Below are 45109 nucleotides of genomic sequence, written 5' to 3'. Positions count from 1 at the left end.
GCAGCGCCCAGGGCACGCGCCTGCACGAGCACGTTGCCGAGAGCGGTCGCCTCGACGGGACCGGCCAGCACCGGGAGCCCGGAGCGATCGGCGGTGGCCTGGCAGAGGAGCGCGTTGAGCGAGCCGCCCCCGACGAGGTGGATCACGTCGACCTCGCGGCCCGAGAGGGCGGATGCCGTCCGCACGGTCGCGGCGAAGGCCGCCGCGATGCTCTCCACGATGCTGCGCGCGAACGCCGCACGGCTCGTCGGAACAGAGGCCCCGTCCGCCTGGATCAGCGCGGCGATGCGGGCGGGCATGTCGCCGGGCGCGCTGAGCGAAGGATCGTTCGCATCGAACAGCGGCACCCCATCCGAGACCGCGGCTGCCGCAGCGAGCAGCTCCGCCAGATCGATCGACGCGCCGTCCTCCCCCTCCCACGCCCGCACGCTCTCGCTCAGCAGCCACAGACCGGTGACGTTGTGCAGAAAGCGGTATCGACCATCGACGCCGAGCTCATGGGTGAAGTTCGCCTCGCGCGCGGCGTCCGTCAGCACGGGTTCGGTCAGCTCCAGTCCGACGAGACCCCACGTGCCGCACGAGATGTACGCGGCGGAAGGCGACGTCATCGGCACGGCGACCACTGCCGAGGCGGTGTCGTGCGAACCGACTGCGATCACCGGGAGGTCGGCGCCGATCCGGGCGGCGAGATCCGGACGCAGCGACCCGATCACCGCGCCGGGGTCGATGAGCGGAGGGAGGATGCGCGACGGGATGCCGATGCGCGATGCGAGCTCGGTGTCCCACTCCCCGTCGTCCACTCCGAGCAACCCCGTCGTGGAGGCATTCGTCCGCTCCGCCGCGCTGACGCCCGTGAGCAGGAACGCGATCAGGTCGGGGATGAGCAGCGCCACGTCCGCGTCCGCGATCCGCTCGTCGACCCGGTACTGGTACAGGGTGTTGAAAGGCAGGAACTGCAGTCCGTCGCGGGCGTAGAGATCGGCGAACGGAACGATGTCGTGCACCTCTGCGACGCCCCGGGCGGTGCGGGAATCGCGGTAGTGGAACGGCTCGGCGAGAAGAGCGCCGTCCGCGAGCAGCCCGTAGTCGACGGCCCAGGAATCGATCCCGAAGCTCTCGATCGCCGGTTCGCGCCGTACCGCCTCAGTCAGACCCGCCACGACGTGCTCGTACAGGGCCGAGAAGTCCCAGTGCAGACCGTCGTCGCGCTCCACAGGGCCATTGGGGAAGCGCGACACGAGCTCGAGCTCGAGCCTCCCCTCCCCGATCCGCCCGATCATCACACGGCCGCTGGTCGCCCCGAGATCGACGGCCGCGACCGCGCGCACGCTCATCGCAGGAACGCCGCGGCGACGCCGGAGTCGACGGGGATGTGCAGACCCGTGGTGCGGCTGAGCTCGGGGCCGGTCAGCACGTAGACGGCGTCGGCCACGTTCTCGGGCACGACCTCGCGCTTGAGGATCGTGCGGTTCGCGTAGTACTGACCGAGGTCTTCTTCGGCGACGCCGTAGGTCGCGGCACGGTTCGCGCCCCAGCCCGAGGCGAAGATGCCGGAGCCGCGGACCACGCCGTCGGGGTTGATGCCGTTCACACGGATACCGTACTCGCCGAGCTCGACCGCGAGCAGCCGCACCTGGTGCGCCTGGTCGGCCTTGGTGGCGGAGTAGGCGATGTTGTTGGGGCCGGCGAAGACCGAGTTCTTGGACGAGATGTAGATGATGTCACCCCCGAGCTTCTGGTCGATGAGAACGCGGGCGGCGGCCTTGGACACGAGGAACGATCCCTTGGCCATCACGTCGTGCTGCAGATCCCAGTCCTTCTCGGTGGTCTCGAGCAGCGGCTTCGAGAGCGAGAGCCCGGCGTTGTTGACCACGAGGTCGACACCGCCGAACGCGAGCACCGCCTCGTTCAGGGCGGCCTGCACGGCCTCGGCGTCGGCGACGTTTGCCGCGATGCCGATCGCGACATCGGTGTTGCCGAGCTCGGCGGCCGCGGCCTGCGCCTTCGAGGCGTCGAGGTCGGCGACGACGACACAGGCGCCCTCGGCCGCGAGGCGGGTCGCGATGGCCTTGCCGATGCCGGATGCGGCGCCGGTGACGAAGGCGATACGGCCCTGGTGCGACTTCGGCTTCGGCATGCGCTGCAGCTTGGCCTCCTCCAGCGCCCAGTACTCGATGTCGAACTTCTCGGCGTCGGAGATCGGCGAATAGGTCGACAGGGCCTCGGCGCCGCGCATCACGTTGATCGCGTTGACGTAGAACTCGCCGGCGACGCGGGCGGTCTGCTTGTTCGCACCGTAGGAGAACATGCCGACACCGGGGATCAGCACGATGAGCGGGTCGGCGCCGCGGATGGCAGGAGACGTGGCCGTCGCGTGCGCGTCGTAGTACGCCTGGTAGTCGGTGCGGTACTGCTCGTGCAGCTCGTGCAGGCGCGCGATCTGCTCCTCGGCAGACGCCGTGGCCGGCAGGTCGAGGATCAGCGGCTTCACCTTGGTGCGCAGGAAGTGGTCGGGGCAGCTGGTGCCGAGCGCGGCGAGGGCGGGCGCCTGTTCCGACGCCAGGAAGTCGAGGACGACGTCGGCGTCGGTGAAGTGTCCGACCATCGGCTTGTCGGTCGAGGCGATGCCCCGGATGGTGCCGGCGAGGGCCGCAGCGCGCTCACGGCGCTCGGACGCGGGGAGGGCCTCGAAGCCCGAGCGGACGCCGCCGAACGGGTCGGCCTTGCCGTGCTCGGCGATGTAGGCGGCCGCGGTGTCGATGATCCAGAGAGAGTTCGCCTCGGCCTCCTCCGACGTGTCGGCCCACGCGGTGATGCCGTGTCCACCGAGGATGCAGCCGATCGCCTGAGGGTGCTGCTTCTTGATCTCGGCGATGTCGAGTCCGAGCTGGAAGCCGGGACGACGCCACGGCACCCAGACGACCTTTTCGCCGAAGATCTTCGTGGTCAGCGCTTCGCCGTCTGCCGCGGTGGCGATCGCGATGCCCGAATCAGGATGCAGGTGGTCGACGTGCGCGGCGTCGACCAGGCCGTGCATGGCGGTGTCGATCGACGGGGCGGCACCCCCCTTGCCGTGCAGGCAGTAGTCGAAGGCGGCGACCATCTCGTCTTCGCGGTCGAGTCCGGGGTACACGTCGACGAGCGCGCGCATGCGGTCGAGGCGCAGCACGGCGAGACCGCTCTCGGTCAGGGTGCCGAGGTCGCCGCCTGAGCCCTTGACCCACATCAGCTCGACCGGCTGGCCCGTGACGGGATCGGTCTCGGTGCCCTTGGCCGAGGTGTTTCCTCCGGCGTAGTTGGTGTTCTTCGGGTCGGCGCCGAGGCGGTTCGACCGGGCGATCAGAGCGGCGGCGGTGGCGTTGGTCATGACTCTCCAAGACAGGGGCGATGCACACGACCGTGTGCACTCGTGCTGTTACTTCTTGTGAAAGATAACACGAACTGACGTCGTGGAAAAAGGTGTCTGGCGAGGGCGTCTGGGAGATTCAGAGGATGTCGGCGATATCCCGGAAGGCATCCAACCGCTCGTCGCCGGGATCGAGCTCGGTGATCAGCACCGAGATCTCGTCGCGCTCGAGCGCGCGGGCCACCGACCGACGCCCGAGCTTGCTGGAGTCGACGCACACCACCGTGGTGCCGGCGTTCGCGGCCATCGCCTGCTTCAGCTCGGCTTCGTCCACCGAGACCTCGGACGTGCCGTCGGCGCTGTCGAGCGCGTCCGCCGAGGAGAAGAAGATGTCGAAATAGACCGACCGCATGCTCCGGCGGGCGATCGGGCCGACAAGGCTGCCGGTGGTGGGCTCCGCCGTACCGCCGGAGATCACCGCCGTCACTCCGTCGAGCGGATGCAGCACCTGGAACGACTCGAACGAGTTCGTGTACGCCGTGAGCCCGGCGCGCGGACCGATCGTCGAGGCGAGCATGTTGACGGTCGACGACGCGTCGAGCGCGATGCTGCCATGGGCTGGGACGAGTCGCAGCGCCTTCTCGGCGATCGTCCTCTTCGCGCTCGCCCTGATGGCCCGGCGCGCATCGAACGGACGTGCGCGCGGCGCTGCCGTCGCTCCGCCGCGTACCCGTCGCACCCGGCCCTCCGCCTCCAGCTCGAGCAGATCCCGTCGGATGGTCATCGACGACACCGCGAACAGTTCGGCAGCGGCCTCGATCATGACGCCCTGCGGGCCGTTGGCGAGTTCGACGAGTTCGTCTCGACGTCGTTGCGCCTCGAGATTGCCGGAAAGAGCCATGGGAGGAATCTATCCGGTGTGCACGCCGGGGCCGATCCCCGGATGCTCGGCCCTCGCTCTGTGCGCTCATATGAGCGGCTGGTGTCGCGAGGTGAGCGCCGCCGCTAGGCTCTGCTCATGCTCGGAAACACCACGGAACCTCTTCTCGGCCGCATCGCCGTCGTCACGGGCGGGGCGCGGGGCCTCGGGTACGCCATGGCCGAGGCGCTGGCGACCGCCGGCGCCGATGTCGCCCTCCTCGACCGCCTCGACACCGTCGCCGATGCCGCCGACGCCCTGCAGTCCGAGACGGGGCGGCGTGGCATCGGCGTCAGCGTCGACGTCACCTCCGACGCCTCCGTCGCGGCTGCCTTCGACACCGTCGCCGCGCAGTTGGGCGTGGCCGACGTGCTCGTCAACAGCGCGGGCATCACGCTGGGCACGCCCCTCCTCGACACCACGCCAGCGGACTGGCGGCGGGTGCTCGACGTCAACGTCACCGGCACCTTCGTCACGAGCCGTGAGTTCGCGCGCCGGCACGTCGAGGCCGCACGAGGAAACCCGGCCAGCGTGGTCAACGTGTCGTCGATGTCGGCGTTCGCGGTGAACATCCCGCAGACCCAAGCGGTCTACAACACGTCGAAAGCCGCGGTGTCGATGTTCACCAAGAGCGCGGCGATCGAGTGGTGGCCGCACGGCATCCGCGTCAACGCGATCGCCCCGGGATACTTCGCCAGCGACATGACCAGGGACTTCGTGGCGGAGAACCCCGAGATGGCCGACGAGTGGGTGCGGCGCATCCCCGCCGGGCGGATGGGGGAGCCCGAAGAGCTCGGCGACCTCCTGGTCTACCTCGCGAGCGAGCGGTCGAGCTACGTCATCGGGCAGAGCATCCTCATCGACGGTGGTTACACCAGCGTGTGAGAGGCCGCCGGACGGGAGGCCCGGACCCTAGGCTGAGGGACATGCCCGAACTGCCCCTCGGCTCGGCGACCTTCCGAGCTGCCGCCGTCGACCTCGGAGGGTCCAGCGGTCGCGTCGTGAGCGCGACCGTCGACGGGGATCGGCTGCGGATCGACGGGGTGCACCGGTTCCGCAACCGCGCGTTCACGGACGAGCTCGGACTGCGGTGGGATGCCCAGCGGCTGTACCGCGACGCGGTCGCCGGTCTCGCGGCGCTTCGCCGCGAGGGACCCGCCTTCGCCAGTGTCGGCGTGGACGCCTGGTCGGGAGACTACGGGCTGCTCGCCTACGACGGCCTGCTCGATGCTCCCTTCCACCAGCGCGATGCCCGCACCGACCGCAGCTTCCCCCTCGTCGACGCGATCCTCCCCGCCGCCGATGCCTTTCGAGACACCGGGGTCACCGCCCTCCCGATCATGACGATCTACCAGCTGATGGCCGACCGGGAGGCCGGGCGTCTCGACACCGTGCAGCGGATGCTGCTGATGCCCGATCTGCTCGCGCACTGGCTCGGCGCCGAAGAGGTCGCCGAGGCGACGAACGTCTCCAGCACCGGCCTGGCCCTCCCCCGCGGTGCCGGCTGGGATGCCGGCCGGATCGATGCGCTGGGCCTGCCGGCGCGGATCTTCCCCGAGATCGTCGCGCCCGGCACCGTGACCGGGCGTGTGGCTGGCGGCATCCTGGCGCCCGGGGATGCCACCGACATCACCGCCGTCGCCTCGCACGACACCGCCAGCGCCGTGATCGCCGTCCCCGCGCGCGACGAGGACTTCGCCTTCGTGTCGTGCGGCACGTGGATCCTCACGGGTGTCGAGGTCGATCGCCTCATCACGAGCGACCGGGCCCGCGAGGCGGGTTTCACGAACGAGCTCGGCCTCGACGGCACCGTGCGGTTCCTCCGGATCGCCGCCGGGCTCTGGATCATCAACGAGTGCATGCGGGAATGGGGGCTCGACGGCTGGGGTGCGCGCAGCACCGCCGCCCGTCGAGAGCTGTTGGCCCGTGCCGACACCGCCCCGGGCACCGGGGTGCCGATCGACACCGGAGACCCTCGCCTGCTGCGCCCCGGGCAGATGACCGCGCGCATCGCGGAACTCGTCGCCGAGGCCGGCGGACGCATGCCCACCGACCGCGCCGCCGTGGTGCGGCTGGTGCTGGAGAGTCTCGGGGCGTTCGTGGCCCGACAGGTCGACGAAGCAGCGGCGCTCTCGGGTGTGGACGTGCGGGTGATCCACCTGGTCGGCGGCGGCTCCGAGTCGTCGATCCTGGCGCAGGCCGTCGCCGACCGCTCGGGGCGCGCCGTGGTCGCGGGGCCGTCGGAGGCCACGTCGATGGGCAACATCCTGGTGCAGGCCCGCGCGCACGGCGCGGTGCTCGGAAGTCTCGGCGATCTGCGCCGCGTGGTACGCGCCTCCACCGAGCTGCGGCGCTACGAGCCCGTCCGCCGCTGAGCGGGCAGGTCGGTCCTGCTCAGACCGCGGTCTCGAGCAGGCGCCGGGCGAGAGCGGCGTCGGTCACCAGGGAGTCGACGATCCCTGACCGCAGGGCGGCAGCGACGGCACCCGTCTTCGAGGTGCCGCCCGCGACCGCGATCACCTCGGGGATACGGCGCAGCTGCTCGGTGGATACCGCGAGAGACCGCTCGGCCACGGACCCCACGACGGCACCGTTCTCGTCGATGAGCGTCGCGCAGATCTCGGCCTTCACTCCCGCCGCGAGCAGCTCGTCGAGCGCGCCCGCGCGCCCGGCATTGTCGTACAGCTGCGAGTCGGGCGGGCTCCAGGAACCGATCGCGACGACGGCCTTGGTCACCGAGTCGAAGCGGCGGAAGGTCTCCATGATGCCGGGCTCGCGACGCAGGGCCGAGGCGGTGGCGGCGGTCTCGACCAGCAACGGGGCGAAGATCGCGCGGGAACGTCCCCCCGAGATACGGCTCACCTGGCGGATCACCTCGACGCCGTTCTCGGGCGTGGGGGCGGCGACGCCGGCGAGCTGCACCACCTCGCACGTCGCCAAGGTGCGCAGGTGTCCGGCCATCGCGGTCAGGGTGCGTCCGGCTGTGAGCCCCAGCACGTCGCCCTCGGTGACGATCTCGCTGAGCAGGTCGGCAGCTGCGCGCCCGAGCCGATCCTGAATGAGGTCGGGCGTGGTGCCGGGAGTGATCACCGCGAGAGCGCGCGTCAGCCCGAAGCGGGCGCGCAGCTGCATGGACAGGTCGAGATCGAGGGAGTCCGGTGCCTCGATCGTGATCTTCACCAGCCCCTGCTCGAGCGCATCCTCCAGCATCCGCGCGATCTTGAAACGGGAGAGGCCGAGTTCGTCGGCGATCTCGATCTTCGTCCGCCCGTCCAGGTAGTGCCGGCGCGCGACGTGCGAGATCCGCACCAGTTCATCGGGTCCCATGTCGCCTCTTCGTCTCGCATCGTGTCAGGTCGGTTCAGCATATCCCGATCTCTCCTTCTGCGCTCATATGAGCGGCCAGTTGTCTCATTCGTCGAGCATGGCTAATGTCGGTCGAGCAATCACGACCCCACGATTGCACCCGCACCACGAGGAGCCCGATGAAGCGCACTGAACTGCCCACGACCATGCGTGCGAGCGTGCTGGTGCGCGCCGGCGAGCTCACGGTGGCGACCCGCCCCGTGCCGATCCCGTCCGCCGATCAGGTGATCGTACGGGTGAACGCGGTCGGCATCTGCGGCTCCGACGTCCACTACTTCCACGAGGGGCGCATCGGCGACTTCGTCGTGGAGGAGCCGCTCGTCCTCGGCCACGAAGCCGGCGGCACGATCGTCGCGGTCGGGGCCGACATCGACGACGCCCGCGTCGGCGAGCGCGTCTCGATCGAACCGCAGCACCCCTGCCGGGTGTGCGAGTTCTGCCGCAGCGGGCGCTACAACCTCTGCCCACGGATCGAGTTCTACGCCACCCCGCCGATCGACGGCGCCTTCGCGGAGTACGTCGCGATCCAGGGCGACTTCGCCTACACCGTTCCCGATTCCGTGAGCGACGACGCCGCAGCGCTCATGGAGCCGCTGTCCGTCGCCATCGCGGCCGTGCAGAAGGCCGGTGTGCGACCCGGGAGCCGCGTGCTCATCACCGGGGCGGGGCCCATCGGCATCGTCACCGCGCAGACCGCACGCGCATTCGGTGCCACCGAGATCGTGATCAGCGACCCGATGGCCGAGCGTCGCGAGGTCGCCCTCCGGTTCGGCGCGACCGCCGCCGTCGACCCGGCGGCCGGACCGCTCGGCTCGGGATACGACGCCTTCGTCGACGCCTCGGGATCCCCCGTCGCCGTGAAGCAGGGCATCTCGGCGCTGAAGCCCGGCGGCATCGCCGTGCTCGTCGGCATGGGTGCCGACGAGATCGCCCTCCCCGTCTCCACGATCCAGAACCGCGAGCTGATCGTCACCGGCATCTTCCGCTACGCGAACACCTGGCCCACGGCGATCGAGCTGGTCGCGTCCGGCGCCGTCGACCTCGATGCGCTGGTCACGGGGTCGTTCGGCCTCGCCGAGGTGCGCGAGGCTCTCGATTCCGCCTCGCACCCCTCGACCCTGAAGAGCATCGTGCGTCCTGACCGCGAGCACGCGAGGGAATCATGACCGACCTCGAGCGCACGGGGAACATCACCCTCGACGAGCAGCCCGACATGCTCGCGTGCGTCGACATCCGCAAGGCGTTCGGCGGAGTGCCCGTACTCAAGGGCGTGGGGCTGCACCTCGTGCCGGGCACCGTGACGGCGCTCGCGGGCGAGAACGGTGCCGGCAAGTCGACGCTCATGAAGATCGCCTCCGGCCAGATGAAGGCCGATGCCGGTCGTGTGCTCGTGCGCGGCGAGGAGCTCACCGCGGGATCCGCGCGCGACGCCCACCAGCGCGGCATCGCCATCGTGCCGCAGGAACTGGCCTCGATCCTCGACACCACGGTGTACGAGAACATCTTCGTGGGGCGGGAGCTTCGCAACCGGTTCGGTCTGGTCGACCGCCGCCGCATGGCCAGGGAGGCCCGGCAGATGCTCGCCGAGTTCGGCGTCGACATCGATCCCGGAGCCCGGATGGGATCGCTGCCGGTGGGACTGCGGCAGATCGTCGAGATCGTCAAGGCGACCAGCACCGGCGCGCGCGTGCTGCTGCTGGACGAACCGACCAGCGCGATCGCCGAGCGCGAGGTCGCCCGCCTGATCGAGAGCATGCGCATGCTGCGCGACCGCGGCGTCGCGATCCTCTTCACGACGCACAAGATGGAGGAGATCCGCGCGATCGCCGACCGGGTCGTGGTGCTCCGCGACGGCGGCCTCGTCGCGGATGCACCGCTCTCAGAACTCAGCGACGACGACATCGTGACCGCGATGATCGGCCGCGAGCTCGAAGACCTGTTCCCCGACCTGCCGCCGGCCTCCGACGACATCGCCCTCTCGGTGCGCGGGCTCGAGTACACACCGGCGCCGCAGCCGGTCGACCTGCAGGTGCGCCGCGGTGAGATCGTGGGGCTCGCGGGGCTCGTCGGCGCCGGACGCACCGAGCTGATCGAGGCGCTGTTCGGCGTGCGCTCCGCGACTGCGGGTGAGATCGCCGTCGGAGGCGCTCGCGTGCGTCGCGGACGCCCCGCCGACGCGATCACCGCCGGCATGGCCTTGGTCCCTGAGGACCGCAAGGGCGCGGGAGCCGTGCTCAGCATGGACATCCTCGCCAACGCGACCCTGCCGCGCATGAACCAGTTCTCGGTCGCCGGATGGCTCAAGGGCCGCAGCCGCGTGGACGCCGTCTCCGAGGTGATGAGCTCCGTGCGCCTGCGCAGCCGTGGTCTCGGGCAGCTGATGGAGACGCTCTCGGGCGGCAACCAGCAGAAGGTGGTGCTCGCGCGCTGGCTCACCGGCGAGGTGAAGGTGCTGCTGCTCGACGAACCCACCCGCGGCGTCGACATCGGCGCCCGCAGCGAGATCTACCGCATCATCACCGACCTCGCCGCCTCGGGCATGGCCGTGGTGATGGCGTCGAGCGACATGCCGGAGATCCTCGCCCTGTCGCACCGCGCTCTCGTGCTCAAGGACGGCGGGGTGGTGGCGGAGCTCGACCGCACCGCCCTCCAGCAACCCGACGTGCAGGACCGCATCTTCCGACTCGCGAGCGGACTCGACATCTCCGACGCACCTTCCGCAAAGGACGACCAATGACCGACACCCGCACCGCCGCGCCGACCTTCGTGCCCGACTCGGAAGTGAAGCGCTTCAGCCCGACCTGGTTCGGCGACCTCGCGATCCGCTACGCGATGGTGATCGTGATGGTGCTCATCATCGCCTTCTTCCTCTACCGCAGCGCGCGCTTCGGCACGGTCGACAACCTGCAGACGATCCTGGTCGCGGCGGCACCGTTCGCCCTGATCGCCCTCGGGCAGACGCTCGTGATCCTCACCGGTGGCATCGACCTCTCGGTCGGCAGCGTGATCGCCGCAGCGGCCGTGTTCGGCAGCCTCACCGCGAAGGCGTTCCCGGATCAGATCTGGCTCGCGATCGTCGCCGGAGTCGTGGTGGGGTTCATCGCCGGGGCCATCAACGGCTTCGTGGTGTCGGTGATCAAGGTGCCACCCTTCATCGCGACGCTCGGCATGCTCACCCTCGCGTCCGGTGTCGCCTACGTCGCGGGCAACGGCGCCCCCATCACCGGGCTGCCGGCCGACTTCTCCCGCATCGCCAATGCCCAGTTCGGCGGGCTCACCCTGCCGGTCATCCTGATGATCGTCGGCATCCTGGGACTCGCGATCATCATGCGCCGCACCGCCTGGGGTATGCGGGTCTACGCGATCGGCGGCAACCCGATCGCCGCCGGCATCGCGGGCATCAACGTCGGCCGCACCATCTTCAGCGTGTATGCCATCTCCGGCATGCTCGCCGGCATCTCGGGCGTCATGCTCGCCAGCCGTGTCACGCTCGGCGCTCCGAACCTCGGCGTCGGCTACGAGCTCGACGCGATCGCGGCGGTCGTGATCGGCGGCGCGAGCCTGCTCGGCGGCCGCGGCTCGATCTGGGGGACCGCCCTCGGACTGCTCCTCATCCAGACCCTCAACAACGGCCTCGACATCCTGACCGTGCCCGCCTACTGGCAGAAGGTCATCAAGGGGGTGCTCATCGTCGCGGCGGTCGCCGTGGACGTGTGGGCGACCCGACGACGAAGCCGCTGACCGATCACGACGAAGAACCCTGCTTCATCGCACCATCCAACGAGAGGAATCCCATGTTCACCAAGAAGAGCCGCATCGCCGCGGCTTTCGCCGTCACCTCCGTCGCCGCGCTGATGCTCGCCGGATGCGGCGCGGGCGACCCGAACGCGAATGCCGGCAGCGGAGACGACAGCGGCCAGGAGCGCATCACCATCGGTGTGAGCGTCTACGACATGTCGTCGTTCGTCACCGAGGGCAAGGAGGGCATCGAGCGCTACGCCGAGGAGAACAACATCGAGATCCTGTGGAACTCCGCAGGGCTCGACGTCAACACCCAGGCGAGCCAGGTCGACCAGTACGTCACCGCCGGTGTCGACGCGATCGTGGTCATCCCGGTGCAAGCCGACTCGCTGCAGCCGCAGATCGCCGCCGCGAAGGCTGCCGACATCCCCTTCTTCGACGTCAACGCCTCGCTCAACAGCGAAGACCTCACCGGCTCGGTGCAGCCCGACGACGTGGCGGCGGGCGAGCAGGAAGCGCAGATGATGATGGAAGCCCTCGGCGGGAAGGGCAACGTCATCATCCTCCAGGGTCCACTCGGAGGCTCGGGCGAGATCAACCGCGGCAAGGGCATCGACAACGTGCTCGCCGAGAACCCCGACGTGAAGGTGCTCGCCAAGGACACCGCGAACTGGAAGCGCGACGAGGCCGTCAACAAGGTCAGCAACTGGATCTCGGCCTTCGGCGACGACATCGACGGTGTGATCGCGCAGAACGATGACATGGGGCTCGGTGCTCTGCAGGCGCTCAAGGAAGCCGGGATGACGGATGTGCCGATCGTCGGCATCGACGGCATCGCCGACGGGCTCGAAGCCGTGAAGAACGGCGACTTCATCGGCACCTCGCTGCAGAACGGCACGGTCGAGCTGTCGGCCGGCGTGGCCTACGCCGCGGCCATCGTGCGCGGAGAGGACGTCAAGGAGAACCCGGTCTACCTGATGCCCGCGATCACGAAGGACAACGTCGACGAGGCGATCGGCCACGTGGTCACCGAGCGCGACGCGTTCCTGAAGAACCTCAGCGAGATGACCAACAAGAACCTCAAGAGCGGCAACATCGCTTACGAGGGTCTCACCGGCCAGTCGGAGTGACGGCCGCACCCGAGCCGCGAGGATGCTTCGGCGTCTTCGCGGCTCGGGTCGTTCACGGATGAGGGAGAGGCAGATGCCGTCGACGTACGTCGCCGGCGTGGATTCGTCCACGCAGAGTTGCAAGGTGACCGTGCACGAACTCGCGACCGGGGAGGTGGTGCGCACCGGACGGGCATCGCATCCGCCCGGCACGGAGGTCGCTCCCGAGGCGTGGTGGTCGGCCCTGCAGCGCGCGATCGTCGACGCCGGTGGTCTGGACGACGTGGCCGCGATCTCGATCGCCGCGCAGCAGCACGGGCTCGTGGCACTCGACGCACAGGGGCACGTCGTCCGCGACGCGCTGCTCTGGAACGACGTGCGCAGTGCGGACGCCGCGGCGGCGCTCGTGGCGGAGGTCGGCGCGCAGGAGTATGCGCGTCGGGTCGGAGTCGTGCCGGTGGCGTCGTTCACCGGAGCCAAGCTGCGGTGGCTGCGTGATCACGAGCCTGCGAACGCAGCCAGAGTCGCTGCGGTCGCCCTGCCCCACGACTGGCTCTCCTGGCGACTGCGCGGGTATGGGCCCGTCGGTGCGTCCACGCTCGGTCCCGCCCTCGACGCCCTCGCCACCGACCGCTCCGACGCGAGCGGCACTGCGTACTGGAGCGCCTCCACAGGCGCCTACGACCTCGACCTGCTCGAGCGTGCGTTCGGTCGCGTCCCGATCCTCCCCCGCGTCCTCGGGCCCGCCGAGCGGATGGGCGTCATGCCCGGAGGCACCGCGGTCGGAGCCGGTCTGGGCGACAACGCCGGTGGTGCGCTGGGACTCGGTGCCCGACCGGGCGACGCGATGATCTCGATCGGCACGAGCGGCACGGTCTTCGCTGTCGCGGATCGGCCCCTCGCCGACCCCACCGGAACGGTCGCCGGCTTCGCCGACGGAAGCGGGAATCATCTCCCGCTCGTCGCGACCCTCAACGCGGCCCGCGTGCTCGATACGGTCGCCGGGCTGCTCGGCGTCGATCACGACGCACTCGCCCGCCTGGCGCTGGCCGCCGAACCCGGAGCGGACGGCCTGGTCCTGCAGCCCTACTTCGAAGGGGAGCGCACCCCGAACCGCCCGGATGCCACGGCCACGTTGTTCGGCATGTCGCTCGCCTCGACACGACGCGAGACGCTGGCGCGCGCTGCGGTGGAGGGTCTTCTGTGCGGTCTGGCCGACGGCCTCGACGCGATCCGTCGGTGCGGCGTGCCGGCCACCCGCATCCTGCTCATCGGTGGGGCCGCGCGCAATCCCGCCGTCTCGCAGATCGCGGCTCAGGTGTTCGATGTGCCGATCGTGGTGCCGGGCATCGACGAGGCCGTCGCACGAGGGGCGGCGGTGCAGGCGGCATGGGCCCTCACGGACGAGCGCCCGTCCTGGGCAGACGGCGAGGCGCGGTCGTTCGCGGTCGACCACCGCCCGATCATCCGGGAGCAGTACGCCGCCCGCGTCTGAGCCGGGCGGCGTACTGCTCTGCAGGGGACCTGCGGTCAGGCACCCCAGCCGGCCTGGACTCCGCCCACCCGCTCGGCGGCGATCCGCTCCTGGTAGCCGGAGGCGAGATAGGCGGCCATCGGGTCGGCGGCGAGACCGCGCGACTCCCGCCATTCGGCCAGGGCCGGGCGCACGTCGGTGTAGAAGGCATCCATGAAGAGGGCGTTCGCGGCGAGCACGTCGCCCGTCCTCTGGGCAGCGGCGAGCGCGTCACGGTCGACGAGCAGCGCACGCGCCGTCATCTCCTGCACGTTGAGCACCGAGCGGATCTGGCCGGGGATCTTGTCCTCGACGTTGTGGCATTGGTCGAGCATGAACGCCACGTCGGGGTTGTTCAGGCCGCCCCCGCGGATCACCTCGAACAGGATGCGGAACAGCTGGAACGGGTCGGCCGCGCCCACGATCAGGTCGTCGTCGGCGTAGAAGCGCGAGTTGAAGTCGAACGAGCCGAGCTTGCCGAGGCGCAGCAGCTGCATGACGATGAACTCGATGTTCGTGCCCGGGGCGTGGTGGCCCGTGTCGAGGCACACCATCGCCTTGTCGCCGAGCGCGCTGACCTGCGCGTACGAGGTGCCCCAGTCCGGGACGTCGGTGTGATAGAACGCCGGCTCGAAGAACTTGTACTCGAGCACGAGGCGCTGGTCGTCGCCGAGGCGGTCGTAGATCTTCTGCAGCGAATCCTGCAGGCGGTCCTGGCGCCCGCGCATGTCGGCCTGGCCGGGATAGTTCGACCCCTCGGCCAGCCAGATCTTGAGGTCGCGGCTGCCGGTCGCATCCATCACGTCGATGCAGGCCAGGTGGTGGTCGATCGCCTTCCGCCGGATCGCGGCGTCCTCGTGCGTGAGGGCGCCGAACTTGTAGTCATCGTCCTGGAACGTGTTGGAGTTGACCGTGCCGAGGGTGACTCCATGATCCTCGGCGTGCGTGCGCAGATCGGAGTACGAGTCCACCACGTCCCACGGGATGTGCAGCGCCACCGCGGGAGCGAGTGCCGTGTAGCGGTTGACCTGGGCGGCGTCGGCGATCTTCTCCCACGGATCCCGCGGGGTGCCGGGGGTGCCGAACACCTTGAAACGCGTGCCGGAGTTGCCGAAGGCCCAGCTGGGGAGCTCGATGCCCTGCTTCTCGAGGATGGCGAGGTTCGAGGGGGTGAGGATGCTCACGATGCACTGCTTTCGTTCTGGAGACCGGAGGAGGAGAGCTGGTCTTCGAGGTGGAACACCTCGGGAAGTGTGGGGGCGGCCTGGTCCGGTCGGCCGTCGAGACCGACGAAGAAGCGACTCATCTCGGCCTCCCAGCGCGCGGCGACGGGCGACGCGGCGAGATACGCCTGGGCCGCGGCGTCGTCATCGGTCTCGTAGTAGCCGATGAGCTCACCGTCGGGAGCGAGGAACAGCGAGTAGTTGCGGCGTCCGGCCGCCGCGATCTCGGCGAGCATCTCCGGCCACACGGGCGCGTGACGCTCGCGGTACTCGTCCAGGAGCTCCGGTCGCACCTGGAGCTTGACGCATACGCGGGTCATGAGGGCCTTTCTGCGAGCGCCCGGCCGACCACTGTGCCGGCCGGGCGCCCGGTGTCCATCAGAAGTCGAACTCGCCGATGTTGTCGGCGTTGAACACGAACGGGTCGCCGAGCAGCACCACGCCGTCGTCTCCGACCGTGTACTCGCCGAGGTCACCGGCGGTGAAGGTGTCGCCCTTCTTGCCCGTGATGTCGCCCTCGATGAGCGCCTGCGCCGCGAAGGCCGCGAGGTAGCCGAGGTCTTCCGGGTTCCACAGCGCGAACGACGTGACGGTGCCGTCCTCGACGTATTCGCGCATCTGGTTCGGGGTGCCGAGACCGGTGAGGGCGACCTTGCCCTTGTAGTCGGAGGTGGACAGGTAGCGGGCGGCTGCCGCGATGCCGACCGTCGTGGGCGAGATGATGCCCTTGAGGTCCGGGTGGGTCTGCAGCAGGGCCGCGGTCTTGTCGAACGACGTCTGGTCGTCGTCGTCGCCGTAGACGGTCTCGACGAGCGTGATGTCGGGGTAATCGCTGGCGAGGTACTCCTTCATCATGTCGATCCAGGCGTTCTGGTTCGTCGCGTTCGCCGATGCCGAGAGGATCGCGATCTCTCCGGCGCCGCCGATCTGCTCGGCGATCAGGTCGACCTGCACCTTCGCGATGCCCTCGGAGTCCGCCTGGTTGATGAAGACGTCGCGGCATTCCGGGTTGGTGTCGGAGTCGAAGGTGACGACCTTCACTCCGGCGTCGCGCGCTTCGTTCAGCGCGTCGCAGATCGCCTTCGGATCGTTCGCCGAGACGACGAGTGCTCCGACACCCTGCTGCGTGGCCGTGTTGATGTAGCTGACCTGCGCATCGGGGGTAGCCTCGGCCGGCCCGACCTCGGCGAACGTGCCGCCGAACTCCTCGACGGCCGCCTTGCCGCCCTTGCTCGACGTGTCGAAGTAGGGGTTTCCGAGGTTCTTGGGCAGGAAGGTGATGGCGAGGTTGCCGTCTCCGCTGCCGTCGCCGCCGTCTCCGCTGCCGGTGCTCGCGCACCCGGACAGGGCGACCGCTGCAGCCACCGCGATGGCGGCGAACGCGGTCACACGCTTGCGTGCAAACATCATTGTTCTGTTCCTTTCGTGAGGGGTGCCGCTATTGCGGCGTCGGCGTCATGAAGCTGTGGGTGCGGCGCCGGTGGTCGAACGTCCTGGTCTGCGCCGAGCCTTCTGCAGCCAGGCGAGGAAGCTGGCGGCGACCACCGAGACGATCAGCAGGGCGCCGGTGATGATGTTGATCACGTCGGAGGTCACGTTCATCAGTCGCAGCGCGCTGGCGAGTGAGCCGATGAGCAGGGCCGCGGCGACGACGCCGTAGATCTTTCCCCGCCCGCCGAACACCGAGACTCCTCCGAGCACGACGGCCGCGATCACCTGCAGCTCGAGCCCGGTGGCGTTGTCCCCTCGCGCACTGCCGTAGCGGAGCGTGTAGAACACCCCGGCGAACGCGGCGACCACCCCGGAGAGCACGAAGAGGATGAACTTCGTCCGCTCCACGTGCACGCCCGAGAACCTGGCGGCGTCCTTCGACAGTCCGATCGCGTACACACCACGCCCGAACGGGGTGTAGTGCAGCAGGAGGATGAAGCCCACCAGCAGGAGCAGGAAGGGGATCATAACCACGGGGATCGTCGTGCCGGCGAGCTTCGCCTTGGCGAGGTCGGTCCAGAACTCGGGGAACTCCGTGACCGCCGCGGTGCCGAGCAGGCCGACCGCGAGGCCGCGGAACAGCGCGAGGGTTCCGATGGTCACCGCGAGCGAGGGCAGGCCGACGACGGTCACGAGGAACCCGTTGAAGGCACCGCCGACCAGACCGACGAGCAGCGCGGCGAGCGCGGCGACCTCGAAGGGGATCCCGCCCTGCACGAGCGCTCCGGTGACGACGCTGGAGAGCCCCACCATGCTGCCGACCGACAGGTCGATCTCGCCGGTGATCATGACGAGCGTCATCGGCAGGGCGATCAGGAGGATCGGGGCGATGTCGAGGAGCAGGTAGGTGAGCGTGATCGGCTGACCGAAGCCGCGCACCGTGCTCGCGGAGGCGATGACGACGAGGACGAGCAGGGCGACGATCGCCATCTCCCTCGTGAGGAGCACACGCCGCCAGAGCGGCTTGTCGAAGTCGCGGATCACCCGGGTGGTCGCGGTCGCGGTCGCGGCGGTCATGACTTGTCCCTCGCTTCGATGAGCCGTCGTTTCTGGCGGACGGCGAGGACACGGTCGAGCACGATCGCGCCGATGATCAGGAGGCCGACGACGGCGCGCTGCCAGAAGTCGGGGATGCCGAGGATGGGAAGGGCCCGGTTGATCGTGAGCAGCAGCACCGCACCGATCGCCGCCCCCCAGACCGAGCCGATGCCGCCGGTGATCGCGACGCCGCCGATCACGGCCGCGCCCACCGCGTCGAGCTCCCACCCGGCTCCGGCCTGCGAGTTGATGGTGCCGTAGCGGGCGGCGTAGAACACCCCGGCGAGACCGGCGAGTGCACCGGAGACGACGAAGGCGGTCAGCACGCGGCGCGTGACGCGGAGGCCGTAGAGCTCCGCGGCCGCGGGATCGGATCCGATCGCGTAGTACTCGCGGCCGCCGCGGGTGTTCTTCATGTACCAGGCGGCTGCGGCGAGCACGATGAGTGCGACGATCGTGAGGATCGGGATGCCGATGAGCTGCCCGGTGCCGAGGGCGAGGAAGTCCTTCGGCATGTCGGAGGCGTTCACCCGGTCGCTGCCGGTCCACAGCACGTTGATGCCGCGGTAGGCGTAGAGCGTGCCGAGGGTGATCACCATGGCGGGCACTTTGGCGAAGGCGACCAGCGCCCCGTTGATGAGTCCGAGGAGGGCTCCGAACACGACGGCGGCCACCACCACGATCGTGATCGGGATGCCGGGGACGTCGATGAACAGGCGACCGGTGAGGTAGGCGGTGAGCCCCATGACCGAGCCGACCGAGAGGTCGACGTTGCGGGTGATGAGGACGATGGCCTGTCCGACGGCGACGAGCACGAGGATCGAGGGCGTCAGGAGCAGGTCGCGCCAGCCGTCGGGGCTGAACAGGAAGTTCGAGTTGTTCGTCGTCGCGGCGATGATCACGAGCGCCAGGGCGAGGAGGATGCCGAACTCCCGCGCCCTGCCGAGGGCTGCGAGCCTCTTCGTCATCGAGGAGACGGGGATGGCGGTGGTCACGAGGAGAGCTCCGATGCGTGCGTCGCGGCGTACATGACGTTCTCGGAAGTGGCCTCCGAGCGGGCGATCTCTGCGGTGATCCGCCCCTCGCGCATGACGAGGACGCGGTCGGCCATGCCGAGCACTTCGGGCAACTCGGACGAGATCATGAGGATTCCCATGCCCTGCCCGGCGAGCTCGGAGAGCAGGCGGTGCACCTCGGACTTGGTGCCGACGTCGATGCCTCGGGTCGGCTCGTCGATGATGAGGACCTTCGGCTGCGTGGCGAGCCACTTGGCGAGGACGACCTTCTGCTGGTTGCCGCCGGAGAGCGTCGCGGCGACCGTGTCGAGGGCGTGCGTCTTGACCTCGAGCCGGGTGGCCCATTCCCGGGCGGCACGGTTCTCGATGCCGGTGGTGAGGAAGCCGAGTTTCGCGAGCTGGCGGCGGATCGAGAGGGTGATGTTGCCGCCCACACCCGATTCGATCACGAGCCCCTGCTTGCGGCGGTCTTCGGGAACGAGCGCGAGACCGGCCCGCATGGCATCGGTGGGGCGGTTGCGCGGTATGCGCGCGCCCTGCATCGTGACGGTGCCCTCGCGATAGGGGTCGACCCCGAACACGGCACGCGCGACTTCGCTGCGGCCGGCTCCGACGAGACCGGCGAGGCCCACGATCTCGCCCGCGCGCACGGTGAACGAGATGTCGTGGAAGACACCGGGGCTGGTGAGGTTCTCCACCTCGAGCAGCGGAGCGCCGACCGTGGTCTCCTGCTTGGGGAACAGTTCGGTCACCTCTCGACCGACCATCTGGTGCACGATCTCCTCGACCGAGGTGTCGGCGATCGCACTGGTGGCGATGTAGGCGCCGTCGCGCATGACGGTGACGGTGTCGCAGAGGGCGAAGACCTCGTCGAAGCGGTGCGAGATGAAGATGAGCGCGCGGCCCTCGTCGCGGAGGCTGCGGGCGATCGTGAACAGGCGCTCGACCTCGACGCCGGACAGAGCGGCGGTGGGCTCGTCCATGACGAGAAGGCTCGCGTCGAGCGAGACGGCCTTCGCGATCTCGATGACCTGCTGATCGGCGATCGAGAGGCCCTCCGCCGGACGGTCGGGGTCGATGGTCACGCCGAGCCGGGTGAACAGGCGCTCGACCTCGTGCCGCATGGCCTTGCGATCGATCCGTCCGAAGCGCCCCGTGGGCTGGCGGCCCATGAAGATGTTCTCGGTGACCGAGAGGTCGGGGAAGAGCGTCGGCTCCTGGTAGATCACGGCGACGCCCGCGCTCTTGGACTGTGCGGTCGAGGTGAAGTCCACGTCTTCGCCGTGGAACCGGAAGATCCCTTCGTCGCGCTGGTACAGGCCGGCGACGATCTTCACGAGGGTCGACTTGCCCGCCCCGTTCTCGCCGACCAGAGCGTGGATGGAACCGCCGTCGACCGACAGCGTCCCGGAACGGAGAGCGACCACCGCACCGAACGACTTTCGGATGTCGCGGAGCTCGAGCGCCGGTGGAGCACCGGGAGCCCCAGAGGGAATCGTCATTGATCGGACCTAAACTGCAGGATCATCCCTGCGGATTGAATCGTTTTAAAGAGTGGAGCATCTGTAAATTACGACCCTGGGTGGGCTGCTGTCAAGTCACGGAATGAGCAGTGGTACGTTTCAGGGAGAGGTTTCGCGGATCCCGCGGAAAGGAATACGTCGTGGTCGTCAGTGTTCGAGATGTCGCTCTCGCCGCATCCGTGTCGGTCGGGACCGTCTCGAACGTCCTGAACCATCCGGACAAGGTCTCTCCCGCCACGGTGGAACGTGTCACGGCCGCCATCGAGAAGCTCGGGTTCGTGCGCAACGATGCGGCCCGGCAGCTCCGGGCCGGCCAGAGCCGCTCGATCGGCCTCGTGGTGCTCGATGTGCGCAACCCGTTCTTCACCGACATCGCCCGCGGCGCGGAGGAACGCGCCGCCGAGGCCCGGATGACGGTGACCCTCGGCAACAGCGACGAGAAGGTCGAACGCGAACGCGCCTACATCGACCTGTTCGAGGAGCAGCGCATCGCCGGGCTGCTCATCTCCCCCCTCGCCGACGACCTCCCGCGTCTCCGCCGTCTCCGCGACCGCGGGACGACCGTGGTGCTCGTCGACCGTGAGGTCGCCGATGAGAGCTTCTCGTCGGTCTCGGTCGACGACGTGGGCGGCGGCTACCTCGCCGTGCAGCACCTCGCTGCCCAGGGGCGGCGCCGCATCGCTTTCGTCGGCGGGCCGATGGGCATCCGCCAGGTGGTCGACCGTCTCGAGGGTGCCAGCAAGGCGGCGAACGAGGCGGAGGTCTCCCTCGAGGTCATCCTGACCGACTCGCTGAGCGTGCTCGCCGGCCGCGCCGCCGGAGAGACCCTCAGCGCGCGGGCCCCGGAGGACCGGCCCGACGCCATCTTCGCTGCGAACGACCTGCTCGCCATGGGGGTCCTGCAGGCGCTCATGATGCGGGGCAGCATCCGGGTGCCGGACGAGATCGCGCTCATCGGCTACGACGACATCGACTTCGCCGCCGCGGCCGTCGTCCCGCTCTCGTCGATCCGTCAGCCCGCGGAACTCATCGGATACACGGCCGTCGATCTGATGCTGCGAGAGGCCGGCGGGCGGTCCGAGCGCGAGCGGGTGGTGTTCCAGCCGGAGCTCGTCGTGCGGGATTCGACGGCCCGCCCGGTCTGACCGACGCCGACCAGCCGCACGTCAGCGGCGGAGGGCCTTGCGTGCCTTCTTCGACGCCTTCTCGGCGGCCTTCTTGCGCCGCTTCCGCGCCCGGGGGTCGTTCCACAACCGCACCAGCTGGTGCCGGACCGACTCGCCCTTGTTGATCTGCACCGTCGCCGCGCGACTGCCGAAGATGTAGGCGACGAAGGCGACGCCGACGATGAGGAGGATCTTGTTGCGCATGATGCCTGCTTTCTCAGGAGAGACGGCGCTGGTCGTGCGCGAGCCGGGCCCGGAGGCTCGTGTGGATCGAGACGAACGTCGCGGTGTCGCGTCCGGTGAGGACAGCGAGGTTGGCGAGCAGACGGTCGACATGGTCGACGAGCTCCCGCGGGTCGGTGTTCTGACGCGGCGTCACGGAGACGTGCAGCACCGGGCTGCGACGCACATCGTTGGCCGTCACCTGCGCCGAGAGGACCTCGTCGCGCGTCGTGAGGGAGTTCTTCACCGCGTCCGAGACGAACGACTCGTTGACCGTCACACGCCCCAGCGGGTTCTGCGCTCCCGTCGACCGGAGCACGGTCTTCGAACGTCGTCCGGCGATGCTCGTGAGCGCGAGGATCAGCAGCACGATCACGACCACGATCGCGACGACCGCGCCGATGCCGATCCACGACAGTGCTCCTCCCGCGATGGCCGTCGCGGCGATCGCCTGGTCCAGCCAGGACCGCGCATCCTTGCCGCCTGCTGTCCAGATGTCGGACAGCGTCGGCCAGCTCATGATGGCGATGCCGAGGGCGCCGAGCGCGAGGAACAGCAGCCCGATGATCAGGAGCAGGGTGCGATTCAACGCACGGTTGGTGTTGTTCACAGCTCGTCTTCCTTCTCGGTGGGGCGCTCGATGCGCACCCGCGTGCGAACCCTGTCGGTCAGCCGATACGACTGCAGCTCCGCCTCGGCGGCTGCCCGCACGTCGGATGCGTCGAGAGGCACGCCGATTCCCGGGCGCACGGTCACGTCGACGGTGCGGTGTCCGACACCGACGGTGATGCTGTCGCGGGTGAGACCCGTCTCCTCCGCGAGGTGCTGAGCCAACGCGCTGGCGATCACGCCGTTGTCGACGACCACCGCGCGTCCGCCGGCATCCAGCACGTGCTTGGACAGTCGCCCCGGCGTGATGGCCAGTACCACGAAGGTCAGCCCGATGAGGGCGAGCACCACACTGCCGGCGATCACGAGCCCGGCGGGCTGTGCGGTGGGCAACCCGATGAGCCAGCCTCCCGCCGCGGCGGGACCGACCAGGAGTGCGGGCTGCGCGGCGAGGCTCAGCACGATCTCGAGCCCGATGTACGCGAGGGCGAGGATGAGCAGGATGACCGCGACGAACATCGCGACGGTGCGCGGCGAGTGCGTCTCGCGTCGGATGACACGGCGCAGGACCGGGGTGCTCATTGCACTCGTCTCCTTTCCGGGATGGTGGCACCGGTGACGGTGAGATTGATGCGGATGACGTTGCGTCCGAGGATCGTGCTCAGGCTCTGCTGCAGCTGCTCCTGCAGATCCCGCGCACGTTCGAGGACGGGCACGGTCTGCGCGATCGCGGCCGTGTCGTCCAGGCGGGGAACGGGAAGAGGCGTGGCGATCCGCACGCTGATCCCCCGCGGGTGCTCGGCGACATCGACCTTCACGTCGCTGCGAGGCACCCCGATCAACGTCGCAGACGCCTTCTCGGTGACGGTGCGGTAGACGCGATCCTTCACCTCGACGCGTCCGCGGACCGCGGCCCCGCCGGCGGCGGCTCCCGAGGGAGCGCCGCCGGCGATGTGCTGGTCGGCGCGCATCAGGAGGTGCGCCGCCCGGTGAAGACGTCCGCGAGACCGCGGACGTCGAGCTTGCCGGACGCGATCCGACCCACGAGCGCGCCGATGCCCGCGAAGACGGCCATGAGGAGGAATCCCCAGAAGCCGAACAGCAGAGCGGCGAGAGCGAGGAGAGCGCCGATCAGGGCACCGACCGTTGTGGCACTCATGAGACTCGCGACTCTTCGCTCTCGTCGCTGTCGTCGCCGGGCACGTGCACGTCGTTGACCTCGACGTTGACCTCGACGACCTCGAGGCCGACCAGGCGGCTGATCGCGCCCGCGACAGCGGCACGGACGTTGTTCGCGACGTCCTGGATCGGCGCCGGGTACTCGACCACGATGGTCAGGTCGGCGGCGGCCTGCGTGTCGCCCACCTCGACCTTGACGCCCTGGGCGAGGTCGGTGGCGTTGATCACGTCGCGGATCGCGCCGAAGGCACGTGCGCCGCCGCCGCCGAGCGCGTAGACGCCGGCGACCTCACGTGCGGCGATGCCGGCGACCTTGGCGACCACGCCGTCGGCGATGGTGGTCTTGCCCGCGGCATTGGCGTCCGTGGGGACGCGCGATGCGGAGAATCCGCTCGACCGGTCGACGCGCGATGCGCCGGTGGCGGCCTTCGGTGCGGCCTGGGCGAGCTCCTTCTCTGCCGGAGCGGGGGTGGTCTGGTCCTGGTTTGCCATGAGGTGTCCCATCTCGATCTGAAGACCGGTCGCGGGTCCCGTATGAGACTCCCGCCGGGAGCGAAACGCTCGCTCGCAGATAGGACGTGCGGAAGGGCCGAAACGTCACAAAGAAGTGCGGATCCCGCGCAGCGGCCTGCGGAAAGGGACGTTCAGGAGGACGGAGTTCCGTACATCTCGCCCACCGGGACCGGCACCGGGAGCACGTTGCCCGGCTGCGCGAGCGGGCAGGCCCACGCCGGGTCGTACGCGCACGAAGGGTTGTAGGCGAAGTTGAAGTCGAGCACGATCGTGCCGCCGTCCGCATCCGACCCCAGGTCGGCGCCCTTGATCGTGTCGATCAGGTAGCGCCCGCCGCCGTAGGTTCCGCCGGGACGACCGGCGAGCGCGTCACGCAGCGGGATGAAGAGACCGCCGCCGTAGGACTTCAGCCGCCAGACGTCGAGCGACCCGGCGTCGGGGATCTCGACCCGACCGACGCGCTCGAACGGAACGATGCCGTCGGTGCCGGTCGCGAACTCGAAGCCTCCCTCATCGGCGGCGAGGACAGGCAGTTCGAATCGCCACTGCGGATCGTACGAGGCGATCGGGAGTCCTTCGAAGAGCGCCCGATCCTCCGACAGCAGCGGGGTGGCGGGATGACGGAGCATCAGTTCGTCCCGTTCGATCCGCCAGAGCTCGTGCGCCTCCTCCGGGGAGTCGGCGATCCGAACGGCGTCGTACAGGGCGAAGACCCGACGCCGCCAGTCGACGACGTCGATGGCGGTGCGTGCGGCTGTGTTCGTCATGGCCCCAGGCTACGCGGCCGAGCCGGCGATCATCGCGACGTAACCCTCTCGATAGGTGGGGTAGTCGAGGCGGCCGAGCATGGACCGCAGGAGGGTGCCGTCATAGACGAACCCGCCCGGTTCCGCCGAGGCGATATCCGGCGGCACCTCGACCCCCAGCTCGCGTGCGATGAACGTGACGACGTCGCCGAGCGGAGCAGGGCTCTCGTCCACGGCGTGCAGGAGTCGTGGCGGCTCCGGCATCCGCAGCAGCATCTCGAGCGTGCGGACGAGGTCGGTCTCGTGGATGCGGTTTGTACGTCGCGCATGTTCCACCGCCACCCCCGCGCGCACCGTGCGCAGAAGGTACTCGCGTCCGGGTCCGTAGATTCCCGCCGGCCGCACGATCGTCGCGTCGAAGATCTCGACCGCTGCCCGCTCCCCGTCGAGAAGCCCTCGCGAGCGCATGCTCGTGGGCTCTGGCTGGTCCCGCTCGGTGATCGGCCGCGCCGACCCCGAACCGTCGAAGACCCCGGTCGACGACACGAACACCGTGCGCGCGGGCATCGCCGGCAGGGCGGCGGCGAGATGCGTCAGCGCGGTGCGATAGGCGGCGGGGGTGTCACCGGGTGGGAGCGTGACGAGCATGCGGTCGACCACGGGAAGCCGCGCGGCGAGCGGCGCCGCCAGGTCGGCGCGGATCCCGATCGCACCCGCAGGAGGAGGACTGTCGCTTCGACGCAGCGCGTACACCTCGCCGTTTTCGAGGAACTGTGGCGCCAGGCGCGCGGCGATCTTGCCGGAGCCGACGAGGAGGGTGCGGGAGGAGGGCGCAGCGGAGCCGTGCATGCGTTTCGATCAGCCCGCGGCGAGCGCCGGCAGCGCGACGCCGTGCAGCGCGTCGACGACGGGGGCGAGTTCCGGCTGCGCCGCGGCGTCTTCGAGCACCTGCTCGAGGGCGGCGTCGTGGATGGGTCGAGCCCGCTCGTAGAGCTCACGCCCTGCGGGGGTGAGCTCGGTGTAGATGCCCCGACGATCGTCGGCGCAGAGGATCCGGGTGAGGAGTCCGCGGTCTTCCAGGCGGTTGACCAGGCGTGTCGTGGCGCTGGGACTCAGGGCCGCGGCTCGGGCGAGCTGCTGCATGCGCATATGCCATCCGTCTTGACGGTCGAGCGCATCCAGCACCGTGTACTCGACCACCGAGAGCGAGGCGGCGTCGGCCAGGCTGCGCTCGAGGGCCGTCTCGATCAGGCCGTGCAGGGCGGCGAGCGTCCGCCACCCCTGCGCGCGCACCTCGACCGCGTCGTCACCGATACCCATGGCCATCCTCCGAGATAGTTGCTTGCGCTGGATACTTGCGTGTGCAATCATTGTCCTTCGATGCGCAATATGCCGCGTCTGCAAGTATCCCGACCAATGTACCAGGAGAATCGTCATGCCTCTAGGACTGATCGCCCTCGCCATCGGGGCGTTCGGCATCGGACTCACCGAGTTCGTCATCATGGGCCTGCTGCCCGAGGTCGCCCACGACTTCGGCGTCACCGAGTCCGCCGCCGGCTGGCTCATCTCCGGCTACGCGCTGGCCGTCGTGGTCGGTGCCCTCGTGCTCACCGCCGCGGCGACCCGGCTGCCCAAGAAGCCCGTGCTGCTCGGCCTCATCGTGCTGTTCATCATCGGGAACGTTCTCACCGCACTCGCCGACGACTACGGCATCGCCATGCTCGGCCGCATCATCGCCGCCCTCTGCCACGGCGCGTTCTTCGGCATCGGCTCCGTCGTCGCGGCCGGCCTCGTCGCCCCCGAGAAGAAGGCGGGCGCCATCGCCATCATGTTCACCGGCCTCACCGCCGCGAACGTCTTCGGCGTGCCGTTCGGCACCTTCCTCGGCCAGGAGCTGGGCTGGCGCTCGACGTTCTGGGCGATCTCCGGCATCGGCGTGCTGGCCTTCGTCGGCATCGCGCTGCTGGTCCCCCGTCTCCCGCGGCCGACCGCACACGTCAGCCTGCGCAGCGAACTGTCCGCCTTCCGCTCCGGTCAGGTGTGGTTCTCGCTCATCGTCACGATCCTCGCGTTCGGCGGGATGTTCGGAGCCTTCACCTACATCGCCTACACGCTCACCGAGGTGAGCGGCTTCGCGACCTCGACCGTGCCGTGGCTGCTCGTGCTCTTCGGCGCCGGCCTCGTGCTCGGCAACTGGCTGGGCGGACGACTCGCCGACCGTGCGATCGACCGCACCCTGGTCATCTTCATCGCCGCCCTCGTGGTGGTGCTCGCCCTCTTCTCGGTCGCCGCGCCGTCGGGCATCGCCACGATCATCGCCCTGTTCCTGATGGGCGGGTTCGGGTTCGGCACGGTCCCCGGGCTGCAGAGCCGCGTCATGCAGTACGCCGGCGGAGCGCCCACCCTCGCCTCCGGCGCCAACATCGGCGCCTTCAACATCGGCAACGCGCTCGGTGCGTGGGCGGGCGGAATGGGCATCTCGGCAGGGCTCGGCTACACCTCGCCGATCTGGATGGGAGCGATCCTCACCGGCATCGCGCTCGTCGTGATGGTCGTGGCGGCGGCCCGTGCCCGCAGCGCTCTGTCTCGTGATGCACGGTCTCGTGATGCACTATCGCGCGATGCGGTGTCGTCGGGCACGGGTCCGACCGCCGTCGCCTCGGTCCCGGCCGGCTGACCCGACACTCGGTCACCCGTCGGACGGATTCGACGATCGCCCCACGCAGAAGCGCCGCACCCTCCGACGAGGATGCGGCGCTTCGTTCCCGCTGCGGAGGCTACTCCGCGGCGGCGATCTTCTTGGCGTCGTCCGTGTTGAGCACGCGGAACAGGATCGCGGCGATCACGGCGCCGACGACCGGGGCGACGATGTACAGCCACAGCGAGCTCCACGCGAAGTGACCGCTGACCGAGAGGCCGAGCGCGACCGCCGGGTTGAAGCCGCCGCCCGAGATCGATCCGACCGTGGCCGCACCGACGAAGACGGTCGCACCGATCGCGAGACCGTAGAAGGAGTTGCCCGCGGTGTCCTTCGACGTGGCGGTGTTGAGCACGACCCACACCAGGATCAGCGTGAAGAGGGCCTCGACGAGGAACGCCGGCCCGACCTCGATGATCATGGCCTTCTCGCCGGCGGGCCACACGGCGAGCGCGACGAGCGCGGCCACGGCACCACCGACGAACTGGGCGATGAGGTAGGCGATGAAGTCGACGACGCTGAGGCCGCCGCGCAGGAACACACCGACCGAGACGGCCGGGTTCAGGTGTGCACCCGAGATGTGACCCGTCGAGTACACGAGCACCATCAGGGTGAAGCCGATCGCGAGCGGGGTCAGCGGGCTGCCGCTGTTGACCGCCGCGATGATCGCGAGGACGAAGAGGAAGGTGGCGATCGCTTCTGCGAGCGCCTTGCGTGCCGTACCAGTCATGAGAGAGCCCTTTGTCTTGGGGATTCGTAGGAGAGGAGGCTCGTTTGGCCGCTCACTCCGGTCGACGCACCCCTCTTGCGGCACTGACGCTATCGCTGCGCCGACCGGAATATCGGGAGCCGCGCGGGCTTTCTGTGAATTCGCTGAACCTACGCGCGAGCGGCGATCGCGGCGCTGTCCACGCCTCGGGGCAGCGCACCGAACAGGCCGGAACCCTCGTCGATGCGGGCGGCGATGAACCCGTCGGCGACCGCGGCGGGCGCCGCGCGCAGCAGCTGTGCCGCCGACAGGGTCAAGGCGAGGGCCTCGACGAGCCTGCGCGCCGAGGCGTCCGGCATCGGATCCGCCGCCATCTCTGCCACCAGACGCCTCGTGCGATCCAGATGGGCGTCGAACCGGGAGTCCACGCCCCGCACCGCCGACACCTCGGCGTCGAAGGCATCGAGCGATTCGGGTTCTCGGGCGAGCGCCCGCAGCACGTCGAGCGCGATCACGTTGCCCGAGCCCTCCCAGATCGCCATCACCGGCTGCTCGCGGTACCGCATCTCGAGGGGCCAGTCCGTCGTGATGCCGTTGCCCCCGAGGCACTCGAGCGCCTCGGCGGCGTGGCCGGGCGCGCGCTTGCACACCCAGTACTTCATGACCGCCGTCGCCAGCCGGCGGAACGCCCGATCCTGTGCCGAGGTGTCATCGTCGTACGCACGGGCGAGCCGCATCGCGACCGCCGTCCCCGCCTCGACCTCGAGCTGCAGGTCGGCGATCACGGCCGTCATCGCGGGCTGATCGATGAGGGTGCGCCCGAACGCCGACCGATGCCGCACATGCCAGGCGGCCTCGGCGACCCCCTGGCGCATGCCGGCCAGCGAGCCGAGCATCGAGTCGAGCCGCGTGCGGGTGACCATCTCGATGATGGTGCGCACGCCGCGCCCCTCCTCCCCCACGAGGGTCGCCTCGGCCTGCTCGTACTCCACCTCGCTCGAGGCGTTCGACCGGTTGCCCAGCTTGTCCTTGAGTCTCTGGAAACGGAGCCGATTGCGCGTGCCGTCGTCGAGCAGCCGCGGCAGCAGGAAGCACGACAGCCCACCCGGCGCCTGCGCGAGCACCAGGAAGGCGTCCGACATCGGTGCGGAGCAGAACCACTTGTGGCCGGTCAGCGCATAGCGCCCGTCGCCCTGCGGCACGGCGGACGTGGTGTTCGCCCGCACATCGGACCCGCCCTGCTTCTCGGTCATGGCCATGCCGAACAGGGCGCCGGGCTTTCCGAGGCGCAGTCCGGGCTCGTACGAACGCGACAGCAGCCGGGGCATCCACTCCTCCGCGAGGCGCGGATGCGAAGCGATCACGGGAACGGCCGAATGCGTCATCGACACCGGACACGCATGACCGGGCTCGACCTGCGCGTAGAGCATGAACGTGGCGGCTCGAGCGGCGCCGGCCCCCGGACGGGGGTCCGCGAATGCGGCGGTGTGCGCCCCGTCGGCGACGGCTGCGCCGATGACCCGGTGATAGGCGGGGTCGTACTCGACCTCGTCGATGCGCTCGCCCCAGCGGTCGTGCGTGCGCAGCACGGGCTCGTTCCGGTTCGCCCGCCGGGCGTCGTCCTGGAAGCCCGCCGACCCGACGCGACGACCGATGCCCCGCAACGCCTCGTCCGCCCACTCCGCGCCGTGCAGCCGCACCGCCTCGGTCAGCGCGATGTTCGCCCCGTACTCGTCGACATCGACGCGCGGCGGGGCCTGATTGAAGACGCTGTGTGTGCTCACGATGCCCCGATGGAATCACGGATACCGATCTCGGGGCAATGGCGGGGGCGAGCGATGTCAACCCCATGGCCGCACTTCGCCCTTCCCCGTACCGTTCGAGGATGACCACGGAGACCGCGCCCGCCGCCGAGACCTCGACCCGGCTGCGGAGGGCGATCACCGGTCCCCTCCTGTTCGCGTTCATCCTCGGGGACGTGCTGGGCGCAGGCATCTATGCCCTGATGGGGGTGCTCTCCGAGAAGGTGGGTGGGATGCTGTGGGCGCCTCTGCTCCTGGCGCTGCTGCTCGCCATGCTCACCGCGGGTTCCTATGCGGAACTCGTCACGAAGTATCCGCGCGCCGGAGGAGCCGCCGTCTTCGCGGAGCGGGCATTCCACAGTCCGCTGGTGTCGTTCCTGGTGGGATTCAGCATGCTCGCCGCAGGAGTCACGAGTGCGGCCGGCCTCGCCATCGCGTTCGCGGGCGACTACCTGGGCACGTTCCTCGATCTGCCGACGATCCCGGTCGCGATCGCCTTTCTCGCCCTGGTCGGCCTCCTGAACGCCCGCGGCATCCGCGAGTCCATGGGCGCGAACCTCGTGATGACCGCGATCGAGCTGAGCGGCCTGGTCATCGTGATCGCCGTGGTCGCGGTCTTCGTGGGCGGCGGAGGCGGCGACGTCTCCCGTGTCGCGGAGGCGCCGGAAGGGACGAGCGTCGCCGTCGCAGTGCTGTCCGGTGCCGTCATCGCCTACTACTCGTTCGTCGGGTTCGAGACGTCCGCGAACATGATCGAAGAGGTGAAGGATCCGCGCCGGACGTACCCTCGTGCCCTCTTCGGCGCCCTGTTCACGGCCGGAGCGGTCTACGTGCTCGTCGGTCTGGCGAGCTCGATCGCCCTCCCACCTGCAGAACTGCAGGATTCGAGCGGCCCCCTGCTCGCCGTGGTCGAGGCCACCGGCGTCAGCATCCCCTCCTGGCTGTTCAGCCTCATCGCGCTCGTCGCGGTCGCCAACGGCGCACTGCTGACGATGATCATGGTCAGCCGTCTCACCTACGGCATGGCCGAGCAGGGCCTGCTGCCCGCCGCCCTCGGCCGCGTGCTCCCGAAGCGGAAGACCCCCTGGGTCGCGATCCTCACCACCACCCTCGTGGCGATGGGGCTGACGCTCGTCGGCGATCTGGCGACGCTCGCCGAGACGGTGGTCCTGCTCCTCCTCGTCGTCTTCCTCAGCGTCAACGTGTCCGTGCTGGTACTTCGTCGCGACCGCGTCGACAACGATCACTTCCGCGTGTGGACCTTCGTCCCCGTTCTCGGCGTCGGCTCCTGCATCCTGCTCCTCACCCAGCAGCGACCGGCCGTCTGGCTGTTCGGCGCGATACTGCTCGCCGTCGGAGGCGTGCTGTACGTGCTGGCGCGCTGGGGCAGGAAGCACTCCGAGAAGAAGAACGCCCGCCCCGACGGCGAGCCCGTCCACGACCAGAAGGAGAACCATGAGCACGCCTGAGCACACGTCCGCCGACGAGATGACGAGCGCGGAGAAGCGGCACGATCAGCTGACGTCCGCACCGGACGCCACCGAGGCCGACGCCGCACCCCGCGTCGAGGTCAGCGAGCACGACGGCAACACCCGCATCGACATCGCCCCGGGGGCACCGGTGCGTCCGGGGCCCGGTCCCGGAATGCCCGAGGCCGATTCCGAGGACTGACGCGCGGCCCGGCTCTAGAGCCAGCCCTTGCGCTTGAAGGCCGCGTAGAGCCCGAAGCCCAGCGCGATCATCATCCCGACCGCCATCGGGTAACCGAGAAGCCAGTGCAGCTCGGGCATGTGATCGAAGTTCATGCCGTAGATCGTGCCGACGAGCGTCGGGGCGAACAGGATCGCCGCCCATCCCGAGATCTTCTTGACCTCGTCGTTCTGACGGATGCTGAGCTCCGTCATCCGCCGCATCTCCTCGTTCTGGCGACGCGCGACGATCGTCGACTCGACGGTGAGCGCGTTGTCGAGGACGGTGCGGAACGTCGTGGCGCGGTCGCTGACGCGCAGGGTGTGATCCAGCACGTCGCGGAGATACCGCTGCAGCTCTTCGGTCACCTGGTACTTGTCCGACCCGCGCAGCAGGGCCTCCAGCATGCCCGACAGTGGCTGCGTGGCCCGCTGGAAGTCGATGACCTCCCGCCCCAGGTCATAGATGCGCTGGGTGGCGTCGGTGTTCTCCTCGAACAGCTGGCTCTCGATCTCGTCGATGTCGTTCTCGAGCCCGGCGAGGACGGGCGTGTACTCGTCGACGACCTCATCGAGGATCGCGTACATCACGGCCTCGGGACCACGGGCGAGGAGGGCGGGGTCGGCCTCCAGCCGTCGGCGGACGCGCGCGAGGTCCGGTGACTCCGCATGCCTGATCGTCACGACGAAGTCGGGGCCGACGAGCACGTGCACCTCGCCGAACTCGACCTCCTCGACGTCGTCGAGATAACGCGCCGGCCGCAGCACCATGAACAGCACCTCGCCGTAGCGTTCGAGCTTGGCGCGCTGGTGACCGGAGAGCGCGTCCTCCACGACGAGCGCATGGATGCCGAACTCGTCCGCGACCGCGCGGATCTCCTCCTCGCTCGGCCGATAGAGGCCGATCCACCCCATGCCGCCGCGCTCCCGCATGCGCTCGAAGGTCTCGCTGAGGGTCACCGGATTCTCGGTGCGGACGCCATCCACGTAGATCGCATTGTCGATGATCGCCATCGTCGCCCCTTCGCGTTCCTGTCGGTCAGAGCGGGATCACTCCGCAGCAGGCGGGGCCACGCAGGGGATCGCGGTATCGGCGATCGCCTGGTGGTACTGCTCGGCCGTGAACGGAAGGCCGAACTCGGGCGCGGTCTGCCCCGCAGCGGCCGGCGCTTTGGAGGCGATGGCGGCGAGTTCCCACGAGAGCTGCTGGGCGAACTGCGCCCCGGCCGTCGAGTCGTTGAGCACGACGGCCACGGTGAACCCGGTGGCAGGGTCGGAGTACGCCGCCGTGGCGTATCCGGGCGTCCAGCCGTGCTGACCGATCATCGATCCCACGAGGTAGGCACCACCCGTGGCCTGGAACCAGGACTCGGCTCCGTCGGCAGCCGGGAGCGGCTCACCGAAGCGGTCCGGCTTCTCCTTGGTGCGCAGCGCCTGCTTCGCCTCCGCCTGTGCGTAGCGACCCAGGTCGGTGATGGTCGACACGACGCCGGAGTCGGTGAAGCCCGAGCTGGACGACAGCTTCGTGATGTCGACGGGGGCGGCGCAGTCGAACCCGCCTTCGACGCCGTTGAGGAAATGACCGTTCAGTACCGCTCCGGTTCCCGGCGGCGCAGGGGTCGGGCCCGGAAGTGAGGTGTCCGGGAGCCCGAGGGGCTCGGTGACGTACTCGGCGATCAGCTCGGAGGCGGTCATCCCCGAGGCGCGTTCGAGGGCCAGCCCGAGCAGGAGGTAGCCGGCATCCGAGTCGCGGAAGGTGGTGTGCGGGGCGACGCGCTCACGCGCCAGGCCGAAACCGGCCAGCTCCAGAGGAGACCAGACCCGGTCGGGGGTGTTCAGCCACGCCGACTTGACGGTTCCCTCGGACGATCCCGCCCCACTGGTGCCGTTGCAGAGGTCGAGGAGGGTGATGCCCTCGTCTCGCATGTCGGCGACACCCGAGACGTAGTCCGCGACGTTCGCATCGAGTTCGACCACATCGCGGTCGGCGAGGGCATAGAGCACGTCGCAGGTCATCAGACGGGTCACATCGGCGATGCGGAAGGACATGTCGGTCGACACCTCAGCTCCGCCCTCGCGGTCCTGCGTGCCGATGCCGGCCACCCAGCTCCCGCTCCACGGCGCCCAGACACCGACGATCGCGCCCGACGCACCCGACGCGACGAGTGCGTTGTCGACGGCGGCCTGCATCGCGGCGACCGTGTCATCGGGGAGCGCCCCGTCGACCTGAGCGGGGGGCGTGTACGAGAAGGACTCCTCGGAAGAGCATCCGGTGAGAACGAGAGCGAGCACGGCCGCCGTGGCCGTTGCGGCGCGCCACCGGCGCGACGAGAGAAGCTGCATGGAAAGAACCCCCGAAGACGTGTCTCCCGAGTCTAGAGCGCCGATGCTGAAAGTCGGCCCCGGAGCGGACGTCGAGCCCCGCATAAGGTTGTCGTCATGCCCCACACCTTCGATGCCGACGTGATCACCGCCGTCCTCCGCCACATGAACGGCGACCACACCGATGACAACATCCTCATCGCCCGGGCGTTCGCGGAGCCGTCGGATGCGGAGATCACCGCATCGGTCATGACCGGCTTCGACGGGGACGGCGGGCTGTGGGAGATCACGCGCGACGGCGCCGTCACCGAGTTGCGCGTGCCGTGGCCCGGCGGCCCGATCGACGACCGCCCCTCGGTGCGCCGTGAGGTCGTGGCGCTGTACGACGCCGCCTGCGCCCGGCTCGGCGTCGAACCTCGCCCGCACGCCTGACGGATCCGGCTTCCCTCCGGGGTTAGGTAACCCTTACACTGGCCTCATGCCCGAGATCCTCTCCTTCTCCGCCGCCCTGCGCGAGCGTTCGTCCGGATCGCACTCCCGCAGCGAGACCGCCGGCTTCATGTCCGACCTCCTGAAGGGCGAGGGATCGCGCGAGGACTACATCTCGCTCGTCGCACAGCACTACTTCATCTACGAGGCCCTCGAGGGCGCCGGCGAGCGCATGCGCCAGGATCCGGTCGCCTCGGTCTTCATCACCGACAAGCTCACGCGCCTGCCCGCGCTCGAAGCCGACCTCGAGTTCCTGCTCGGTGCCGACTGGCGCGAGCGGATCGTCGCGCTGCCCACCACGCAGCGTTACGTCGACCGCATCCGTCAGGTGGGCGCCACGTGGGCCGGCGGTTTCGTCGCCCACCACTACACCCGCTACCTCGGCGACCTCTCCGGAGGCATCTTCATCGGACGCGTGATGGCACGCCGCTTCGGCTTCGAGACCAACGGCATCGGCTTCTACCTGTTCGACGACATCGCCGATCCGGCCGCCTTCAAAGACGTGTACCGCGAGCAGCTCGACGCCGCTCCCTGGGACGATGCCGAGCGCGAGCGCGTGATCGACGAGGTGCTCCTCGCCTACCGTTTCAACACCGAGCTGTTCGAAGACCTCGACCGCGCACGCGCCGCTGCCTGAGCCGCTGCCGGAGCCGGAGCCAGGGCCGGGCCTTCAGCTCTTCGGCAGCTCCGGGGTCGATGCCGCGAGCCAGGCGTCGCGCATGAACCGGCGCACGTCCTCGTCCACTCGGATGTCACGGGGTCGCAGCGCACGCGACAGGTAGAGCCCGTCGAGCGAGGTCAGCCGGCTGAGCGCGACGTAGGTCTGCCCCGGTGCGAACGCCCCGGAGCCGAGGTCGATGATCGCCCGCTCGTAGGTCTTGCCCTGCGACTTGTGGATCGTGACCGCCCACGCCAAGCGCAACGGGAACTGGGTGAACTCCGCGACCACGTCACGGGAGAGCTTCTTGGTGTTCTGGTCGTACGCGTAGCGGAACCGTTCCCACACGGCCGGTTCGACGTCGACCTCCTCGCCGTCGATGTCGACACGCACAGCGCTGCCGAGGATGCGTACGACCGTCCCGATGGTGCCGTTGACCCACCGCGGCGGCTCCCCCGACATCGCGGTGTCGTTGCGCAGGAACATGACCTGCGCTCCGACCTTCAGCTTCAGCTCCGACTCGGCGGGGAGCGCGGCCTCGCCCCGCCCGAAGTCTCCGCTCACCTCGGCACGTGCGGTCTGCTCCTTGCCCGGCAATGCGGCCAGGTGACGACTGTTGATGCTGTTCACGATGTCGTTGCGGGTCGCGAGCGTGATCATCGGCACCTCCCCCGGCTCCGGGTCCGGTGGCGTCCGCGCTCCCTGGGCGTTCAGCACCCCGGCGATCTCGGCGGTGACCCGTCCGTAGCGCACGGCGTTCAGCATGGCCTTGAACCCGTCGTCGGACTGGCGGTGGATCTGCACGAGTTCGCGCACGTGCAGTTCGGCCCGCGAGTCGACCGCGAAGAGTCCGTCCTGATCGGACTCGCCGGTACCGCCGCCGGCCCCTGCCCACACCTTCGCATCGAAGAACCAGAACGAACGGTAGTGGTCCTGCACGTAGCGGGCCTCATCACCGCGGGGCGGCACGGGCGCCAGCTGGTACGGGTCTCCGAACATGACGACCTGCACGCCGCCGAACGGCTCGCCCCTGCGCCCCCGCGCCTGGCGCAGGGAGCGGTCGATCGCATCCATCAGATCCGCGTTGACCATCGAGATCTCATCGATCACGAGCGTCTCGATGGCGTTCAGGATGCGACGGGTCGCGTCGTTCTGATCGATGTCGGCGTCCCCGATCAGACCGATCGGCAGGCGGAACAGCGAGTGGATCGTCTGCCCCTCGACGTTGAGCGCCGCCACGCCCGTGGGCGCGCAGATGGCGATCTGCTTCTTCGTGTTCCACGCGAAATGCTGCAGGAGGGTCGACTTGCCGGTCCCGGCTCGACCGGTGATGAAGACGTGCTCGCCGGTGTCCTCGATGAGGCGGAACAGCTCTTGCTGCTCCTCGGACAGGGCGGGAAGGGACACGGTTCTCACAGGGGCAGCGGGCGGACAGGGCGCTCGTCCATGCTACGGCCCGGCATCCGCGCACGCCCGCCGACGCTCGGCGTCCCCCCAGGACGCCCTCCTAGACTGACGCCATGGACCGGGCACGTGCGAGCGCGCCCCGGCGCGCGCGCCTGGGGGTCGACCTGGCGATGCTCGCTGTCGTCGGCATGATGCTCGTCGCCGCATTCGGAGCCGGTGGCGTCACGCTGTATCAGCAGTTCTACGGACCGTCGGCGTTCGTGGTCCGCTACCTCGACCTGCTCTCCTCCGGTCGCGCCGCTGACGCGCTGCGTGTTCCCGGGGTCGCGATCGACCGCGAGACACTCGACTCCGCGGGCATCGACCCCGCGGCATCCGAGGCGATGCTCCGCCGCGCCGCGCTCGCGCCGCTGACCGACGTGACGGTGACGTCGGAGAAACCCGCAGACGGTGGCACCGCCGTCACCGTCAGCTACCAGGCAAGCGGCCACCCCGGGACCAGTACATTCTTGATCGAACAGGACGGATGGGCGGGAGTCACCCCCCATTGGCGTTTCACGACGAGCCCCCTGGCCGTCGTGGATCTCACGGTTCGCGGTGCGGACAAGTTCGCCGTGAACGGGTTCGAGGTCGATCGGCGTCAGGTGTCGATCGACGGTGCCGATGCCGTCCCCCTCGACCCGCTGCCGCTGCTGGTGTTCACCCCCGGACTGTATGCGATCACGGTGGACACCCCCATATCGACGGCCTCCGGCCACGGAGTGCTCGCCGACACCCCCCTCGCCGTCACGCCGCTCGATGTGCAGACCGAGCCGACCGACGAGTTCATCGACGTCGTGCAGGAGCGCGTCGAGGCTTTCCTCACCGAGTGCACGACGCAGGAGGTGCTGCAGCCGACGGCCTGCCCGTTCGGCCTGCGGGTCACGAACCGCCTCGCCTCGGCTCCGAAGTGGTCGATCGCGGCCCAGCCTCGGGTCACGGTCACCCCCGACGGCGGGCAGTGGCAGATCCCGACGACGGATGCGGTCGCTCACGTCGACGTCGACATCAAGTCGCTGTTCGACGGCAAGACCCAGCCGCTGTCGGAAGACGTCCCCTTCCAGCTCACGGGAACGATCGCGATCCTTCCCGACGGCACCGCGTCGATCAGGATCGGCTCCCCCGGAGAGCAGCCCGTCGGCTGACGCCCGAGCGAGCCGGCCTCAGCGGCCTGCGCGCTGCTCCCGCTCGTCGCGCTCGGCGAGGGCAGCCAGCTTGGCGTTGTACTCCTCGAGCTCGGCGTCTCCCGTGCGATCGGCGTGCCGGTCCGCGCGGCGCTGCAGCTTGGTGTCGCTGCGACTCCACTGGATCGCGACCGTGATCGCGAGGATGAGCGTGGGGATCTCGCCGATCGACCAGGCGATGCCGCCACCCACGTACTGATCCTGCAGCGGGTCCACGCCCCAGTCACGGCCCATCGACCCGAACCAGTCGGCCACCATGAGGCCCTCCTGCATCATGATCGCGATGCCGAAGAAGGCGTGCATCGCCATCACCGCGATCAGGGTGATCAGACGACCGGGGTAGGGCAGACGGTAGGGCACCGGGTCGGCGCCGATCAGGCTCATCACGAAGAGGTAGCCCGAGATCAGGAAGTGGATGACCATCCACTCATGGCCGAGGTGCTCGTACATCGACCAGCGCACGAGGTCGGTGAAGTAGAACGCCCAGAGCGACAGGATGAAGATCGCCGCCGCCACGAACGGGTGCGTCACGACGCGGGCGAAGGGCGAGTGCACGGCCCACATGATCCACTCGCGACCGCCTCGGGTGCCGTCGTCGCGTTTGTGGATCGCACGCAGGGCGAGGGTGATGGGGGCACCGGACACCATCAGCAGCGGGATCGCCATCGACAGCATCATGTGGCCCATCATGTGGATGCTGAAGAGGTATTCCTGGTAGGCGTTGAGCGGTCCGCTGGTCACCCAGACGAGCATCAGCATGCCGAGCACCCAGAACACGGTGCGATGGATCGGCCAGCGGTCGCCGCGCAGTCGCAGCCGCCGCACTCCTGCCAGGTAGAGGAACAGTCCGAAGCCGGCGGCGACGAGCCAGAGCACGTCGAAGTCCCAGGCGGTGAACCAGCGCTCTATCGTCAGTTCCGGCGGCAGGGTCGAGCCGGTGAGGATCTGCGCGGGGGTCTGGGCGAACGCGGCGACCTCCCCGGTGGGGGGAGGTGTGCGTGCGAGTGCGGCGGCAGCACCCGAGGCGAGACCCATCAGCGCGACCTCGCACAGCACGAGGAGCCAGAACCAGCCGGCCGCGCGCTGACCGGAGAGCTTGGGGATCAGGCGGGCGCGGTACCAGGCCCCCAGCAGCCCCATTCCTCCCAGGAGTGCGACCTTGGCCAGCACGATCCAGCCGTAGGGCGTCGACCACAGCGCATCCCAGCTGCCGACGGCGACGATGGACCGGGTGACGCCCGACACGGCGACCACGGCGAAAGCGGCGATCGCGAGCGACGAGTAGCGCCCGACGAGTTGCGCGGTGTCGACATCGGCTCGTCCGCGCAGCAGGACCAGGAGCAGGAGACCGCCGAGCCAGACGGCGGCGCCGATCGTGTGCAACAGGATCGAGTTGACGGCCATGTTGTGCCCGGCGAGGTCGCCGGCATGGCCCTGAGTCGCGAGCGGGAGGAAGGATGCGGCGGCGAGGAGGGCCGTGATCAGTGTGGGTGTCCACGAACGCCACGCGAACGCCAGCACCGTGATGATCGCACCGAAGATGGTGGTGATGAGCCAGGACTGCCCCAGCGGCAGCTCCAGCAGGAATCGACCGAGCTGCGTGCCGAACTCGCGCTCGATGCTGAGCTTCGGGTTGAAGGCGGCCATGAAGGCGAGGAAGCCGGCGAGACCCGCGGAGACCGTGAACACGGCCGCTCCCACCGAAGCGATGTTCAGGGCGGCGTCGAATGATCGGTCCCCCGCACGCAGGCCGAACAGCGCGAGCACGAGCGAGCCGAGCATGACCGCGCCCGAGATGTTCATGACGAGCTTGGCGATCGGCGTGCCCCAGAGCACGAACGGCCCCGGATCCTGCAGGAGCGGCGGCTTGGCGCCTCCGCCGACGAGCAGCGCCAGCACGAGGGCCGCCATCCCGGCGAGCAGGAGGATGACGATTCCTGCGATTCGATACGCCGAAATCCGACTCGTCGACTCGCTGCGGGAACTCACCCCTCCAGCCTAGGCGCGACCGGCGGTGAGAAAGCACGAAGGCCGCTCCCGTCGGAACGGGAGCGGCCTTCGAAGAGGTGCGGTCGAATTACTTGACGGCAGCCTTGAGCTTGGAACCAGCGGTCACCTTGACGCGCTTGCCGGCCGGGATCTTGATCTCGGCGCCGGTCTGCGGGTTGCGGCCCGTGCGAGCAGCGGTGTCGACCTGCTCGAAGGAGATCCAGCCCGGGATGGAGACCTTGCTGCCCTTGGCAACAGCGTCGGAGACCGTGGCGAACAGCGAGTCGAGGACACCGGAGACGGTGGCCTGGCTCTGGCCCGTGGCGCTTGCGATGCTCGCGACGAGCTCGGTCTTGGTGATGGACTTGTCAGCCATGTCATCCTCCAGCGACGAGATCCCGTCGCATCGTTGTGGGTATCGGAGCGGGTGCTCCTGGTCTAGCGACCGCCTCGAATGTACCAACCACCACCCTCATTTCCGCGTCATTTCGCGGGTTTTGGGCAATTACTGGGCGTGTCGCGTCACTTTTGTCACTCCAGTCACAGAAACGAGCCCGCTCAGCCGGGCCGGTGCGCCTCGATCACCGACCCTGCAGTGCGCTCGAAAGCGGGCGCCACACGGTCCTCGCCGTCGAGATAGCCGCCGACGAGCGCCGCATCTCTCAGGAGGACCAGGGACGCCGCGACCTCTTCCGGGCGCTCGAGACCCACCGTCTCGGCGACGGCCTGCAGCGTCGAGCGGAACCACTCCCGGTGCTCGTCGATGAGTCTGCGCACGGCACCCTCGGCATCCGGATATTCGGCCGCGGCGTTGATGAAGGGGCACCCTCGCGTGTGCCGCTCTCGGATGTCGGCAGCGATGCCCCGGACCACCGCCTCGAGCAGGACGTCGGGGTCGGCCACTGACTCCCCGGCTTCCGCGAACATCGCCCGCAGCATCTCGTCCTCGTGCGCGAGGTAGGCGAGGACGAGGTTCTCCTTGCCGCCGAACTGCTTGTAGAGCGTGGCTCGGGTGACGCCTGCTTCTTCGATCACGCGGTCGACGCCGACCGCGTGGATGCCCTCCTCGTAGAAGAGGCGGGTGGCCGCGTCGATCAACCGGGCGCGGGCGGGGCTGGGGCGCTTCGTGGTGGTGTTCATGATTGTCCTTCCTCATCGTGGCATCCGAACCGCGGCTTCCGTTCGACGACTTCACCACTTTCGGGAATACGTTGCGATAGATAGAACGTTCGGTCTACTATCAGCGTAACGCACTCCCGACCGACGGGAGCCGATCCAGAGAGAAGAAGATCATGAACAGCACCGACAAGACCCCGATCGTCCTCATCCACGGCCTGTGGATGACCCCCGCGAGTTGGAACACCTGGGCCGAGCGCTACCGCGCGAAGGGCCACGAGGTGATCGTCCCGGGGTGGCCCGGCATCGACGACCGCTCCGTGGAAGACATCCGTCGCGACCCGTCGGCGCTGAAAGGCGTCGGACTGACGCAGATCGTCGACCACTACGAGCGCATCATCCGCGCCCTCCCCGTCACGCCGATCATCATGGGCCACTCGTTCGGCGGCGTCATCACCCAGATGCTCGCCGATCGCGGCGTCGGAGCCGCCTACGTCGGCGTGGCACCAGGACAGACGGCCGGTATCACCACACTCCCCCTGTCGACGCTCTGGACCGGCACCCCGATCCTGTCGAACCCCTTCGGCCGCAACGGCGCGAAGCCCCTCTCGAAGAGGCACTTCCACTTCACGTTCGGGAACGACCTGAGCCGCGCCGACTCCGACCGCCTGTGGGAGGAGTCGGCTGTCAACTCGTACAACCGGGTGTTCTTCGAGGGCGTGGCATCCGCGTTCAACGAGAAGGGAGGCGTCACGCACGTCGACTACGCCCGCGCCGACCGTGCACCGCTCTACATCATCACCGGTGAGATCGACCACGTCGTGCCGCCGGCCATCGGTCGCGCGATCGTGCAGAAGTACCGCGCCGCCGGGAGCCCATCCATCGTGGACTACAAGGAGTACCCCGCACGCACCCACCGACTGGTCAGCCAGGACGGCTGGGAGGAGATCGCCGACGACGCCCTCGACTGGGCCGTCGCGCACACCACCACGCCCGTCGCGTGAGGGTGGGGACGCGAAAGGGGCGAGGATCCGAAGATCCTCGCCCCTTTCGACTGTCTGCTGAGACTTACCAGCTCGACTTGGTCACGCCGGGCAGCTCGCCACGGTGTGCCATGTCACGGAAGCGGACACGCGAGATGCCGAACTTCGTGAGGACACCGCGGGGGCGGCCGTCGATGACGTCGCGCGAACGCACGCGAGCCGGCGACGCGTTGCGCGGCAGCTTCTGCAGGCCGACGCGAGCGGCCTCGCGGGCCTCGTCGGTGGCGTTCGGGTCGACCAGGGTCTTCTTCAGCTCGGCGCGACGCTCGGCGTAACGCTCGACGATGACCTTGCGCTGCTCGTTGCGAGCGATCTTGCTCTTCTTAGCCATTGATCAACGCTCCTCTCGGAATTCGACGTGCTGACGGATGACCGGGTCGTACTTCTTGAGCACGAGGCGGTCGGGGGTGTTGCGGCGGTTCTTCTTGGTCACGTACGTGTATCCCGTACCTGCCGTCGAACGCAGCTTGATGATCGGACGTACGTCCTGAGCCTTCTTGGCCATTAGAGCTTCACACCCTTCGCCTGGAGGTCCTTGACCACGTTCTCGATGCCACGGACGTCGATCACCTTGATGCCCTTGGCGGACACGTTGAGCGTGATCTTACGACCGAGCGAGGGAACGAAATACGTCTTCTTCTGCACGTTCGGGTCGAAGCGGCGCTTCGTCCGGCGGTGCGAGTGCGAGACATTGTGTCCGAAGCCGGGAACAGCTCCGGTCACCTGGCACACTGCTGCCATGATGTGACTCCTTCTATACCGTGAGGCCGGACGGCCCCACCCAAGATCCCTTGTCTGCACGCAACCACGACCCGCCGATCTCTCGGCCGCAGAAGGGGAAGCACGCGAACTGCGCACAGGAGTGTGCGCAGACAAAGAGTCAGTTTAGCACGGGTGCCGACGCGGTCGATCCCGGCTCCCCCGAAGCGAGTTCGGCAGCAGCCTCGGCCGCGCCCCTGCCCCATCGGAACGGCGACACCGTCGGGTCCGCGTCGATCCAGAAGCGCCACGGGAAAGCCGCGGTCCCGGCGACGCCGGCGACACCGACGCGCGGACCGCTGGCCACGTCGTCCCGCTGCGGACCCAGCCACAGCTCGGCTCGTGCTCCGCGACGCTCCCCACCCGTGATCGCGTCGATCCCGTCGTGCACGGGATGCCGCAATCCCACCGCCTGTCCGAGACGACCCGGCCCGCGGGCGAGGTCCCGCAGCGTCGTGCGCCGAAGGGGAAGCGCGACGCCACGTCGGAGGGCCGCCGCCTCCGTGCCGCTCACGATCTCGCCCGCCCGGAGCAGCACGCCGTCGCCCTGCCCTTCAGGGCCGCACACGACGTTCACGCACGAGTGGATGCCGTGGCTCAGGTACACGTACAGGTGGCCCGGCTCGCCCCACATCGTGGAGTTGCGGGCCGTGCGCCCCATGCGCGCATGAGAACCCGGATCGGGGATCTCGCCCGTGCCCTGCCCGTGGTACGCCTCGACCTCCGTGATGCGCAACCGCACCTCGACGGGAACGGAGTCGCTCCCGATCGTGACGACCGTGCGCAGCTCGCCTCCGAGCAGGCGCGGTGCGACGTCGACCGCAGAGGCGCTCAGGTCTGCACGGACGGCACGGCGCAGGCTTTCGTGCGGCAGGTCGACGCCGCGGAGGAGGTCGGAACCGTCCGTCATCTCAGAAGCGCGGAGCCGTCTGGCACCACGAGGCGTCGAAGCCGGTGAGGGCGACGATCTCCTTGCCGGAAGCCATATCGATCAGGTGGGTCTCGACGTTCTCGGGCAGCGGCAGCAGCATCCCGTCGTAGGCGTTGTTCGCCAGGTCGGGAGCGACGACGACGGCGGCGTACTGGCCGCTCGGCGACGCGCAGGCCTGCAGGATCGAGTCCGTGGATCCGACCTCGACCAGCGGGGTCGCCGCACCGTCGTCGTCGACGCGCACGACCACCTGTCCGATCGGCAGCCCCTCGTCGTCGCGAGCGATCACGTGGCGCAACGTGCCACCGGGATACGGCGTGATCGAGCTCGCCGTCCCGTAGTCGGGATCGGATGCCGCGAGCGGCTGCTCCGACCCGTCTGCGAGGTTGAGTTCGACCACGGCCCCGTCGAGCCGTTCGACGATCGCCGTGTAGGTGCCGCGGGAGATCCCCTGGATGGTGGCCGCGAGGCCGAGGGACTGCACACCCGTGTCGGTCGAACGGTCGACGAGCGAGAGGGCTCCGTCGAAGTCGATGAACAGCACGGCTGCGCTGTCGGGCACGAACTGCCAGACGAAGACGCTCGCCTCGGTGCCGGCGACCTCGATGATCTGCGGGTCGTCATCGCCGCTCAGCGACTGGGTGACCAGCACGCTCGCGCGCCCCTCGGTGTCGCTGAGCTCCTTGTCGGAGTAGCTGTAGCCGACGAGGCCGCCGCGTTCGGAGACCTGGATCGCGCCCACGTATCCCTCACCGGGAAGAGTGAGCTCGCGCTGGTTCTTGCCGTCGCGGTCCATCACGAGCAGGCGGGACCCGTCGTCCTCCTCGACCGACACCACGAGCTGCGTGGAGGTCGCGCGGAAGTCGTTGATCTTGTCGTGCTCGAAGACCGGGACGGCCTTCTCGCCGCTGAGGTCGGTGAGGAAGATCTTGTCCTTGCCCGCGACATCGCGACGCAGCAGGAAGATGTTCGACGGCGGCGTCGTGAAGCTCGTGGTCAGCGTCGTCTTCGGGCCACCGCCGGCACCGACCACATCGGCGACACGGACCGTGTACTCGGTCGAGTCGTCGAGCGGGACCGTGAATCGCACGCCCACGCCGCGCCCCGAGGCATCCACCGTGAAGGGCACCTCCGGCTCGACCGTGACCTGCGCCGGGTCGATGTCGGCGAGTGCCTGGTTCGCAGTGAGGATCACGCGGCTGCCGGACGATTCGATCGCCTGTGCCGCATCGACCTGCACATCGCTGATGCGCGGACCCTGAAGGAGGCTGGCGATGCCCAACCCCGTCCCGACGACGACGAGCACTCCGAGGACCGCGGCAACCGTGAGCACGAACCGGCGTCGGCTCCCCGGCGCAGGCGGGACCCGGCGCTCGGCGGTGGCGCGGGGGGTCGGCGGCGCATACGGATCCACTGTCGCGTCATGTGCCGCCGCACCTACCGCTGCACCGGCCACCGACGTCTCGACGACGGGTTCCGGTGCGGCGCCGACGAACACGGGTTCGGTCGCGAGGGGGACGGGCGGAAGAGCGGTCGCCTCCGCATCCTCGCGCGC

General features: G+C 69.1%; 47 protein-coding genes. 15 read left to right on the top strand and 32 right to left on the bottom strand.

All coding sequences use genetic code 11. The features are described 5' to 3' along the window. The 3 genes from B2869_RS10990 to B2869_RS10980 form a co-directional block, all read right to left on the bottom strand. The coding region (locus tag B2869_RS10990) for a rhamnulokinase (protein ID WP_292766308.1) at nt 1-1334 on the bottom strand (1334 nt) is incomplete at its 3' end. Next, nucleotides 1331-3367 (bottom strand): bifunctional rhamnulose-1-phosphate aldolase/short-chain dehydrogenase, encoded by a 2037-nt coding sequence (locus B2869_RS10985; RefSeq protein ID WP_029264803.1) that lies wholly within the window; start codon nt 3365-3367, stop codon nt 1331-1333. The genes B2869_RS10990 and B2869_RS10985, both read right to left, overlap by 4 nt. A 118-nt stretch (nt 3368-3485) precedes the next feature. Beyond that, nucleotides 3486-4247: a DeoR/GlpR family DNA-binding transcription regulator gene (locus B2869_RS10980; protein WP_292766304.1), complete on the bottom strand. Its 762-nt coding sequence runs from the start codon at nt 4245-4247 to the stop codon at nt 3486-3488. A 117-nt stretch (nt 4248-4364) separates the two neighbouring features. On the opposite strand from B2869_RS10980, the gene B2869_RS10975 reads away from it, so the two are divergent. Together B2869_RS10975 and B2869_RS10970 are read left to right on the top strand one after the other, a co-directional pair. Then, a complete protein-coding gene (locus B2869_RS10975; RefSeq protein WP_292766301.1) occupies nt 4365-5150 on the top strand; it encodes an SDR family NAD(P)-dependent oxidoreductase in 786 nt (261 codons plus the stop codon). 41 nt (nt 5151-5191) lie between these two features. After that, the gene (locus B2869_RS10970; RefSeq protein ID WP_292766296.1) at nt 5192-6640 is read left to right on the top strand and encodes a rhamnulokinase; all 1449 of its coding nucleotides are present in this window, start codon (nt 5192-5194) and stop codon (nt 6638-6640) included. Between the two features lie 19 nt (nt 6641-6659). On the opposite strand, the gene B2869_RS10965 is transcribed toward B2869_RS10970, so the two are convergent. Further along, on the bottom strand, nt 6660-7592 hold the full coding sequence (locus tag B2869_RS10965) for a sugar-binding transcriptional regulator (RefSeq protein ID WP_029264806.1): 933 nt from the start codon (nt 7590-7592) through the stop codon (nt 6660-6662). A gap of 158 nt (nt 7593-7750) precedes the next feature. Between B2869_RS10965 and B2869_RS10960 the strand changes: the two genes are divergently transcribed. The 5 genes from B2869_RS10960 (at nt 7751) to xylB (ending at nt 13976) form a co-directional block, all read left to right on the top strand. After that, a complete protein-coding gene (locus B2869_RS10960; RefSeq protein WP_292766291.1) occupies nt 7751-8797 on the top strand; it encodes an NAD(P)-dependent alcohol dehydrogenase in 1047 nt (348 codons plus the stop codon). Further along, a complete protein-coding gene (locus B2869_RS10955; RefSeq protein ID WP_021201647.1) occupies nt 8794-10368 on the top strand; it encodes a sugar ABC transporter ATP-binding protein in 1575 nt (524 codons plus the stop codon). Before B2869_RS10960 ends, B2869_RS10955 begins: the two co-directional genes overlap by 4 nt. Further along, nucleotides 10365-11372 carry an ABC transporter permease gene (locus B2869_RS10950; protein WP_292766287.1) on the top strand — a complete coding sequence of 336 codons (1008 nt, stop codon included), beginning with the start codon at nt 10365-10367 and terminating at the stop codon, nt 11370-11372. The genes B2869_RS10955 and B2869_RS10950 overlap by 4 nt, the downstream gene beginning before the upstream one ends. Nucleotides 11373-11485: 113 nt before the next feature. Beyond that, a complete protein-coding gene (locus B2869_RS10945) occupies nt 11486-12502 on the top strand; it encodes a substrate-binding domain-containing protein (RefSeq protein ID WP_373695394.1) in 1017 nt (338 codons plus the stop codon). 73 nt (nt 12503-12575) lie between these two features. After that, nucleotides 12576-13976: a xylulokinase gene (gene xylB / locus B2869_RS10940; protein ID WP_292766284.1), complete on the top strand. Its 1401-nt coding sequence runs from the start codon at nt 12576-12578 to the stop codon at nt 13974-13976. A gap of 35 nt (nt 13977-14011) precedes the next feature. On the opposite strand, the gene rhaI is transcribed toward xylB, so the two are convergent. From rhaI to B2869_RS10910, 6 genes are read right to left on the bottom strand one after another with little or no spacing between them, the layout of a single operon-like run. After that, nucleotides 14012-15178, bottom strand: a complete 1167-nt coding sequence (gene rhaI, locus B2869_RS10935) for an L-rhamnose isomerase (protein WP_292766281.1) — start codon at nt 15176-15178, stop codon at nt 14012-14014. Further along, complete coding sequence (locus B2869_RS10930; protein WP_021201642.1) at nt 15175-15537, bottom strand: L-rhamnose mutarotase; 363 nt, start codon at nt 15535-15537, stop codon at nt 15175-15177. Before B2869_RS10930 ends, rhaI begins: the two co-directional genes overlap by 4 nt. 58 nt (nt 15538-15595) lie before the next feature. Next, a complete protein-coding gene (rhaS, locus tag B2869_RS10925; RefSeq protein WP_292766275.1) occupies nt 15596-16627 on the bottom strand; it encodes a rhamnose ABC transporter substrate-binding protein in 1032 nt (343 codons plus the stop codon). Nucleotides 16628-16672: 45 nt separating this feature from the next. Further along, complete coding sequence (locus B2869_RS10920) at nt 16673-17725, bottom strand: ABC transporter permease (RefSeq protein WP_292766273.1); 1053 nt, start codon at nt 17723-17725, stop codon at nt 16673-16675. After that, a complete protein-coding gene (locus B2869_RS10915; RefSeq protein WP_036271616.1) occupies nt 17722-18714 on the bottom strand; it encodes an ABC transporter permease in 993 nt (330 codons plus the stop codon). The genes B2869_RS10920 and B2869_RS10915 overlap by 4 nt, the downstream gene beginning before the upstream one ends. A 23-nt stretch (nt 18715-18737) precedes the next feature. Then, entirely contained in the window at nt 18738-20264 is a 1527-nt protein-coding gene (locus B2869_RS10910) for a sugar ABC transporter ATP-binding protein (protein ID WP_029259385.1), read from the bottom strand. 161 nt (nt 20265-20425) lie between these two features. Between B2869_RS10910 and B2869_RS10905 the strand changes: the two genes are divergently transcribed. Beyond that, nucleotides 20426-21430, top strand: a complete 1005-nt coding sequence (locus B2869_RS10905; RefSeq protein ID WP_029259386.1) for a LacI family DNA-binding transcriptional regulator — start codon at nt 20426-20428, stop codon at nt 21428-21430. A gap of 21 nt (nt 21431-21451) precedes the next feature. Here B2869_RS10905 and B2869_RS10900 read toward each other — a convergent pair whose 3' ends face one another. The 9 genes from B2869_RS10900 to B2869_RS10860 form a co-directional block, all read right to left on the bottom strand. Further along, complete coding sequence (locus tag B2869_RS10900) at nt 21452-21655, bottom strand: hypothetical protein (protein WP_021201636.1); 204 nt, start codon at nt 21653-21655, stop codon at nt 21452-21454. 13 nt (nt 21656-21668) lie between these two features. Next, on the bottom strand, nt 21669-22283 hold the full coding sequence (locus tag B2869_RS10895; protein WP_292766260.1) for a hypothetical protein: 615 nt from the start codon (nt 22281-22283) through the stop codon (nt 21669-21671). Next, the gene (locus B2869_RS10890; protein WP_021201634.1) at nt 22280-22864 is read right to left on the bottom strand and encodes a DUF6286 domain-containing protein; all 585 of its coding nucleotides are present in this window, start codon (nt 22862-22864) and stop codon (nt 22280-22282) included. Before B2869_RS10890 ends, B2869_RS10895 begins: the two co-directional genes overlap by 4 nt. Further along, nucleotides 22861-23253, bottom strand: a complete 393-nt coding sequence (locus B2869_RS10885; RefSeq protein WP_021201633.1) for a hypothetical protein — start codon at nt 23251-23253, stop codon at nt 22861-22863. The genes B2869_RS10890 and B2869_RS10885 overlap by 4 nt, the downstream gene beginning before the upstream one ends. Beyond that, nucleotides 23253-23441 (bottom strand): DUF2273 domain-containing protein, encoded by a 189-nt coding sequence (locus B2869_RS10880; protein ID WP_017829702.1) that lies wholly within the window; start codon nt 23439-23441, stop codon nt 23253-23255. The genes B2869_RS10885 and B2869_RS10880 overlap by 1 nt, the downstream gene beginning before the upstream one ends. Beyond that, nucleotides 23438-23953, bottom strand: coding sequence for an Asp23/Gls24 family envelope stress response protein (locus B2869_RS10875; protein ID WP_029264815.1), 516 nt, complete (start codon nt 23951-23953; stop codon nt 23438-23440). Before B2869_RS10875 ends, B2869_RS10880 begins: the two co-directional genes overlap by 4 nt. 152 nt (nt 23954-24105) lie before the next feature. After that, nucleotides 24106-24741, bottom strand: coding sequence for a DUF1684 domain-containing protein (locus B2869_RS10870; RefSeq protein ID WP_029259390.1), 636 nt, complete (start codon nt 24739-24741; stop codon nt 24106-24108). A 9-nt stretch (nt 24742-24750) separates the two neighbouring features. Next, a complete protein-coding gene (locus tag B2869_RS10865; RefSeq protein ID WP_292766247.1) occupies nt 24751-25569 on the bottom strand; it encodes a sugar nucleotide-binding protein in 819 nt (272 codons plus the stop codon). 9 nt (nt 25570-25578) lie between these two features. Next, nucleotides 25579-26040 (bottom strand): MarR family winged helix-turn-helix transcriptional regulator, encoded by a 462-nt coding sequence (locus tag B2869_RS10860; protein ID WP_021201629.1) that lies wholly within the window; start codon nt 26038-26040, stop codon nt 25579-25581. 115 nt (nt 26041-26155) lie between these two features. On the opposite strand from B2869_RS10860, the gene B2869_RS10855 reads away from it, so the two are divergent. After that, a complete protein-coding gene (locus B2869_RS10855) occupies nt 26156-27397 on the top strand; it encodes an MFS transporter (protein ID WP_292766243.1) in 1242 nt (413 codons plus the stop codon). Nucleotides 27398-27497: 100 nt separating this feature from the next. Here B2869_RS10855 and B2869_RS10850 read toward each other — a convergent pair whose 3' ends face one another. Next, nucleotides 27498-28148, bottom strand: coding sequence for an MIP/aquaporin family protein (locus tag B2869_RS10850; RefSeq protein WP_029259393.1), 651 nt, complete (start codon nt 28146-28148; stop codon nt 27498-27500). A gap of 149 nt (nt 28149-28297) precedes the next feature. Next, nucleotides 28298-29911 carry an acyl-CoA dehydrogenase family protein gene (locus tag B2869_RS10845; RefSeq protein WP_292766238.1) on the bottom strand — a complete coding sequence of 538 codons (1614 nt, stop codon included), beginning with the start codon at nt 29909-29911 and terminating at the stop codon, nt 28298-28300. Between the two features lie 101 nt (nt 29912-30012). On the opposite strand from B2869_RS10845, the gene B2869_RS10840 reads away from it, so the two are divergent. Together B2869_RS10840 and B2869_RS10835 are read left to right on the top strand one after the other, a co-directional pair. After that, the gene (locus B2869_RS10840; RefSeq protein ID WP_029264820.1) at nt 30013-31398 is read left to right on the top strand and encodes an APC family permease; all 1386 of its coding nucleotides are present in this window, start codon (nt 30013-30015) and stop codon (nt 31396-31398) included. After that, a complete protein-coding gene (locus B2869_RS10835; RefSeq protein ID WP_292766231.1) occupies nt 31385-31600 on the top strand; it encodes a multidrug transporter in 216 nt (71 codons plus the stop codon). The genes B2869_RS10840 and B2869_RS10835 overlap by 14 nt, the downstream gene beginning before the upstream one ends. 14 nt (nt 31601-31614) lie before the next feature. On the opposite strand, the gene corA is transcribed toward B2869_RS10835, so the two are convergent. Together corA and B2869_RS10825 are read right to left on the bottom strand one after the other, a co-directional pair. Next, nucleotides 31615-32631 (bottom strand): magnesium/cobalt transporter CorA, encoded by a 1017-nt coding sequence (corA, locus tag B2869_RS10830; RefSeq protein WP_021201623.1) that lies wholly within the window; start codon nt 32629-32631, stop codon nt 31615-31617. A 36-nt stretch (nt 32632-32667) separates the two neighbouring features. Then, the gene (locus tag B2869_RS10825) at nt 32668-33960 is read right to left on the bottom strand and encodes a serine hydrolase domain-containing protein (protein ID WP_292766226.1); all 1293 of its coding nucleotides are present in this window, start codon (nt 33958-33960) and stop codon (nt 32668-32670) included. A 96-nt stretch (nt 33961-34056) separates the two neighbouring features. Here B2869_RS10825 and B2869_RS10820 point away from each other — a divergent pair, with 96 nt between their 5' ends. Continuing rightward, on the top strand, nt 34057-34371 hold the full coding sequence (locus B2869_RS10820) for a DUF2470 domain-containing protein (protein ID WP_292766222.1): 315 nt from the start codon (nt 34057-34059) through the stop codon (nt 34369-34371). Nucleotides 34372-34417: 46 nt separating this feature from the next. Then, nucleotides 34418-35065, top strand: a complete 648-nt coding sequence (locus tag B2869_RS10815; RefSeq protein WP_021201620.1) for a heme oxygenase (biliverdin-producing) — start codon at nt 34418-34420, stop codon at nt 35063-35065. A 33-nt stretch (nt 35066-35098) separates the two neighbouring features. Here the strand turns inward: B2869_RS10815 and B2869_RS10810 are convergent, their stop codons facing one another. Then, nucleotides 35099-36493 carry an ATP-dependent DNA helicase gene (locus tag B2869_RS10810; RefSeq protein WP_292766378.1) on the bottom strand — a complete coding sequence of 465 codons (1395 nt, stop codon included), beginning with the start codon at nt 36491-36493 and terminating at the stop codon, nt 35099-35101. A gap of 113 nt (nt 36494-36606) precedes the next feature. Here B2869_RS10810 and B2869_RS10805 point away from each other — a divergent pair, with 113 nt between their 5' ends. After that, nucleotides 36607-37677, top strand: coding sequence for a hypothetical protein (locus B2869_RS10805; RefSeq protein WP_292766215.1), 1071 nt, complete (start codon nt 36607-36609; stop codon nt 37675-37677). An 18-nt stretch (nt 37678-37695) separates the two neighbouring features. Here B2869_RS10805 and B2869_RS10800 read toward each other — a convergent pair whose 3' ends face one another. The 3 genes from B2869_RS10800 to B2869_RS10790 all read right to left on the bottom strand — a co-directional run bounded on the left by B2869_RS10800 (nt 37696) and on the right by B2869_RS10790 (nt 40845). Then, nucleotides 37696-39627 (bottom strand): cytochrome c oxidase assembly protein, encoded by a 1932-nt coding sequence (locus B2869_RS10800; protein WP_292766373.1) that lies wholly within the window; start codon nt 39625-39627, stop codon nt 37696-37698. Nucleotides 39628-39793: 166 nt separating this feature from the next. Further along, complete coding sequence (locus B2869_RS10795) at nt 39794-40081, bottom strand: HU family DNA-binding protein (protein WP_017203554.1); 288 nt, start codon at nt 40079-40081, stop codon at nt 39794-39796. Nucleotides 40082-40263: 182 nt separating this feature from the next. Beyond that, nucleotides 40264-40845 carry a TetR/AcrR family transcriptional regulator gene (locus B2869_RS10790; RefSeq protein WP_292766209.1) on the bottom strand — a complete coding sequence of 194 codons (582 nt, stop codon included), beginning with the start codon at nt 40843-40845 and terminating at the stop codon, nt 40264-40266. Between the two features lie 152 nt (nt 40846-40997). Between B2869_RS10790 and B2869_RS10785 the strand changes: the two genes are divergently transcribed. Next, nucleotides 40998-41825, top strand: a complete 828-nt coding sequence (locus B2869_RS10785; protein ID WP_292766206.1) for an alpha/beta hydrolase — start codon at nt 40998-41000, stop codon at nt 41823-41825. 64 nt (nt 41826-41889) lie between these two features. Here the strand turns inward: B2869_RS10785 and rpsN are convergent, their stop codons facing one another. From rpsN to B2869_RS10760, 5 genes are all read right to left on the bottom strand, one after another. Next, complete coding sequence (gene rpsN, locus B2869_RS10780) at nt 41890-42195, bottom strand: 30S ribosomal protein S14 (RefSeq protein ID WP_017829734.1); 306 nt, start codon at nt 42193-42195, stop codon at nt 41890-41892. Between the two features lie 3 nt (nt 42196-42198). After that, the gene (gene rpmG / locus B2869_RS10775; RefSeq protein ID WP_017203558.1) at nt 42199-42369 is read right to left on the bottom strand and encodes a 50S ribosomal protein L33; all 171 of its coding nucleotides are present in this window, start codon (nt 42367-42369) and stop codon (nt 42199-42201) included. Continuing rightward, on the bottom strand, nt 42369-42605 hold the full coding sequence (rpmB, locus tag B2869_RS10770; protein ID WP_017203559.1) for a 50S ribosomal protein L28: 237 nt from the start codon (nt 42603-42605) through the stop codon (nt 42369-42371). The genes rpmG and rpmB overlap by 1 nt, the downstream gene beginning before the upstream one ends. A 139-nt stretch (nt 42606-42744) precedes the next feature. Further along, complete coding sequence (locus B2869_RS10765; RefSeq protein WP_292766157.1) at nt 42745-43533, bottom strand: DNA-3-methyladenine glycosylase; 789 nt, start codon at nt 43531-43533, stop codon at nt 42745-42747. A gap of 1 nt (nt 43534) precedes the next feature. Next, nucleotides 43535-45109, bottom strand: a 1575-nt coding sequence (locus B2869_RS10760; protein WP_292766154.1) for a hypothetical protein, incomplete at its 5' end; no start/stop codon positions are given.

The organism is Microbacterium sp. UBA3486, from assembly GCF_002377845.1.
Classification (GTDB): Bacteria; Actinomycetota; Actinomycetes; order Actinomycetales; family Microbacteriaceae; genus Microbacterium; species Microbacterium maritypicum_A.
This window is presented reverse-complemented; position numbering and strand designations above follow the sequence as displayed.

Bases quoted from the DNA above. Each gene is read 5' to 3' on its own strand.
- B2869_RS10850 (WP_029259393.1), bottom strand. From the start codon at position 28,148: ATGACTGGTACGGCACGCAAGGCGCTCGCAGAAGCGATCGCCACCTTC.
- rpsN (WP_017829734.1), bottom strand. From the start codon at position 42,195: ATGGCTAAGAAGAGCAAGATCGCTCGCAACGAGCAGCGCAAGGTCATC.
- B2869_RS10955 (WP_021201647.1), top strand. From the start codon at position 8,794: ATGACCGACCTCGAGCGCACGGGGAACATCACCCTCGACGAGCAGCCC.
- corA (WP_021201623.1), bottom strand. From the start codon at position 32,631: ATGGCGATCATCGACAATGCGATCTACGTGGATGGCGTCCGCACCGAG.
- B2869_RS10835 (WP_292766231.1), top strand. From the start codon at position 31,385: ATGAGCACGCCTGAGCACACGTCCGCCGACGAGATGACGAGCGCGGAG.
- B2869_RS10860 (WP_021201629.1), bottom strand. From the start codon at position 26,040: ATGGGTATCGGTGACGACGCGGTCGAGGTGCGCGCGCAGGGGTGGCGG.
- B2869_RS10790 (WP_292766209.1), bottom strand. From the start codon at position 40,845: ATGAACACCACCACGAAGCGCCCCAGCCCCGCCCGCGCCCGGTTGATC.
- rhaS (WP_292766275.1), bottom strand. From the start codon at position 16,627: ATGATGTTTGCACGCAAGCGTGTGACCGCGTTCGCCGCCATCGCGGTG.
- B2869_RS10785 (WP_292766206.1), top strand. From the start codon at position 40,998: ATGAACAGCACCGACAAGACCCCGATCGTCCTCATCCACGGCCTGTGG.
- B2869_RS10890 (WP_021201634.1), bottom strand. From the start codon at position 22,864: ATGAGCACCCCGGTCCTGCGCCGTGTCATCCGACGCGAGACGCACTCG.
- rpmB (WP_017203559.1), bottom strand. From the start codon at position 42,605: ATGGCAGCAGTGTGCCAGGTGACCGGAGCTGTTCCCGGCTTCGGACAC.
- B2869_RS10765 (WP_292766157.1), bottom strand. From the start codon at position 43,533: ATGACGGACGGTTCCGACCTCCTCCGCGGCGTCGACCTGCCGCACGAA.
- B2869_RS10875 (WP_029264815.1), bottom strand. From the start codon at position 23,953: ATGGCAAACCAGGACCAGACCACCCCCGCTCCGGCAGAGAAGGAGCTC.
- B2869_RS10885 (WP_021201633.1), bottom strand. From the start codon at position 23,253: ATGCGCGCCGACCAGCACATCGCCGGCGGCGCTCCCTCGGGAGCCGCC.
- B2869_RS10960 (WP_292766291.1), top strand. From the start codon at position 7,751: ATGAAGCGCACTGAACTGCCCACGACCATGCGTGCGAGCGTGCTGGTG.
- B2869_RS10950 (WP_292766287.1), top strand. From the start codon at position 10,365: ATGACCGACACCCGCACCGCCGCGCCGACCTTCGTGCCCGACTCGGAA.
- B2869_RS10910 (WP_029259385.1), bottom strand. From the start codon at position 20,264: ATGACGATTCCCTCTGGGGCTCCCGGTGCTCCACCGGCGCTCGAGCTC.
- xylB (WP_292766284.1), top strand. From the start codon at position 12,576: ATGCCGTCGACGTACGTCGCCGGCGTGGATTCGTCCACGCAGAGTTGC.
- B2869_RS10965 (WP_029264806.1), bottom strand. From the start codon at position 7,592: ATGGGACCCGATGAACTGGTGCGGATCTCGCACGTCGCGCGCCGGCAC.
- B2869_RS10815 (WP_021201620.1), top strand. From the start codon at position 34,418: ATGCCCGAGATCCTCTCCTTCTCCGCCGCCCTGCGCGAGCGTTCGTCC.
- B2869_RS10795 (WP_017203554.1), bottom strand. From the start codon at position 40,081: ATGGCTGACAAGTCCATCACCAAGACCGAGCTCGTCGCGAGCATCGCA.
- B2869_RS10985 (WP_029264803.1), bottom strand. From the start codon at position 3,367: ATGACCAACGCCACCGCCGCCGCTCTGATCGCCCGGTCGAACCGCCTC.
- B2869_RS10800 (WP_292766373.1), bottom strand. From the start codon at position 39,627: ATGGCGGCCCTCGTGCTGGCGCTGCTCGTCGGCGGAGGCGCCAAGCCG.
- B2869_RS10975 (WP_292766301.1), top strand. From the start codon at position 4,365: ATGCTCGGAAACACCACGGAACCTCTTCTCGGCCGCATCGCCGTCGTC.
- B2869_RS10855 (WP_292766243.1), top strand. From the start codon at position 26,156: ATGCCTCTAGGACTGATCGCCCTCGCCATCGGGGCGTTCGGCATCGGA.
- B2869_RS10980 (WP_292766304.1), bottom strand. From the start codon at position 4,247: ATGGCTCTTTCCGGCAATCTCGAGGCGCAACGACGTCGAGACGAACTC.
- B2869_RS10900 (WP_021201636.1), bottom strand. From the start codon at position 21,655: ATGCGCAACAAGATCCTCCTCATCGTCGGCGTCGCCTTCGTCGCCTAC.
- B2869_RS10930 (WP_021201642.1), bottom strand. From the start codon at position 15,537: ATGACCCGCGTATGCGTCAAGCTCCAGGTGCGACCGGAGCTCCTGGAC.
- B2869_RS10820 (WP_292766222.1), top strand. From the start codon at position 34,057: ATGCCCCACACCTTCGATGCCGACGTGATCACCGCCGTCCTCCGCCAC.
- B2869_RS10865 (WP_292766247.1), bottom strand. From the start codon at position 25,569: ATGCACGGCTCCGCTGCGCCCTCCTCCCGCACCCTCCTCGTCGGCTCC.
- B2869_RS10920 (WP_292766273.1), bottom strand. From the start codon at position 17,725: ATGACCGCCGCGACCGCGACCGCGACCACCCGGGTGATCCGCGACTTC.
- B2869_RS10825 (WP_292766226.1), bottom strand. From the start codon at position 33,960: ATGCAGCTTCTCTCGTCGCGCCGGTGGCGCGCCGCAACGGCCACGGCG.
- B2869_RS10915 (WP_036271616.1), bottom strand. From the start codon at position 18,714: ATGACGAAGAGGCTCGCAGCCCTCGGCAGGGCGCGGGAGTTCGGCATC.
- B2869_RS10970 (WP_292766296.1), top strand. From the start codon at position 5,192: ATGCCCGAACTGCCCCTCGGCTCGGCGACCTTCCGAGCTGCCGCCGTC.
- B2869_RS10945 (WP_373695394.1), top strand. From the start codon at position 11,486: ATGCTCGCCGGATGCGGCGCGGGCGACCCGAACGCGAATGCCGGCAGC.
- B2869_RS10870 (WP_029259390.1), bottom strand. From the start codon at position 24,741: ATGACGAACACAGCCGCACGCACCGCCATCGACGTCGTCGACTGGCGG.
- rpmG (WP_017203558.1), bottom strand. From the start codon at position 42,369: ATGGCCAAGAAGGCTCAGGACGTACGTCCGATCATCAAGCTGCGTTCG.
- B2869_RS10880 (WP_017829702.1), bottom strand. From the start codon at position 23,441: ATGAGTGCCACAACGGTCGGTGCCCTGATCGGCGCTCTCCTCGCTCTC.
- B2869_RS10805 (WP_292766215.1), top strand. From the start codon at position 36,607: ATGGACCGGGCACGTGCGAGCGCGCCCCGGCGCGCGCGCCTGGGGGTC.
- B2869_RS10840 (WP_029264820.1), top strand. From the start codon at position 30,013: ATGACCACGGAGACCGCGCCCGCCGCCGAGACCTCGACCCGGCTGCGG.